The sequence below is a fragment of the Bradyrhizobium sp. cir1 genome, from assembly GCF_014198245.1.
Taxonomy (GTDB): domain Bacteria; phylum Pseudomonadota; class Alphaproteobacteria; order Rhizobiales; family Xanthobacteraceae; genus Bradyrhizobium.
In genome coordinates this window covers 1-56,965 of sequence record NZ_JACIHE010000011.1, presented here as the reverse complement: position 1 = coordinate 56,965, position 56,965 = coordinate 1, and the positions used below count along the sequence as shown (strand labels likewise).

Below are 56,965 nucleotides of genomic sequence, written 5' to 3'. Positions count from 1 at the left end.
CATCAAGCCGACGAGGCCGCCAAGCCAGGCACCTGCGGCGAGAAGGTGAAGAGCATCCGAGAAGCTGTGTGCCGCGCGGGCGGGGCCGTCCTCCACTTGCGTATGGCCGACGGCTGCCAGACTGCCCAACAGAATTGCGCACACAGCGACGAGAACAAGATCGAGCTTCTTTATAGAGAGCCCAAAGCGCAACGTCAGGATCGACAGAGCCGCCAGACCCGCTCCGAGCCGCAGCAGAGAGACGGTGCCAAAGGAGGTTTCCGTCACGATGAATCGAGCTGCTTCCCAGCTCAACCCGGCGTCGCTCATGCTGGCCGCGACGCCGATGAACCACGCAATGCCGGTGATGAGGACGAGGAGTGAGACCGAGCGCGAGATGGCCGGCGCGCTGCTGCCTGCGCCACCGGCGACTGACGGATAAGCGTAGAGAGGAAACAGCACCAGGCCGAACAGGACAAGAGATGCCCCGTAGTGCACGAAGCGGACGAGGACGAGACCTGTATCCACCGCTAGTTGCCGATGGTGAAGGTGTATTCGCCCTTAACGCGATGGGTGTCCTCGGACACTGCGTGCCATATCACGCGGTATTTGCCCGTAGTCAGCGGCGCATCAAGGGGCACCACTAACTGCTTCTTGTCTTTCGCGTCGACGGTCGCGGTCCCCGTTGCGATCGGCTTGCCGCTTTCATCCTGCAACTCCAGGCCGGAAAATTTGGCAATGACGCCTTCCGAGAAATTCAGGCGAATCTCCTTGGCTGCGGTCGCAGCGCGCTCCAAGCCATCAGCCGCCGGCACGGAGGACGTGAGTTTAGGGTGGGCCATCGCTGCAGTGGCAGCAAGGACAAGCCCGAGGCTTGCGCCGATGGTCAGCAGTTTAGCACGCATGACTTGCTCTCCTCGCGATCGAAGCTGCTGTTCGTCTGCTTACCATCCATAGCCCCGATAGCTCGGGTAGGAATAGTAATAGCGCGGCCTGGAGTAGCTGTAGTCTCCGCGATCCTCATGATAGCCCCGGTGCAGGTCTCTGAGAGCACGGTGGTAGGCGCGATGCTCGCCGCGGCTTTCAAACCCGTACTCATGGGCACGTTCATGAGCTTCGCCGAGCCGGTCATGAACTTCGCCATGCTCATTGTCCCAGTCGTCATGGGCAAGTGCCGGGAGGGCGGGCAGTGCGGTAAAGGCGAATGCGGCGGCCAAAATTGCACTCTTCAACTTCATGACATGTCTCCCGATCCTGAGAGGCTGACGCTTTCGACCAGCGGAGCCTGCACCGGGAAGAATAGGCATATCACTTGAATGAGAGCTGAACCAATTCAGGCGGGAAGGGGACGCGAGTTGGGTCCTTTTTTGCCGAGGCCACAGCGGACCTCATCAGGAATCCGCCAACACGAAGATGTCGCGATTTGCATCGGTGTAATCGAACGCGTAGGCCAATTCTCCAGGAGCGTCTGCATGTACCGTGCAGAGTTGTTGGCCTCGCTCGACGAGATCGCCCGTTCTCACGTGCAGTTCCGCGCCGGCGGCCTTGTCATCCGGCGCTCCCGCCAGCTTGGCAAGGCGGGCGATCCGCCGGTTGTCGATCGAAACAACCCGTCCCGATCTTTCCGCCAAGTTGGAATTTCACCCAAGCGCGGCCGCTGTCAAGCGCTCCTGCCGCGACTGCCTCGCCTTGTTCCTGCGGCGCAGCATTCGCGAGTTCGAGCAGCGCGCCTGCGAGCGCAATTGCTTTCTGGCGCAAGTCCGCCGGAGCCTCCGGATCGCACTTCAACACGGCGAGCACGTCGCGCGCCTCGAGAGCCGGGTCCATGCCGCGGCCGACGGGCTGAGTGCCGTCGGTGGAGACCACCCGTGTCTTAAGTCCGAAACTATCGCCGACGCTCGTCAACCCGCCAAGGCCTGAGCGGCGTCGGCACTTCGTACCTTCGCGGGCCGCTATGCGAAATCGGCGAGCCCGCCATTCAGGCCGGCCTTGCGCAACCCGTCGAGGAAATGGTCGCGGTCGATGGGATCTCTATATCTGGCGGCGCGCATCCGGGCGAGTTCGAGCGTATTGACCGGCAGCGCTTCACCGCGCTCACTCAATTCCAGACCTCGCTCTCGAATGAATGCACGCACCTCGATGTCCGCCTCACTCGGTCGATCGATTTGCGCGTAGCACGCCGCAAGGAGCGCGTGGGACCAGCGATCACTCGATCGCGCCTCCCTGAGAACCTTGATCGCCTGTTCGTAGTCGCGCGCCGAATAGAGCGCCAGCGCGTGGTACCAGTGGTAGATGTTGGGTGGAAACGGGTTGAGCTGTTTGGCCGACTTGATCCATGTGAGCGCTTCCCGCCAATGTCCCCAATAGACCAGGATGTTGGCAAACGCGGCGGCGACGTCTGCATCGTTCGGGTTGAGGGCCAGAGCCCGCTTGAAGTGAGTTTCGGCCTCCTGGTCACGGTTCTGCAGGAAGAGAAGCTGGGCGAAGACGCCGTGCGACCAGGCATCGTTTTCATCAAGATCGAGCGCGATCTCGATCTCGCGCCGCGCATCATCCAGCGAAGGCGCGGCGGGTGATTCCAGAAACGCGGCGCAGACGATCGTCCAGGCGATATTGGCGTGAGCGCGGGCATAGGCTGGATCGAGCTCCACGGCCTTCTTGAAGCAACCTCCCGCCTCATCCATGCTTGCCACGGTCAACTGACGCCATCGCTCGTTCCCCAACAGGACGAGGTCGTAGGCCGTGATATTCGAGGTCTGTTTGCCTCTTGCGATCTCGCGGCCCGCGTCCTCAACCCGGCCGGGCAGCGCTGAGACGATCCTGCCGACGATTTCGTCCTGGATCGCGAATATGTCTTCGATCTCGCGGTCGTAGCGCTCCGTCCAAAGGGTGAAGCCGCTCACGGCATCCAGAAGCTGGACCGTGACCCGCACCCGTTTCCCGATCCGGCGTGCGCTCCCTTCCACCACATATCGTACGCCGAGTTGGCGGCCGACCTCTCTGATGTCGGACGTCCTGGCGCGGTAGACGAAGCTGGAATGGCGGGCCACGACGAAGAGCGACCGGAACCGCGATAGTTCCGTAATGACGTCTTCCGTGACTCCGTCGGAAAAGTAGTCCTGGGCCGGATCGCCGCTCAAGTTCGAAAACGGCAGCACGGCGATCGATGGCTTGTCGGAGCGAGCAGACGGGAGCAACGCTTGCCGGCTGCTATCGAACAGGGCTGCGGCTGGCGGGCCGACGTAGCGGTAACCGCGGCGCGGCAGGGTCTCGATCCAGCTGCTGCCGCCTTCGGCGTCTGCAAACGTCCGGCGTAGCGCCGCGATCTGTACGGTCAGATTGCTTTCCTCGACGGCGAGCCCCGGCCAGGCCGCCTCCATCAGCGCGTCCTTGGCGACCGGTCTTCCCGCCTGCTCCAGCAGCAGCCGAAGCAGCGCGATCGCTCGCCCGCCGAGCGCAACCGGCTCGGCTTCGCGAAACAGCGTGCCGGCATCTGTCTCGAGACGAAATGGACCGAACTCGTAGATCGTCGCCATGGCCTAGTGACACCAATTTTGGCGAAATTTGCAACTTTTTCCGATCGGATTCAGGAAACGATCCGGCGCTCCGTGAGACGATGGCATGGGCATTGTCAACGAGGAGCAAATCCATGGAGCAGCGAGAGCTGGACGACAAATTGATCGGCAAATCGCACGCCGAACCCTGGTCCGCCCCACAGCTGCGGCTCAAGGGCAAGGTGGTCCTCGAGGGAGACGCCGGCTACGACGAAGCGCGCAAGGTCTGGAATGGCGCGATCGACAAGAAGCCGGCCGTGATCGCCTACTGCACGGATGCGCAGGATGTGGTCGAGGCCGTGACGTTCGCGAGATCCCGTGCGTTCCCGGTGGCCGTTCGCAGCGGAGGCCACAATGTTGCGGGCCTGTCGGTCTGCGACGGGGGCATGGTCATCGACCTGTCGCGGATGAAACGCATCGACGTCGATTCGGTCCGTCGCACCGCGCGCGCAGAGGCGGGCCTCGATCTCGGCGAGTTCGATCGTGCCACGCAGGCGCACGGTCTGGCGACCACCATGGGGGTCAACAGCGACACCGGTATCGCCGGGCTCACGCTCGGCGGCGGCTTCGGCAAGCTCGGGCGCAAATACGGGCTGACCTGCGACAATCTGATTGCCGCCGAAGTGGTGACGGCTGAGGGAAAGATCTTGAGGGCGAGTGCGACCGAACACCCCGACCTGTTCTGGGGCCTCCGAGGCGGCGGCGGCAACTTTGGCATCGTGACTGCGTTCGAATACCGGCTCCATTCCATCGGTACGTCATTGCTCGTCGCGACTGCGCTTCATCCCTATGGGCAGGCGCGCGAGGCCATGCGGTTCTACGATGAATTCGCTCGCAACGCCGCCGACGAGGTCAACGTCGATGCTGCCCTCATCACGCTGCCGTCGGGGGATCGATACTTCAGCATCTCCGGCTGCTATGTCGGCTTGCATCAAGACGGTGAACGCGCCCTTTCACCGATCGTCGAGTTCGGCTCCCCCGTCGAGACGCGCCTCGCAACCGTGCCCTATCTCGAGATTCAGTCGGGCGGCGATGCGCTGTTTCCGCGGGGGCGCCGCTATTATTGGAAGGCGCAATTCCTGCGCGAGATCAGTACGGGTGCAATCGACGCGCTGCTCGATGCCTATGCGAGAGCGCCCAACACCTCCTCGCTATTGGTCTTCCAGCACGTCGGCGGCGCAATCGCGCGGGTTCCGGCATCCGACTCGCCTTATGCGAACCGCGATGCAGCGTTCGACTGCTTTCCGGTCGCGATCTGGGACGATCCGGCCGACGACGTCGCGAACATGCGTTGGGCGCGCGAACTGTGGAGCGCCGTCAGGCCCTATTCGACCGGCGGCGTCTACGCCAACAATCTCGGCGATGAGGGCGAGGATCGAATTCGCGACGCCTATGGCGAGAACTATTCGCGTTTGGCCGCGCTCAAGACCAAATACGATCCGACCAATTTCTTCCGCTTGAACCAGAATATCAAGCCGACGACATAATTGATGGTATCGGAGCGATCCGAAATGCGAAGCCGCTGGACCATTCTTGCTGTTCTGTTCGTCGCCCGTGCCGCCATCGCCTTTCAGTTCCAGAGCGTCGCCGCTGTTGCGCCACAGCTCAGCCAGAGCCTGAGCGCGAGCCTGGCCGATATTGGCGTTCTGATCGGGCTCTATTTTGCGCCGGGAACTGCGCTTGCCCTTCCTGGCGGCGCGATCGGCCGCCGCTATGGCGACAAGGTGACGGTGCTCGCTGGCCTCCTGATGATGCTGGCCGGTGAACTGCTGATGACCACATCGACATCATGGAGCGTGCAGATCGCGGGCCGAGTGATTGCCGGCATCGGCGGTGTTCTCCTGAACGTTTTGATGACCAAGATGGCTGCGGACTGGTTCGCCGGCCGGGAAATCGCCACCGCGATGGCCATTTTCATCAACTCCTGGCCGGCCGGCATCGCGCTCTCTCTCATGCTCTTGCCGGCAATCGGAGCCGCGCTCGGGCTCCATGCCGTCAATCTTGCCGTCGCAGGACTGATCCTGATCGGGCTTGGCCTCATCGCCCTGGTTTATCGCGCGCCTGATGCGGTCGTCGCGGCAGAAGGCGAGGCCGGCAGCCTGACGCCCGCGACGATCTGCGCCGTGATTGCCGCCGGCTTGATCTGGTGCCTCTACAATATCGGCTTTGCGATGATCTTCAGTTTCGGCCCGTCGATGCTTGTCGAGCGAGGCTGGTCCATTGCCGCAGCCGGATCGACCATCAGTATCGTGCTCTGGCTCGCCGCCCTTTCGGTTCCGATGGGCGGCTTCCTCGCCGATCGGACCGGGCGCGGCGAGGCGATCCTAGTGACAGGCTGCATCGCCTTCGCGCTCCTGACGCTTCTGCTGTCGCGCAGCGGCATGGTGCTTCCCATCGTCGTTGCTCTTGGAATCCTTTGCGGCCTGCCTGCCGGTGCGATCATGAGCCTGCCGGCGCGGGTGCTCGACCAGAAGATGCGGCCGATCGGAATGGGACTGTTTTACACGGTCTTCTACGCCGGCATGCTGGCCGGACCGGCGATCGGCGGCAAGCTCTCCACCTCGTTCGGCTCTGCGAGTGCCGGGCTCGACTTCGGCGCCGCAGCGCTCCTGGCTTGTCCCATCGTCCTGTGGCTCTTTCGCCGTATCGTTGTCGGCCCGCATCGATCGGCCGTTTCACCGATGTCCCCGTCGCCCCTTTCGGGCGGCAAGCGGTCAACTAGCCACCCAGATGGATAGCATCTTGCCAGCAGGAGCGTCGCGCTGCGCTTCGGCGCTTTGATGCGCCAGGGGCAAATTCCCTCGCAATGACGGCACGTTGGCAGCCATCGACGCCGGTGTCCTCGAGCGCGCGCCGAAAGTGGCCTGGCCCTTGCTCTCCTCGGTATGACAGTTCCGGATAATGATCATACCGCGAGGCTCGGCCGATGGAGCAAGTGACGAAGTTGTCTGCGCGAGCGATCGAGCCCGCCACCCTGCTGCTGTTCGGCGGGCTGATCGCCGCCAACGTCGTTGCATGGGCCTTTGCCTTCGCGCTGTTCGGCGACCGGCCGACGGTGATGGCGACCGCGCTGCTGGCCTGGGTGTTTGGCCTGCGCCATGCCGTCGATGCCGACCACATTGCCGCCATCGACAATGTGGTGCGCAAGCTGATGCATGCGAATGTTGCGCCGCGACCTGTCGGCCTTTACTTCGCGCTCGGCCATTCCAGCGTCGTTGTGATCGCGACCACGCTGCTTGCGCTGGGCGTGGTGAGCTTCGGCGGCGACAGCCTGCTCAAGGAGATCGGCGGCCTGATCGGCACTTCGGTGTCTGCGCTGTTCCTGCTCGTGATCGCCGCCATCAATGTCGCCATCTTCGCCGGCCTGTGGCGGACTTTTCACATGGCGCGCGCGCACGGCGTTCACGATGCGGAGGGCCTCGAAGCGCTGCTTGCGAGCCGCGGAGTCCTCGCGCGGCTGCTCGGCCCCATGTTTCGTCTGGTGACAAAGTCCTGGCACATGTATCCGCTCGGAGTCCTGTTCGGGCTCGGCTTCGACACCGCAACCGAGATCGGATTGCTCGGCATCTCCGCCGGCGAAGCCACGCACGGCGCCTCGCTCGTCGATGTCCTGGTCTTTCCCGCGCTGTTCGCATCAGGCATGGCGCTGGTCGACACCGCCGATTCCGCGCTGATGGCCAGCGCCTATCGCTGGGCCTTCGTCGATCCCTGTCGCAAGCTCTGGTACAACCTCAGCATCACCGGCGCCTCCATCGCGGTCGCGCTGGTCATCGGCGGCATCGAGGCGCTGCGGCTCGTCAGTGACCGGCTTGGCCTGTCGGGTGGGCCGTGGTCGCTGGTCGAGGCCCTCAACGATTCGCTCGCCAATGTCGGCTTTGCCGTGATCGCGCTGTTCGCGCTCGCCTGGCTCGTCTCGGTCGTGCTCTATCGCCGCATGTTTGCGGATGGCCGGCGCCGCGTCGCGGCAAAAGTTCTGGACTGCGTCGATGCGACCGAGGCCGCCTGAGACGGGTCGGCGCCTCGGACCAGTGAAGGTGCTCTCCGCTGTCCTGCTTCTCGCGGGTGACGGCAGTGCCTTCGCGCAGAGTGATCCGGCGCTGCGCGAGCTGCCGCAGGTCGAGGTCTCCGGCGGCCGGGCGCCGCCTCGCAGGAAGCTGCCGGCATCGCGACGCGCGGGCACGCCAGTTCCGGCCGGTCGTCGCATCTTCGTGTATCCGGCAGCAGCCCCGGCGCCGGATGTCCGCGGCGTCGCCTCCGGCGCAAAAGGCCTGCCTGCCATGGCGAGCGAGCTCACCGTCTCGGGCGAAGAGCTCAATGCGCGTCCCGTCGCGCGGCCGGGCGAGGTGCTCGAAGCCGTGCCGGGGCTGATCGTGACCCAGCACTCCGGCGAGGGCAAAGCGAACCAGTATTTTCTGCGCGGCTACAATCTCGACCACGGCACCGATCTCGCCATCTATGTCGACGACGTCCCGGTCAACATGCGCACTCACGCTCACGGCCAGGGCTATGCCGATCTCAACTGGCTGATCCCGGAAACCATCGGCGCGATGGACGTTCGCAAGGGGCCATATTTCGCCGACGAGGGCGATTTCGCATCGGTCGGCAGCGTCCATATCGGCCTGATCGATCGCACCGAAAAGGGCCTTGCACAGGTGACCGCCGGTGGCTTCGGCTATCGCCGGCTGCTCGGCATGGACTCCGCCAGGGCCGGCGCCGGTTCGCTGCTCGTCGCCGGCGAGCTCGGCACCTACAACGGTCCCTGGGACAATCCGGACCATGTGAGGAAGCTCAACGGGCTCATGCGCTACAGCCAGGGTACCGCGACCGACGGCGTGTCCGTCACCGGCATGGCCTATGTCAACAGGTGGAATTCCACCGACCAGGTGCCGCAGCGCGCGCTTGCGGCCGGCTTGCTCGGCCGGTTCGGCTCGGAGGATCCCACCGACGGCGGCAACACCAACCGCTTTGCGCTGTCGGTGCGTCTTGCGCAGAGCGACGAGGTGGGGTCGTGGAAGGCCAATGCCTATGTCGTGAAGAGCCAGCTCGATCTCTACAACAACTTCACCTACTTCCTCGGCGATCCCGTGCTCGGCGACCAGTTTCACCAGCACGACGACCGCCTGATGACCGGCGCCAGCATGGCGCGCACGCTGAGCGGTTCGTTCGCAGGGCTCCCGATGCAGACCACCTTCGGCCTGCAATCGCGTTACGACGCGATCGATCTGGCGCTCACCGGCACCTTCCAGCGCAGCTTTCTCGCCAATGTCCGCAGCGACAGGGTCGGCGAGGGCAGTGTCGGCGTCTATGCCGAGAACACCGTGCGCTGGACCGACTGGTTCAGGACCACGCTCGGCTGGCGCGGCGATTATTACGCCGCCAACGTCACCTCCCTGTTCAACGCCAGCAATTCCGGCCGCGCCGATGCCGCGCTCGGCAGCCCAAAATTCAGGATGGCGCTCGGCCCTTTCAACCGGACTGAATTCTTCTTCGGCGCCGGCTACGACATGCACTCGAACGACGCCCGCGGCGCCACGACGACGGAAGATCCGGGCGATGCCGCGACAAGACTCGTCCCATCGCCACTTCTGGTGCGCACAAGGGGCGCCGAGATCGGCGTCCGCAGCAGAGTCATTCCCGGTCTCGACAGCTCGTTCAGCGTCTTCATCCTCGACCAGGATTCCGAGATCCTGTTCTTGGGCGACGCCGGTGATACCGAGGCGAGGCGCGCCAGCCGCCGCTATGGTTTCGAGTGGACCAACCATTACCGCCCGCGATCCTGGATCGATGTCGACGCCGATCTGGCGATGACCTATGCGCGCTTCCGCGGCTATGACGGCGACCAGGCCGCGGTCTATGCCTCGCTCGCCGGTTATCCAGAGGCGCAAGCAGGCAATGCGCCCGGCAATTACATTCCGAACGCGCCGCCCATGGTGGCGTCGGCCGGTATCACGTTCGGGGAGAAGACCGGCTGGTTCGGAACCTTGCGCTGGCGCTATCTCGCTTCAAGCCCGCTGACGGAGGACAACGCCTTCCGCTCGTCTGCCACGAGCATCTTCAACGGACGCCTCGGCTACCGCGCCGACAACGGCTGGCACATCCAGCTCGACGTACTCAATCTGTTGAATACAAGAGCCAACCAGATCACTTACGCCTATGGCTCCCTGCTGAAGACCGATACGCTCTACACTCTCTGTACGTCAGGCGTAGCGCCCATGGCCGTGTGCCGGAACGGCGTGATGAACTACGTGCTGCATCCAGTCGAGCCGCTGACATTTCGCCTGACCGTGGCCGGAACGTTCTAGAGTCAATCCGGCCGCGAGTCGCGGAACGTCCGCTCGCCGGTGATGATCGCCGAAAGCATGCTCTGGCGCGACATGATATCCTCGCGTAGCGCAGCGTAGACGTGCAGGATAATGAAGACGACGATGAACCACATGCCGAGGTGGTGGATCGTGTGGACGTCCTGGCTGTTCGGAAAGATCCCGAACACCCAGCCGAACAGCCTGTACCACAGGCTGTCCACACCGGCGCCCTCGGCATACAGCGCAAAGCCCGTCAGCATCATCAGGACCATTGCGATCATGAAAGCGAACATCACCGTGTTGGCCAGCGGATTGTGTCCGACATATTTCTTCGGGTAACGCACCAGGAACAGATACCAGCGCAGCTCGTATACGAAGCCCCAGCGCCAGATGCGGTTGTAGAAGGGCAGGAAGAAGAGCTGTCGCGCGTGATCGTTGCCGACCAACGCCCAATAGATGCGGTAGAGGAATGCCGCGGCAAGCACCTGACCCGACGCGAAATGGACGAAGCGGATATAGCCCATCGCGTACCAGTTGCTGGCTTCGCCCGGCATGGACGGAGGCGGTGAGGCGATCAGATAGCCGGTGACGACAAGCAGGCTGATCGCCACGGCGTTGAGCCAGTGCCAGATCCGCACCGGTGCCTCGTAGACATAGATCGACTGACGGCTGGCGCCTGTTGCGCCGACTGCGTCGAGGGTACCGGGAATTTCAGAAATCTCGGTCATCGAATGCTCCCGCATCAAAGGCGATCCGACGCAGCGAACAAACGAATCAGCTCTGGTCTCGACAATATCGGTTGCACGTCTGCGCAAAATCCCCCCGGCACGAAAATATTCCCATGATGCGTCGACGCTGCGCGAAACGCGGATATGGAAACGCGATGTTGCCGTGCGCGGAAATTCTTCTTCCAGTCCCTCGCTGAAACTCCTGCGTCTTTTGCGGCGCGCGCGATCTATTCCCGTGAAATGGCGGCTAGGAAGACAGCGTCTCATTGCGTAATGGGCATCCTTTTGCGGTGCCGCGAAGAGTTTCGGTTTACCGATGATTAGGGGAGAGGGCACATCGTCGTCGCATTTCCAGGGTCAACGAACCGGGCATTACCGAAATGAATTTCAGTTTCATCGCGCGCACGTTCGCGCCGCGCCGGCAAGAGACGAGCGGCCTCTTCGGCGGTCAGGGCCGGATGAATGCCGCCGCAATGAGTCTGCCGAAGAGCGAACCGGTCTTCGCCAATTTCTCGATCCGCGTGAAGATCATGATGGGCTTTGCCGTCGTGCTGCTTCTCTCCGCGGTCACCATGGCGGGCGCCTGGCTCGGCTATGAGAGGATTTTCGACGGCTTCGGCGCCTACCGGATCAGCATGTCGGAGTCCGACTATGCGCGCGAGATCGAGAGCTCTCTGTCGGCCTATCAGGGCAACGCTCGCTATTTCGCCCTGACCGGCACCAGGGAAGCGGAAATCGCTGCCGAAGACGCCCGGCGCCTGCTCGAGCGGACGATCACGGCGGCCAAGACCGAGACTTCGACGTTGAATTGGCAGCAGTCGATCAAGGATCTGTTCGAGGCGTACCGCACCTATACCGATTCCTTCAACAAGGTGTTGGCGTTGCGATCGGAAATCGGCCGGCTCGGCGTGAAGCTCGCGGACCAGGGGCGCGCGATCGGTCCGCGCCTTGCCGAGGGGAAGATGACCACCGCCTCGATGGAGCGGTTCGAGACGATCAATCGGCTCGTGGCGGCCGAGCTGCTGCATCACGACGCCGCGCTCGCGCAGGACGCCTCGCGGCGGCTGGAAGCGATGGGTCGCGCGGTCGAGCGTGGCGAGCTGCGAGCGACGGATGCCATTGGCGACAAGGTGCTGGGCGATCTCATGGCGTCGTATCGCGACGGCTTTTCCACGGTGGTCGCCGCGGGACAGGAGATTGATCGCCTGATGGATGGCATGTGGAAGCTGCGCCACAGCCTGTCGGGAGCCGCCGCTTCGCTCAAGCGCGTGGCGCTCGCCGAGCAAGTGGACGCGGAGAGAAAGACCGCCGAGCAGATCGCCAGCGGCCAATCGGTGGTGGTCGCGCTCGCGCTTGCCTCGATTGCGGCCGGGCTCGTGCTTTCCTTTGCGATCGGGCGCGGCATTGCCGGGCCCGTCGTCGCGATGTGCAGCTCGATGATCGAGCTTGCCAAGGGGCGGTATGAAATCGTGCTGCCGGGTCTTGGCCGGCGCGACGAGGTCGGCAAGATGGCCGGCGCCGTCGAGATGTTCAAGCGGCAGGCGATCGAGCGTGCCGAACGCGAAGCGGCCGAGATCGAGGAACGCAACAGATCCGCGGTCGAGCTTCGCCGCGCCGAGCTTGCAAAATTCGCCGGCAGTTTCGAGGTTGCGGTCGGCGACATCGTCAATGGCATCTCGGACTCGGCCCAGCAGCTCGAAGTCGCGGCCTCGACCTTGTCGCGCAACGCGGGAGCGACGGGCGAATTGACCGGCGCCGTCGTCGGCGCATCACGGGAGTCTTCGGACGGGATACGCTCCGTCGCGGCAGCGTCGGAGGAATTGTCGCTCTCGATCAACGAGATCCGGGCGCAGGTGCAGAGCTCGCGCGACATTTCCGAGAACGCAGTGGTACAGGCCCGGAGCACGGATACCCGCATGACCACGCTCGCTGCGGCCTCGGAGCGGATCGGTGATGTCGTAAAGCTGATCACTGCCATCGCCGAGCAGACCAACTTGCTTGCGCTCAATGCCACCATCGAAGCCGCCCGGGCGGGAGACGCCGGGCGCGGCTTTGCCGTGGTCGCTTCCGAGGTGAAATCGCTCGCAAGCCAGACGGCACGCGCGACGGAGGAGATCGGCTCCCATATCCAGGGCATGCAACAGGCAACGGGTGAATCGATCGCGGCGATCAAGACGATTGCCGGCACCATCGGTGAGATATCGGCGATTTCAGGGTCGATCGCCTCGGCCGTAGACCAGCAGACCGCGACGACGCAGGAGATCGCGCGGAGCGCGCAGCAGGTGGCATCCGGTACCTCACAGGTGTCGGCAAACCTGGAACAGGTCAATCGCGAAGCGACAGAGACCGGCTCCGCCGCGTCTGCGGTACTGCGATCGGCGCGCGGGCTCACCGAGGCGAGCCAGCGCCTGCGCGCCGAGCTCGATCGGTTCATGGCCAACGTCGCTGCCTGACGGGCGAGGTCGGCGGGAATCGGCGGGCGGGCGATTGCGCAGGTGTGGGTGTCCCATGTAGTGAACGAGACGGTCCGCGGCGCCGTCGCGGCCCCAGCGCTACCTGAGGGATTTGTCGATGAACCCTGGTCCGGATCTCGCCGACTTTACGCTGCATCCGCAGCGCGATGCGGTGCTGAGCGAGGTGCACGCCCGCCCGTTCACGCGGCTGACCGCCCCGCTCGGCGTGCTGCGGTTGGCATTTCTCAGCCAGGGCGATGTCGCCGCGGCCGATCGGCAAAGCTTCGCGGCGTTTTGCGCAGCGCACGAACTTCCCGCGCCGGACGCCTCGGCCAAACACCATCAGGTGACGATCGGCGCAATCATGCTGCGCTGGGAACAGCATTCCGAATTCACGACGTTCACCTGGATCTGGAGCCGCGCGAGCTCCGCGCAGCCGTTCGGTGCCATGGACAAGGAGCTTGCCGCCTTGATCCGCGCGCTGCCGCAGGCCGGACAATTGCTGGTCGCACTCAAGCTGGAGGTCGAGCAGACATCGGCCGCGGTCGAGCGCGCCGAGCAGCTGTTCGAGAGGGGCAGCCTCGCCATGGCCACTGTGCGCAGCGGTCCGGCCGTCGTCGCCTCCGACTTCCGCGCTGACGAGCAGGGTTTTGTGCGCATCCTGGTCTGCAACGACGGCCTGTCGCCGGGCCGTCTGGGCGCGCTGGTGCAGCGCGTGCTGGAGATCGAGACCTATCGGACGCTGGCCCTGCTCGGCCTGCCGGCCGCGCTCGAGCTGGCGCCGTCGGTCGATCATATCGGGCGCCGGCTGGTCGAGGTGCTCGAGGAGATGCAGGGCTCGGCGGATCTCAAGCTCAACAACCACCTCTTGACCGAGCTGACGGAGCTTGCCGCCACGCTCGAGCGCGGCGCAGCCGGCAGCCTGTTCCGGTTCGGGGCCAGCCGGGCCTATTACGACATCGTGCAGGCGCGCCTTGCGGTGATCGAGGGCGGCGAGATCGCGGGCTATCCGACCTGGTCGTCGTTTCTCGCCCGCCGGATGGCGCCGGCGATGCGGACCTGTGTTGCCCTTGGGGAGCGCCAGGCCGATTTGTCGATCAAGCTCGCGCGCGCCGCCGACCTCCTGCGCACCCGCGTCGACGTCGAGCTCGAGGAGCAGAACCGCGACCTCCTGCGGTCGATGAACGAGCGCACCAGGCTGCAACTGCGCCTGCAAAGCACCGTCGAGGGCCTGTCGGTGGCGGCGATCGGCTATTACGTCGTCAGCCTGTTCGGCTATCTTGCCAAGGGCGCGCATGACGGCGGCCTGCATGTCGAGCCGTCGCTGGCGACCGCGTTGTTCGTGCCGGTGGCGGTCGGCGTGATCTGGATCGTCACGCACCGGATCCGCCAGCGGCACCTGAAGCATGAGGGCGGGACGTCGGACGGACAGGATTGAGTTCCCTCAAGCCGGGGCCTTGCTCTTGTGCTAGGAGCGGCCGATGCTCGGGGGCTTTGGGATCGGAGCCTTCAGGAGGAGCCATGAGCCGATCGGATGGGATGACCAACGTGCTTTGGCTGCAGGGCGCAAGCTGCGGCGGCTGCACCATGTCGATCCTGGAAAGCGGCGCCTCCGGCTGGTTCGACGAGCTCAGGCAGTTCGGCATCAATCTCTTGTGGCATCCCTCGGTCAGTGAGGAGACCGGCGAGGAAGCGGTCGAGGTGCTGCAATCGGTGCTGGACGGCGAGGTGCCGCTCGATCTGCTGCTGCTCGAAGGCTCCGTCGCGCGCGGCCCGAACGACAGCGGCCGCTTCAACATGCTCGCGGGCACCGGCCGCTCGGTCTATCGCTGGATGCTCGATCTCGCGCCGCGGGCGGACTATGTGGTCGCGGTCGGAAGCTGCGCGGCCTATGGCGGCGTGCCGGCGGCGGGCATTAATCCGACCGACGCGGTCGGCCTGCAATTCGAGGGCGCCGAGTCCGGCGGCGCGCTCGGTGCCGGCTTCCGCTCCCGGCTCGGCCTGCCGGTGATCAACATTGCCGGCTGCGCGCCGCATCCGGGCTGGATGATGGAAACCATTTTGGCACTGACGGCCAAAGACCTGTCCGCGACCGATCTCGATGGTTACGGGCGGCCGAAATTCATCGCCAACCATCTCGCCCATCACGGCTGCTCGCGCAACGAGTTCTACGAGTTCAAGGCCAGCGCCGAGACGATGTCCGAGCGCGGCTGCCTGATGGAGCATCTCGGCTGCAAGGCGACGCAGGCGGTCGGCGACTGCAACCAGCGCTCGTGGAACGGCGGTGGCTCCTGCACCAAGGGCGGCTATGCCTGCATCGCCTGCACCTCGCCGGGCTTCGAGGGCGCGCAGAATTTCCTGGAGACCGCCAAGCTTGCCGGCATCCCCGTCGGCCTGCCGACCGATATGCCGAAAGCCTGGTTCGTGGCGCTGGCCGCCTTGTCGAAATCGGCAACGCCGCGGCGCGTGCGGCTGAACGCGACCGCCGATCACGTGGTCGTGCCGCCCGGCCGTCCGACAGGCAAGCGCACCCCATGACCCGGATCACGATCGGCCCGTTCAACCGCGTCGAAGGCGATCTCGAGGTGCGGCTCGACGTCGAGGGCGGCCGCGTCGCGCGGGCCGAGGTCACCGCGCCGCTCTATCGCGGCTTCGAGCAGATCCTGGAAGGGCGGCCGCCGCTCGATGCGCTGGCGCTCGCGCCGCGGATCTGCGGCATCTGCTCGGTCTCGCAGTCGGTGGCGGCTGCAGTCGCGCTTCGCCACGCCATGGGAATCGAAGCCGCGCCGAACGGGCTGCTCGCCACCAACATCGCGCACGCGGCCGAGAATGCGGCCGACCACCTCACGCATTTCTACATCTTCTTCATGCCGGACTTCGCCCGCGAGGCCTATGCTGCGCACCCCTGGCACGAGGCGACCCGCGAGCGTTTTGCGGCGACGCGCGGCAGTGCCGCGCGCGATGCCCTGCCGGCGCGGGCGCGGCTGCTCGAGACCATGGGCATCATAGCCGGCAAATGGCCGCACAGCCTGGCATTCCAGCCCGGCGGCACGACGCGGGCGATCGATCTTGGCGAGCGCGTGCGGCTGTTCTCGATCGCTGCAGCCTTCCGCTCGTTCCTGGAGCGCATTGTCTTCGCGGATACGCTGGACAACGTCTTGTCGATCTCGACCGCCGAAGAGCTCGATCGCTGGCGGGACGGCCGCGGCGGCGATTTCGCGCACTTCCTCCGGCTCGCGGACGCGCTGTCCCTGAGCGAGCTCGGCAAGGGACCGGGGCTGCTGATGAGCTATGGCGCCTATCATGGCGCCGAGGCCGAGTTGTTTCCGCGCGGCCTGTTCGGGCCACGCGCCATGATCGAGCCGCTGCCGCTGGCGCAGATCACCGAGGACGTCTCGCACGCCTGGATGCGGGATTCATCCGCCGATCCCGCGCACAGCACCACGGTGCCGGATCCGGACAAGGTGAGCGCCTATAGCTGGTGCAAGGCGCCGCGGCTGTCCGGCCAGCCGATCGAGGTCGGCGCGATCGCGCGCCAGACGGTGGCAGGGCAGCCGCTGATCAATGACCTCGTCAGGGCGAGCGGCACCAACGTTCGCAACCGCGTGATCGCGCGACTGATCGAGCTCGCGCGCATCGCGCTCGCGATGGAGCAGTGGACGCGTGCGTTGAAGCTGTCGGAGCCGTTCTGCAATCCTTCGCAGGCGATGCCCGACGGCGCTTACGTCGGGCTGGTCGAGGCCGCGCGCGGCAGTCTCGGGCACTGGATGGCGGTGCGCGGCGGCAAGATCGAGCGCTACCAGATCATCGCGCCCACCACCTGGAATTTCTCGCCGCGCGATTCCTTCGACGTCGGCGGCCCCCTGGAGCAGGCGCTGGTCGGTACCGATGTCGGCGATGCCGGACCGCGTGCCGTCGCGATCCAGCATATCGTCCGCTCGTTCGATCCCTGCATGGTGTGCACCGCGCATTAGCTCTTCACCTCTCCCCGCTTGCGGCAGGGCAATGGCATTTTGTGCGCCCTGAGTGCACGCCTCGTCCTTCGAGACGACCGCTTCGCGGTCCCCTCAGGATGAGGCTAAGTGGCATCGGTGCTCGTTGAAACTGCTACTGCGCATTCCGTCCTCATCCTGAGGGCCCGCCAACGGCGGGCGTCTCGAAGGATGGCCACAGGGAAATTGCCTTCATATGCGATTGCCCTGCCGCTTGCGGGGGGAGGTCGGCGCGAAGCGCCGCGTGAGGGGGACTCTCCGCGAGCCAAACTCTCACCTTCCGCGCGGAGGCGGCCCTCGCACCCCGACCCTCTCAGCGCGAGCGAAGCTCGTCGCATCCCCGTAAGAACGGGGAGAGGGAGGAAAAATAGATCCGGAAACTTTGTTGCCGCCTGCAAATCGAATTGTTTCCGCTTCTCGCGCGCTCGGCACCTCGCGTACCGCTCATTTGAGAAATTCAAACGCGCAACGTTTTGGAATTTCTCCACTTTTGAATCACTCCAGGCTGTTGGCCTGCTTCTTGCTGTCCTTCGGCATCGAAAAGTCAAAGCCGAAGACGGGAGGATTCATGGGCGCGGCGACGGAGACGTTTTACAGCGTGATCAGACGGCAAGGGATCACGCGTCGAAGCTTTCACAAATTCTGCAGCCTGACGGCGACGAGCCTCGGGCTCGGCCCGCTGGCGGCGAGCCGCATTGCGAATGCGCTCGAGACCAAGCCGCGCGTGCCCGTTATCTGGATGCACGGCCTCGAATGCACCTGCTGCTCGGAGAGCTTCATCCGCTCCGCGCATCCGCTGGTGAAGGATGCCGTGCTGTCGATGATCTCGCTCGACTACGATGACACCATCATGGCCGCCGCCGGTCACCAGGCCGAAGCGATCCTCGAGGAGACCCGCGCCAAGTACAAGGGACAATACGTTCTTGCGGTCGAAGGCAATCCGCCGCTGAACGAGGGCGGCATGTTCTGCATCGACGGCGGCAAGCCGTTCGTCGAGAAGCTGAAGGTGATGGCCGAGGACGCCATGGCGATCATCGCCTGGGGCGCCTGCGCCTCCTGGGGCTGCGTGCAGGCGGCCAAGCCCAATCCGACCCAGGCGACCCCGATCGACAAGGTCATCACCAACAAGCCGATCATCAAGGTGCCGGGCTGTCCGCCGATCGCGGAAGTCATGACCGGCGTCGTCACCTTCATCACCACCTTCGGCAAATTGCCAGAGCTCGACCGCCAGGGCCGGCCGAAGATGTTCTACTCGCAGCGCATCCACGACAAGTGCTACCGGCGCCCGCATTTCGATGCCGGCCAGTTCGTCGAGGAGTGGGACGACGAGGCCGCGCGCAAGGGCTATTGCCTCTACAAGATGGGCTGCAAGGGTCCGACCACCTACAACGCCTGCTCGACGGTACGCTGGAACGGCGGCGTGTCCTTCCCGATCCAGTCGGGCCATGGCTGCATCGGCTGCTCGGAGGACGGCTTCTGGGACAAGGGCTCGTTCTACGACCGCCTCACCAACATCAAGCAATTCGGCATCGAGAAGAACGCGGACCAGATCGGCATGGCGGCGGCCGGCGCCGTCGGGGCCGCGGTCGCGGCGCATGCGGCGGTGACGGCGGTGAAGCGCCTCGCCAGCAAGCGCGAAGACGCCAAGCAAGATCATTAATCGATTTCAGGAAGCGCGAACGATGGGCATCCAGACACCTAACGGGTTCAAGCTCGACAATTCCGGCAAGCGCGTGGTCGTCGATCCGCTCACCCGGATCGAAGGTCACCTTCGCGTCGAGGTCAATGTCGACTCCGACAACGTGATCCGCAACGCGGTCTCCACCGGCACGATGTGGCGTGGTATCGAGACCATTCTGAAGGGTCGCGATCCGCGCGATGCCTGGGCGTTTACGGAGCGGATCTGCGGCGTCTGCACGGGAACGCACGCGCTCACCTCGGTGCGCGCGGTCGAGAACGCGCTTTCCATCACCATTCCGGACAACGCCAACTCGATCCGCAACATCATGCAGCTTTGCCTGCAGGTGCACGATCACCTCGTGCACTTCTATCACCTGCATGCGCTGGACTGGGTCGACATCGTCTCGGCGCTCAAGGCCGATCCGAAGGCGACCTCGGTGCTGGCGCAGTCGATCTCGTCCTGGCCGTTGTCCTCGCCGGGTTATTTCAAGGACCTGCAGATCCGGCTCACCAAGTTCGTCGAGTCCGGCCAGCTCGGTCCGTTCAAGAACGGCTATTGGGGCCATGCCGCCTACAAGCTGCCGCCCGAAGCCAATCTGATGGCGGTCGCGCATTATCTCGAGGCGCTCGATTTCCAGAAGGAGATCGTCAAGGTCCACACCATCTACGGCGGCAAGAACCCGCATCCGAACTGGCTGGTCGGCGGCGTGCCCTGCGCCATCAACGTCGACGGCACCGGTGCGGTCGGCGCCATCAACATGGAGCGGCTCAACCTCGTCTCCTCGATCATCGACCGCTGCATCGAATTCACCGAGAAGGTGTATCTGCCCGATGTCGTCGCGATCGGCTCGTTCTACAAGGACTGGCTCTATGGCGGCGGCCTGTCCGGCAAGAGCGTGATGTCCTATGGCGACATCCCCGAGACGGCCAACGATTACTCGGCGAAGAGCCTGAAGCTTCCGCGCGGCGTGATCCTCAACGGCAATCTCAACGAGGTGCTGCCGATCGATCACGGCGATCCCGAGCAGATTCAGGAGTTCGTCACGCACTCCTGGTACAAATACCCCGACGAGTCCAAGGGATTGCATCCCTGGGACGGCGTCACCGAGCCGAACTACGTGCTCGGTCCCAACGCCAAGGGCACCAAGACCGACATCAAGGAGCTCGACGAGGGCGGCAAGTACTCCTGGATCAAGGCGCCGCGCTGGCGCGGCAACGCCGTCGAGGTCGGGCCGCTCGCGCGCTACATCATCGGCTACGCCCAGAACAAGCCCGAGTTCAAGGAGCCGACCGAGAAGCTGCTCAAGACGCTCGGCCTGCCGGTGTCCGCCCTGTTCTCCACGCTCGGGCGCACCGCCGCGCGCGCGCTGGAATGCGAATGGGCCGCGCACCAGATGCGCTACTTCCAGGACAAGCTGGTGGCGCGCATCAAGGCCGGCGACAGCTCCACCGCCAATGTCGAGAAGTGGAAGCCGGAGAGCTGGCCGAAGGAAGCCAAGGGCTACGGCTTCACCGAGGCGCCGCGCGGCGCACTCGCGCACTGGATCAAGATCAAGGAGACCAAGATCGACAATTACCAGTGCGTGGTGCCGACCACATGGAACGGCTCGCCGCGGGATCCCAAGGGCAATATCGGCGCCTTCGAGGCCTCGCTGATGGATACGCCGATGGCGAATCCGGAGCAGCCGCTCGAGATCCTGCGCACCATCCACTCCTTCGACCCGTGCCTGGCTTGCTCGACCCATGTGATGAGCCCGGACGGCCAGGAGATGGCGACCGTCAAGGTCAGATAGGGAGGCGAAACCATGATGGATGCAGTTGCTCCAACCTCCGAAGCCAAGCCCGACCTGACGGCGATCGCCGCCGACGCCGCCGGAGAACAGGCGGTGGGCCGGCCCACCGTCTACGTCTACGAGGCGCCGGTGCGGATCTGCCATTGGGTGAATGCGGTCTCGATCCTGGTCCTGATGGTGACCGGCTATCTGATCGGCACGCCATTGCCGACGGTCGCCGGGGAGGCCTCCGACAACTTCGTGATGGGCTATATCCGCTTTGCCCATTTCGCGGCGGGGCAGGTGCTGGCGGTGTTCTTCCTCGCCCGCATCCTGTGGGCCTTCGTCGGCAACCACCATTCGCGGCAGATCTTCTACATTCCCGTGCATCGCGCGCAGTTCTGGAAGGAGGTCCTGCACGAGATCCGCTGGTACGCGTTCCTGGAGCGCGAGCCGAAGATGTATGTCGGCCACAATCCGCTGGCGCAGACCGCGATGTTCACGGGCTTCACGTTGTTCGTGGCCTTTATGATCGTCACCGGCTTTGCGCTCTATTCGGAGGGCACCGGGATCGACAGCTGGCAGCACAAGCTGTTCGGCTGGGTGTTCGCGATCTGGCCGAACAGCCAGGATGTGCACACCTGGCATCATCTCGGCATGTGGGCGCTGGTGATGTTCGTGCTGGTGCACATCTACGCCGCGATCCGCGAAGACATCATGTCGCGCCAGAGCATCATCTCCTCGATGGTCTCCGGCGAGCGGCAGTTCCGCGACTGAAAAAGAGAAGTGAGACCGATGCCGACATCCTCGCCAAACAACCGCACCCTGGTGCTCGGCATCGGCAACATCCTGTGGGCCGACGAAGGCTTTGGCGTGCGCGCGGTGGAGGAATTCCACCGCCGCTACACCGTGCCCGACAACGTCACCATCCTCGACGGCGGCACTCAGGGTCTCTATCTCGTCAACTATCTCGAGGAGGCTGACTGTCTGATCGTGTTCGACGCGATCGATTACGGGCTCGAGCCGGGACGCTTGAAGCTCGTGCGCGATGACGAGGTGCCGCGTTTCACCGGCGCCAAGAAGATGAGCCTGCACCAGACCGGTTTCCAGGAGGTGATCTCCGCGGCCGACCTGCTCGGCCGCTGCCCGAAGCATCTGGCGCTGATCGGCTGTCAGCCGCTCGATCTGGAGGACTGGGGCGGGCCGCTGACGCAGCCGGTGCGCGATCAGATCGCGCCGGCGATTGAACTTGCCTGCGAGGTGCTGGCCGGCTGGGGCGTCGCGGTGACCCCGCGCAGCGAGCCGTTGCCGGCCTCCGAGCGGCTGCTCACCAACGACATCGATCATCTCAGCTACGAGATGCGGCCGGCCTGATCGCCGTGGGAGAGTATCGCGATGTGCCTCGGCCTGCCGATGACGATTGTCGAGACGGATGGTGTCTCCGCCCTCTGCGAATTCCGCGGCGAGCAGCGTCGCGTCTCCATGCTGCTGCTGTCCAATCCTCCGGTCGGCGCCAAGGTGCTGGTCTATATCGACACCGCGATCCGGATGCTCGATGAGGAGGAGGCGCGCCTGATCGCGGATGCGATCGAAGGCCTCGGCGCGGCACTCAACGGCGAGGATTGCGACCGCTTCTTCGCCGACCTCATCGACCGCGAGCCGCAGCTCCCCGAGCACCTTCGGCTCGATTAGGCCGGCTACAGCCGCCCCCATCAAGCGCTACGACATCAGGACTCGCATCGGGCTTGCGGGCGCCGCGACGCGGCTGGAAGCTAACTTTCTATCTGCAAAGATAGTTCGCGCTCGATATGGAAAGTATGTTTGCATTGAAACTTGCCTTGCCACCCGTGTCCGAAAATAACTGATCCAGATCAATGAGATAAATCCGGAAAGGCGATAGTCGATCCTGGCACGTGCCTTGCTAACCTCTAATCCGAGCAGAATCATAAGCTTGTCAGGGGAGGTCTGATGGAATTCCAGGAGGGAAGGCAGGATCTGGCGCGGCGCGGCCTGCCCGAGATCGATGCCGCAACGGTCGATGGGTTTCTCCGCGCGGTCGACGGAGCCGGCGCCATCGCGGTGCTGTTGTCGGCGGGCGATCCCAAGCGCTTCCCGGAGGCCATCGACGTTGCGGTGGTGCTGCCGGAGCTGATCGACGCCTTCCAGGGACGGCTGCGTGGTGCGGTGATCGCGCGCGCGGCCGAGGCCGAGCTCGGCCAGCGATTTGGCGTGCGCGTGCAGCCGACGCTGATCTTCGTCGCCAAGGGCGAGACGCTCGGGCTGATCGCCAAGATCCAGGACTGGTCGGTCTATATCGATCGCATCACCAAGCTGATCGACCGACCGCGCGGTCAGAGCGCGGCCGTCGCGGCCACCATCATTCCCCAGCATCGCGGACAGGGTGTCGAATTATGAAAGCCGGTTTCTGGACTGCGCCGGAAGGTGCCGAGCAGCCGATCAGCGTGTTTCCGATCGGCGAGGAGAGTCTGAATGCCGCGAGCGGCAGCCTGACCGCCGCCGGCGCCCTGGCCAAACTCGCCACGCTCGACAGCGCCGAGCTCGCCAGGAGTTGCCCGAATGCGGTGGAGCTGCTGTCGAAGGTGGCGGATGTGATCGCCGGGCAGAAGGCCGATGCGCCGACGCAGCTGTTCCGGCTCGGCAATCTCAACGATCTCGAGCGACGGCTGATCGCCGACGTGCTCGGCGAGGGCGAGGTGGCCGGCGTCGTCGCGCTGCCGGACGGCTCGCTGGCGCAGATCCAGGAATCGGTGCTCGCCGGTCTCTGGCGCGTCAGGATCGAGACCGACGGCCATCACGAATATCTCGAGGTCGGCGCCATCCCCGAGATCGTGAAGCGCGCGGCCGCCGATCTGACATCCGCCGATTTCGAGATCGGGCAGCCGCCGGAAGGCGCCATGAACGTGCTGCCGGTGCTCGCGGAGATCCGCGAGCGTGCGCTGGCCTGGCGGCCCGGCGCCCGCTCGCAGATCATCAATTTCACGCTGCTGCCGATGAGTCCCATCGACATGAGCTTCCTGCAGCAGACGATCGGGAACGGGCCGATCCAGCTCGTCTCGCGCGGCTACGGCACCTGCCGTGTGCTCGCGACCGGAATCCGCAACGTCTGGTCGGTGCAGTTCTTCAACGCCATGGACACCATCATCCTCGATACGCTCGAGGTCGGCGGCGTGCCCACGGTCGCGATCGCGGCGGACGAGGATTTCGAAGACTCGGCCGAGCGCCTCAAGGAAATCATCGAGGCCTACTTCAAATGAGCGGATTCGAGAATTTCGGCGTGCGCCAGGATGTCACCGAGGTCACGCGGCTGGAATGCGGCATCTGCTGGACCGTCTATGATCCCGTGGACGGCGACGAGGTCGCGCAGATCGCGCCCGGCACGCCGTTTGCCGCGCTGCCGGAGGACTGGCACTGTCCGAACTGCGACGCCCCCAAAGCCAAATTCATGGCGATCGAGTCATGACGGGCGAGGCGCATAGGCTGCCGACCGACGCCGATGCGGCTGCATGGGGCGGACGGCTGGCCGATGCCTATCGCGAGATCGGCGATCGGGCGATGCGCGACCTGCCGATCTACAACGATGCGCTCGGCGTCGAGGCGGTCGGTTTTTGTGTGTTCAATGGGCAGATCGTCGGCATCATGGTCACGCCGTGGTTCATGAATGTGGTGATGCCGGCAGACCAGGTGGCGCGGGATGCCATGGGCGCAAGCCTGCGCGTCCGTCTGCCCGCCGGCGACATCGAGTTCGCGCTCGGCGAGGTCGCGCCCGTGGGCCGCATTGCGAGCTGCTCGCTGTTCTCGCCGATGTTCGCCTTCGCCGACATGCCAGCGGCGCTTGCGACGGCGGAAGCCGCGCTAGCCGAGCTGATGCTGCCGGCCGACAGCGAGGAAGCGGTTCGCCGCCGCGCCCCCGCGACGCCTGCGATCGACCGGCGCAATTTTCTGCGTGGCGTTCTGACGGAGCGGGGCGGATGAACCTGGCCTTCCGCAACGAGATCGCCATCACGGTGCTGCTCTCGGGCGGTGCGATCGCCGACGTCAAGGTCGAGCCGCGCAGCCGGCCGCCATTGACGCGTCTGTTTGCGGGAAAGCAGGCGGCCTCGCTGCTCGCGGTGCTGCCGCGGTTGTTCTCGCTTTGCTCGGCGGCGCACCAGGTGGCGTATCTCTCGGCGGTCGAAGCCGCGCGCGGCGAAGATGCTGCGCTCACGACGGTGCGCCGCCGCGTCACGGCCGTCATTGCGGAGCGGCTGACGGAATTGTTGCGAAGCCTGTTCATCGGGCGGCTCCCGCTCGATGGTGCGCGAGCCGCGTCCGTGCGCGCCATGATGCAGGCGGGTGCGGTGCTCTGCGGCGGCGTCGACGAGGCCGGGCCGGACTCGCCGCGGCGCGAGGCGGTGCTTCAGATCAAGTCCGCTCTCCGCGAGCTTGGGATTGCGGGCGAAGATCCGGCGCCCGGCAGCATGCTCGCAGCGTATCTCGCCGACCTCGACGGTGAGGCATTGTCGTCGCCGACGGCCGAGCAGTCATTTCTGACGGCGGCTGACGATCTCGAAATCGTCACGCGGCTGTTGCGTGACGGCGCGCACTATTCCGATGCGCCCGAACTCCATGGCCGGATTCCCGAGACCGGTGTCTGGGCCCGCAGGCGGCAGCCGGTCCTGCCGCCGGGCGCGGGCCCTGCCGAGCGTCTCAAGGCGCGGATTGCCGAGGTGGTTCGGCTCTGCGCCTGGCTCGAGGACGACGAGCAGGATCGCGACGACGGCCTCGTCGCGGCGTATCGTCTCGGCAGTGGCAAGGGCGCGGCCGCGGTCGAATGCGCGCGCGGCCGGCTCTATCACGCCGTCGAGCTCGATCCGGGGGATCGCATCGCCCGCTTCGAATTCCTGGCGCCGACCGAATGGAATTTTCATGCGCGCGGGCCGCTGGTCCGCAGCCTCAAGGGCGCGGTGCCCGCGCCCGGGCGGCGGGGACAGGATGCGGTGCGCGCGCTGGTCGATTCCTTCGATCCATGCGTCGGCTTCAATCTCAGCTTCCGCGAGGCCGGCCATGCATGAAATGGCGCTGTGCGAGGGCATCATCGGGATCGTGGAGGACGAGGCGCGCAAGCGCTCGTTCTCGAAGGTGAAGGTGGTGTGTCTCGAGATCGGCGTGCTCAGCCATGTCGCGCCGGAAGCGTTGCAGTTCTGCTTCGAGGCCGTTGCCGCGCGGACCATCGCGCAAGGCGCAAGGCTCGAGATCATCGAGACGCCGGGGACAGCCTGGTGCATGGCCTGCTCGAGTAGCGTCGAGATCAGGCAGCGTTACGAGCCGTGTCCGTCCTGCGGCAGCCATCAATTGCAGGTGACCGGCGGCGAAGAGATGCGTGTGAGAGAACTGGAGGTCGATTGATGTGCACGGTCTGTGGCTGTAGCGACGGCAAGACGTCCATCGAACATGCGCATGATCATCATCATGGGCACGACGGGCATCACCATGATCACGACCATGCTCACGACGGGCATCACCACCATCACGGCCACGGACATCACCATGGCGCGGTCCATGATCATGCGCCGGCGGACGCCGGCCTGCTCGATCGCGGCGCCAACCCGGCCGGGCAGACGATTGCCGGCCTGAGCAGCGACCGCATCATCCAGGTCGAGCGCGACATTCTCGGCAAGAACGACAGCCTGGCCACCGCCAATCGCGCCCGCTTCCGCGCCGACGAGGTGCTTGCCTTCAACCTTGTGTCGAGCCCCGGCGCCGGAAAGACCTCTCTGCTGGTCCGCGCCGTGTCGGAATTGAAGGACAGTTTCCCGGTCGGCGTCATCGAGGGCGACCAGCAGACCTCCAACGACGCCGAGCGCATCCGTGCCACCGGCGTCGCGGCGATCCAGGTCAACACCGGCAAGGGCTGTCATCTCGATGCGGCCATGGTCGGTGAGGCCTACGACCGACTGCCCTGGCTGAACGGCGGCCTCCTCTTCATCGAGAATGTCGGAAATCTGGTTTGTCCCGCCGCGTTCGACCTCGGCGAGGCCTGCAAGATCGTGGTGTTCTCGACCACCGAGGGCGAGGACAAGCCGCTCAAATACCCCGACATGTTCGCAGCCTCATCCTTGATGCTGATCAACAAGATCGATCTCGCGCCGGTGCTTGATTTCGATCTCGCCAGGACTGTCGAGTATGCGCGGCGGGTCAATCCTGAGATAGAGGTGCTGACGGTGTCGGCGCGTACGGGCGAAGGATTTTCGGCCTTCTATGCCTGGATCCGCAAGCGCTGGGCGAAGCTGAAGCAGACCGGAATGGTGGCACAGGGATGATGGGCGGCGAGGCCACGGCACGAGACGGCAAGAGGCTGCGCCTGCACGTGCGCGGTGCCGTGCAGGGCGTCGGCTTTCGTCCCTACGTCTATGGTCTCGCCACACGCTACCGCCTTGGCGGTTTCGTCGCCAACGATCCGCACGGCGTCGTCATCGAGATCGAAGGCGACCGCACCTCCGACTTCGTCACAGCCCTGCCGCTGGAGAAGCCGCCGCTGGCGCGCATCGACCAGATTTCAGTGCAGCCGATCGGCGCCGTCGCGAGCGGCGCGTTCTGCATCCGCGCCAGCGAGCAGGGCAGGGTGTCGACCCGGATCGTCGCGGACGCTGCGACCTGCTCGGACTGCCTGGGCGAGCTGTTCGATCCGGCGAGCCGCTTCCACCTCTATCCCTTCGTCAACTGCACCCATTGCGGTCCGCGCTACACCATCGCCGAGCGGCTGCCCTATGATCGCGCCGCGACCGCGATGAAGCGCTTCGCCATGTGCGCGGCCTGCGCCGCCGACTATGCCGATCCGGCAAGCCGCCGTTTCCATGCCGAGGCGATCGCCTGCCCGCAATGTGGCCCGCGGCTCAGCCATGACATCGCGGAGATCGCGGCTGCGATCGCCGCGGGCAGCATCGTGGCGATCAAGGGCCTCGGCGGCTACCAGCTGCTCTGCGATGCCCGCGATGATGAGGCCGTCGCGCGGCTGCGGCAACGCAAGCATCGCGACCAGAAGCCGTTTGCCGTGATGATCGGTTCGAAGGACGTCGTTGCCGAGATCGCCGAGGCCAGTGCTGCCGAGCTTGCCTTGCTCGAGACGACGGCGCGGCCGATCGTGCTGATGAATTCGCGCCGGCGCCTCGCGCCCGCGATCGCGCCAAAACTGACGCGAATTGGCATCATGCTGCCGGTCAGCCCGCTGCATCACCTGATCTTCCATGCCCTGCAATCTACCCATCCCCGCAGCGGCGAGAGCTGGGTCATCGTTGCGACCAGCGCCAATCCCGGTGGCGAGCCGCTCCTGATCGACAATGGCGAGGCCGAGCGGCGCCTTGCCGGCATCGCCGACCTCATCGTCACCCATGACCGCGACATCGTCACCCGCGCCGACGATTCCGTCGCATCGGTCGTCGCGGGCCGGACGCAATTCATCCGGCGTGCCCGCGGCTATGTTCCCGACCCGGTGCGCCTCGCGCGATCCGTCCCGCCGGTCCTCAGCGTCGGCGGCGCCCTGAAATCGACCGTGACGGTGACGCGCGGCAACGAGGCCTTCGTCTCCCAGCACATCGGCGATCTCGACACCGCCGAAGGCGTCCGCTTCTTCGAGGAGACGGTACGGCATCTGCTCTCGACGCTGGACGTCGATCCCGTCGTCGTCGCCCATGATCTGCATCCGAACATGGCTTCCACCCGCTTTGCCGAAGCGAGCGGAAAACGGCTGATCGCCGTCCAGCATCACCACGCCCATGCGGCCTCCGTGATGGCCGAACATGGTTTCGAGGGACCGGCGCTGGCGCTGGTGCTCGACGGCTTCGGCCATGGCAGCGATGGCGGCAATTGGGGTGGCGAGCTGCTCGCCTGCGAGGGCGCGCGCTTCCGGCGGCTCGGTCATCTCGCTCCGCTCAGGATGCCCGGCGGCGACCGCGCCGCGCGCGAGCCGTGGCGGATGGCCGCGAGCGTGCTGCATGATTTGCGGCGCGGCGCCGACATTGCATGCCGCTTTGCGGCGCAGCCGCAGGCGGCGCGCCTCTCCGCCTTGCTCGACCAGCGCGACCTGCCGACGACGACCAGCGCCGGCCGGCTGTTCGACGCAGTGGCCGGACTTCTCGAGGTCCAGGCGGTGCAGAGCTACGAGGGCGAGGCCGCGATGAAGCTGGAAGCGCTGGTTCGCCGGCCGCGCGTCGAGGCGGGCGGCTGGGCGATCGAGAAGGGCGTGCTCTCGCTTGTCCCGCTGCTTGGACGTCTCGCCAATGGCCCCGATCCGGTCGACGGTGCCGAGCTCTTCCACGGCACGTTTGCCGCCGCCTGTGTCGACTGGATCGTCCGCGCGGCGCGCCAGACCGGGATCACGACCGTCGCCTTGAGCGGCGGCTGCTTGCTTAACGCGATCATCAGCGCTGAGATCGAGCGCGGCTGCATCACTGCCGGCCTCACGCCGCTGCTGCCCCGCCAGCTGCCGCCCAATGATGGCGGCCTCAGCCTGGGGCAGGCCTGGGTCGCCGCCCTTCAACTCCTCGAACACCAAGGCCTGGAAGGAACTGCCTGATGTGTCTCGCCATACCCGCGGAGGTCACAAGACTCCTGCCTGACGAGATGGCCGTCGTCTCCATCGACGGCGTCAGCAAGGAGATTTCCGTCGCCCTGATCGAGGATCTCGCGGTCGGCGACTATGTCATCATCCATGTCGGCTATGCCTTGACCAGGATCGATCCCGAGGAAGCGCGGCGGACACTGGAGTTGTTGCGCGAGCTCAGCGCCGGGGGACAGGGAGCCGTGCCATGAAATACGCCGACGAGTTTCGCGACAAGGAGATCGCACTGGGACTGTCGAAGGCGATCCGCGCCGAGGCCGATCCGCAGAGATCCTATCGCTTCATGGAGTTTTGCGGCGGCCACACCCACGCGATCTCGCGCTATGGCCTCGAGGACATGCTGCCGAAGAACGTGCGGATGATCCATGGGCCGGGCTGCCCGGTCTGCGTGCTGCCCGCCGGGCGCATCGACATGGCGATCCGGCTCGCGATGCGGCCCGACATCATCCTGTGCGTCTACGGCGATTTGATGCGGGTGCCGGGCTCGCAGGGCGCCTCGCTGTTGAAGGCGAAGGCGCGCGGTGCCGACATCCGCATGGTCTACTCCACCATCGATGCGGTCAGGATCGCGGACGAGAACCCGGCGCGCGAGGTCGTGTTCTTCGCCATCGGCTTCGAGACCTCTACGCCGCCGACGGCGGTCATGATCCGCCTCGCCGAGAAGAAGCAGCTCGAGAACTTCAGCGTGTTCTGCAACCACGTGCTGACCCCGCCGGCGATGCAGAACATCCTGGAGAGCCCGGACATCCGCAGCATCGGCCGAGTCGAGATCGACGGTTTCGTCGGGCCGGCACATGTCTCGACCATCATCGGCACGGCGCCGTACGAGTTCTTTGCGGAGGAATTCGGCAAGCCGGTCGTGATCTCCGGCTTCGAGCCGCTCGACATGATGCAGGCGATCCTGATGCTGGTCCGCCAGGTCAACGAGCACAGGCACGAGGTCGAGAATCAGTACAGCCGTGCCGTCACCCGCGACGGCAATCTGCGCGCCAAGGAAGAGGTCTCCGACATCTTCGAGCTGCGCGACCAGTTCGAATGGCGCGGGCTCGGCCAGGTGCCCTATAGCGGGCTGAAGCTGAAGCGTAGTTACGCCAGATACGACGCCGAAATCCGCTTCGGGATGAACGAGCTGCGGGTCGACGACAATCCCGCCTGCGAATGCGGCGCCATCCTGCGCGGGGTGAAGAAGCCGGTCGACTGCAAGCTGTTCGGAACGGTGTGCACGCCCGAGACGCCGATGGGGTCGTGCATGGTCTCCTCGGAAGGCGCCTGCGCCGCGCACTGGACCTATGGCCGCTTCCGCGATCATCAGCAGAGGCGGGCGTCATGAAGTCCTATCAGCGCAAGCTCGATATCAGGAACGGCTGCGTCGATCTCTCCCACGGCTCCGGCGGCCGCGCCATGGCGCAGCTGATCTCGGGTCTGTTCCACGAGGCCTTCGGCAATGAATGGCTGGCGCGCGGCAACGACCAGTCGGCCTTCGACGTGCCGGCCGGACGCATGGTGATGACCACCGACGGCTATGTTGTCTCGCCGCTGTTCTTCCCCGGCGGCAATATCGGCTCGCTCGCCGTGCACGGCACCGTCAACGACATCGCCATGGCCGGCGCTCGGCCGCTGTACCTCTCCGCAAGCTTCATCATCGAGGAAGGCTTCCGCTTCTCCGACCTCAAGACGATTGCGGACGCGATGGGTGAAGCCGCGCGCGCTGCCGGCGTCCATATCATCACCGGCGACACCAAGGTGGTCGAGCGCGGCAAGGCCGACGGCCTGTTCATCTCCACCGCTGGCGTCGGCGTCGTGCCCGACGGGCTCGACCTGTCGGCCGAGAAGGCTCGTGTCGGCGATCGCGTGCTGATCTCCGGCACGCTCGGCGATCACGGCGTCGCCATCATGTCGAAGCGGCAGAATCTCGCCTTCGAGACCGAGATCGTCTCGGATTCGGCCTCGCTGCACGATCTCGTGGCGAAGATGGTCGCCGCCGGCGGCAAGGGGATCCGGCTGATGCGCGATCCGACCCGCGGCGGGCTTGCCGCCACGCTGAACGAGGTCGCGCAGCAATCGGGCCTCGGCTTCGGCTTGCAGGAGGAGGCGATCCCGGTGAAGCCGGGTGTCGCGGCGGCCTGCGAGCTGCTTGGCCTCGATCCGCTCTACGTCGCCAATGAAGGCAAGCTGGTGGCGATCGTATCGCCGGAGGTTGCGGACACCGTGCTCGCGGCGATGCGCGCGCATCCGCTCGGCCACGATGCCGCCGATATCGGCGAGGCCGTAGCCGACGATCACCACTTCGTGCAGATGGCGACGAGCTTTGGCGGCGGGCGGATCGTCGACTGGCTCTCCGGCGAGCAACTACCGAGGATTTGCTGAGGCCCACGATGCGCATCCTGCTGCTATCGCATTCCTTCAACAGCCTGACGCAGCGGCTGCATGTCGAGCTGCGTGAGCGTGGCCACGAGGTCTCGGTCGAGCTCGACATCCATGCCGACGTCACGCGCGAGAGCGTGGCGCTCTATCGGCCGGATCTGGTGATTGCGCCGTTCCTGAAGCGGGCGATCCCTGATGATGTCTGGCAGAGCGTGCGCTGCCTGATCGTCCATCCCGGCCCGCCCGGCGACCGCGGACCGGCCGCGCTCGACTGGGCGATCCTGGAGGGGGCCGGCGCGTGGGGCGTCACGGTGCTCGAGGCGGATGGCGAGTTCGACGCCGGCCCGGTCTGGGCGTTCCGCACCTTCCCGATGCGGCGCGCACCCAAGTCCAGCATCTATCGCAACGAGGTGACGTCTTGCGCGGTCGCGGCGGTGCTCGACGCCATCGCGGCGATCGAATCCGGACGCGCGGCTCCGCAGCCGATGCGCAGCGACGATCCGCGCATTCGCGTGCGCGGACCTTGCCGGCAGGCGGACCGGACCATCGACTGGCAGCACGACACGACGGCGACCGTCCTGCGCAAGATCGACAGCGCCGACGGCATGCCGGGGCTCGCCGACAGCCTGTTCTTTCAGGACGTCAGGCTGTTCGACGCGCATGAGGCGCACGACATTTCCGGCGTGCCCGGCACCGTCGTGGCCCAATGCGACGGCGCGCTGGCGCGCGCCACGGTCGATGGCGCGGTCTGGATCGGCCATGTCCGGCGGATCGCGCCGAAAAGCCTGAAGCTGCCGGCGGCAAAGGTCTTCGTGGCTGAGGCGGCCTACCTGCCGCACCGGCCCGGTTGCGGTTACGCTCCGATCCGATATCGCGAGCACGGCGAGGTCGGCGAGCTCGCGTTCTCCTTCTACAACGGCGCGATGAGCAGCGCCGACTGCGAGGCCTTGCTCGCCGCCTATCGCGCTGCACTGGCGCGCCCGACCAGGGTGCTGCTGCTGACCGGTGGCTGCGACTATTGGTCGAACGGCATTCACCTCGCCGAGATCGAGGCGGCCGAAAGCGCGGCCGATGAGTCCTGGCGCAACATCAATGCCATCGACGATCTCGCCCGCGCGATCATCGAGACCACCGACCGCCTGGTCGTCTCGGTCCTCCGCGGCAACGCCGGTGCGGGCGGCGTGTTCCTCAGCCTCGCCGCCGACGAGGTCTGGGCCAGCGACCAGATCGTGCTCAATCCGCATTACAAGGACATGGGCAATCTCTACGGATCGGAATACTGGACCTATCTGCTGCCACGGCGCGCCGGGGCTGCGAACGCGACCCGGATCACGCAATGCCGCCTGCCGATGGGCGTGGCGGAAGCCCGGCGTCTCGGCATCGTCGATCGCGTGCTGTCAGGCGCGGAGCTGGCGGACGCAAGCCTCGTTGAGCGCGGCGCCGCCATGGCGTCGGATGCCGGCCTTGCCGCGCGCCTTGCCGGCAAGCAGCAGCGGCGCGCGACGGATGAAGCCGCAAAACCCTTGCAGGCCTACCGCGACGAGGAGCTGCGGCGGATGAAGCAGAATTTCTACGGCTTCGATCCGAGCTATCACGTCGCGCGCTACAACTTCATTCACAAGGTGCCGAAATCGCGCACGCCCTTGACCATCGCCAGCCACCGGTCAAGGCGGGTGGCCGAGCGGCCCGTTGCCATGGCGGTGCCGTCATGAGCGCTCAGGGGACCGTTCTTGTCGTCGACGACGAAGTGCGCTCGCAGGAAGCGCTGCGGCGCGTGCTGAGGGAGGATTTCGAGGTGCTCTGCGTCGGCAATGCGGCCGACGCGGAGAAGCTGCTGGAGGGGGAGATCGTCCACGCGATCCTCTGTGACCAGCGGATGCCGCACGAATCCGGCGTGAGCTTCTTGAAGCGCGTGCGCGAGCTCTGGCCGGATCCGGTGCGGATGATCATCTCGGGCTATTCCGACTCCGAGGACATCATCGCAGGCCTGAACGAGGCCGGCATCTATCAGTACATCACAAAGCCCTGGCAGCCGGACCAGCTGGTCGAGACCGTCAAGGAGGCGGTCCAGCTCTATCGCTTGCAGAAGGAGACGGAGACCGCCGGCGTCGACGTCAAGGCGACGTCGGGTCACATCAAGAAGGTGGTTTCGGTCAAGCGCGGCGTGGCCAAGCAGCTCTACGACTTCGACCGCATCGTGCATTCGGCGGAAAGCCCGATGCACGGCGTGATCGAGCTTGGCCGGCGCGCCGCCGACTACGACATCTCGGTTCTGATCACCGGCGAATCCGGCACCGGCAAGGAGCTGCTGGCGCGCGCCATCCATTACGGCTCGGCCAGGGCCGGCAAGGCGTTCGTGGTCGAGAACTGCGGCGCCCTGCCGGACGAGCTGCTGGAGAGCGAGCTGTTCGGCTGCAAGAAGGGCGCCTTCACCGGCGCCTACCAGGATCGCATCGGCCTGTTCGAGGTCGCCGACGGCGGCACGATCTTCCTCGACGAGATCGGCGAGACCTCGCCGGCGTTCCAGGTCAAGCTGCTGCGCGTGCTGCAGGAGAGCGAGATCCGGCCGCTCGGCGCGCAGCGCGTGCGCAAGGTCGACGTGCGCGTGGTGGCGGCGACCAACCGCGACCTCGAGGCCGAGGTCGAAGCCGGCCGCTTCCGGCGCGACCTGTATTACCGTCTCGCTGCGTTCCCGGTGCACATGCCGGCATTGCGCGAGCGTCCGATGGACATCCCGCTGATCGCGGAGGGCGTGCTGTCGGCGGTCAAGATCTCGTTCAACCGGCCGAGCCTGCGCTTTGCGCGTTCGGCGCTGGATGAGTTCGCCAAATATCATTGGCCGGGCAACGTGCGCGAGCTCCAGAACGAGATCCAGCGCATGGCGGTCCTTGCCGACCAGGACGAGCTGCGTGCCCCACCGCTGCTTGGGCGCCGCAATGGCAAGCGGTCCGCGCCGGTCCCGTCGCACGGCAAGCTGAATGGATCGGCCTCCCTCAAGGACAAGGTGGAGGATCTCGAGAAGTCGGTTATCATGACCTATCTGGAGAGGTACGACGGAAATATCAGCCGTGTCGCCAGCGAGCTGGGCCTGTCACGGGTCGGACTCAGGAACAAGCTGTCCAGGTATGATCTGAGAAAAAATGCCAAAGGCGACGCATTCTCCTGACGCGAGCGAGACGGATTCGCTGCTCAAGCTGGTCACCAGCGGCGGCGCGATCGAGTTCGATCGCGAGCGCGAAGGCGCCTGGATCGAAGTCATCCGCAAGATGGACGAGGTCTACTCCGACCTGCTGCGCTATGAGGTCGATCTCGAGCACAAGAACGCGGAGCTGGAAGAAGCGCAGGCCTTCGTCACCAACGTCATCGAGTCCGTCTCCGACATCCTCATCGTCTGCGACGCGAAGGGGTCGGTTCAGCAGGTCAATTCCGCGTTCCAGCGCACGCTCGGCCGTGGCCATGACGAGATCGTCGGCAAGAAGATGGCCGACATCATCGACGCCGCGGACTTCACCAAGCTGGCGTGGCTGCTGAAGCCGCGCGGGACATCCGACGTGGTGGACGGCGAGCTCAGGTTTTCGGCCGATGGCGGCAGTTCGGACCTGTTTGCGATCAACAGCTCGCCCCGGCACGACCACCGCGGACGCTTCATCGGCGTGGTTCTGACCGGACGGCCGATCGGCGAGCTTCGGCGTGCGTATGAGGCTCTGCACAAGGCTCATCACGAGCTTCAGCGCGCGCAGCGGCAGCTGGTCGAGCAGGAGAAGATGGCGAGCCTCGGCCGCCTCGTTGCAGGCGTCGCCCATGAGCTGAACAATCCGATCAGTTTCGTCTACGGCAACATCCACACCCTGACGCGCTATCGCACGGCGATTGTGGCCTATCTCGATGCCATTCATGGAGACGCGGGGGCCGACGACCTCGCGGCGTTGAGAAAGCGCCTTCGCGTCGACGACATCCTGGAGGATTTCGGCCCGCTGATCGAAGGCACCATGGAAGGCGCCGTCCGGATCAGCGAGATCGTGAAGAACCTGCGCCGGCTCTCCTTCAGCCGGCTCGGCGAGTTCGAGCGCGTCAACATCGAGCGGCTGATCAACACGGCCGTGCTGTGGGCCGTCCGCACCAAGAACGTGCGCCTGGACGTGCAGATCGAGGTCGAGCCCGAACTGTGGATATCCGGCAACGAGGGGCAGCTGCACCAGGTGATCGTCAATCTCGTCGAGAACGCCATCGATGCGATGCGGAGCACGGCGTCACCGCGGCTGGTCGTCTCGGCCGCGCGCAAGGGCAACGAGATCCTGGTCAGGATCTCCGACAACGGACCGGGCATCCTCGAGGATCACATCAACCATATTTTCGAGCCGTTCTTCACCACCAAGCAGGTCGGTGAAGGCACCGGGCTCGGCCTGTGGATCAGCTACGGGATCGTGCGCGAGCACGGCGGCGAGCTGTCCGCGGTCAACGAACCGGACGGGGGCGCCACGTTCTCCTTCCAGTTGCCGGCGGTCTAGAGCATGATCCGGCAAAGCTCTAGTTCGCGCTCAGCGCCGACTTGGCGACCTCGGCCATCCAGCTGGAGGCCACGGGAAGGATCGCGTCGTTGAAATCGTAGCGCGGGCCGTGCAGCTCGGCACCGTCGCGCAATTCGCCGTTGCCGATCCAGACGAAGGCGCCGGGCCGATTCTTGAGATAGAAGGCGAAGTCCTCGCCGGCCATGCTCGGTGCGAGGTCGCGGCGAACGGGCGCCTGCACCTTCTCGGCGGCGAGGCGCGCGAGACCAGCCTCGGCCGGAGTGTTGATCACCACGCCGACGCCCATGACGATCTCGGGCGTGACCTTGACGCCGAAGCTCGTGGCGATGCCGGCGCAGGTCCGTTCGATCCCACCCAGGATGGTGTCCTTGATCTCGTCGCGATGAAACCGCAGCGTGCCGCGGATCGTGACGCCTCCGGCGATCTGGTTCGGCGCGGTGCCGCCCTCGATCGTGCACAGCGAGAGCACCGCGGTGTCGAGCGGATCGACGCTGCGCGAGACGATCGATTGCAGCGCCACGATCAGATGGCCGGCCGCCACCACCGGATCGCGCGTCAGATGCGGCATGCCGGCGTGCCCGGCATGGCCCTCGATGGTGATGGTGACGCGCCCGCCGGAGGCCATGACGACGCCGTCATGGACAGCGATGCTGCCGGCCTGAAGGCCGGGCCAGTTGTGGAAGCCGAACACCCGCTCCATCGGGAAGCGCTCGAGCAGCCCGTCCGCGACCATCGTGCGCGCGCCGCCATAGCCTTCCTCGGCGGGCTGGAAGATGAAATCGACCGTGCCGCTCCAGCTCGTATCGGCGGCGAGCAGCGCGGCGGCGCCGAGCAGCGAGGTGGTGTGCCCGTCATGGCCGCAGGCATGCATCACGCCGGGATTGGTCGAGGCGTAGGGCAGGCCGGTGTCTTCGGTGATCGGCAGCGCATCCATGTCGGCGCGCAGGCCGACGCGGCCCTGCGCCGATCCGCGCCTCAAGGTCGCGACGATGCCGTGGCCGCCGACGCCTCCCTCGAAGGGAATGCCGAGCTCGGTGAGCTTGTCCTGCACGAAGGCGGCGGTCGCCTTCTCCTGGAGCGACAGTTCGGGATGGGCATGAAGATGCCGGCGCCACGCGGTCAGTTTCTGGTGCAGTTCAGGTGTCAAGGCAGGGGATCTTTCACTGGGAGGGCCGGCTTGCAGCCAGCATAACCGAATATTGGGCCGCCGCATCAAGCGCCAGCGAATGCCTCGCGTGCAGCAATGCGCGCCGCTTTTTCCCTGTCATTCCGGGGCGCGCCCCCTGGGCGCGAACCCGGAATCCATCGCGCGGCAATCTCTGCGGCCCAATGGATTCTCAGATGCGCAATTGCGCATCGTAGCTCGCCACTTCGTCGCGCCCCGGAATGACGAGCAATGGGTGTCACGTTCGATCTCTTCTTCGTAGGGTGGGTTAGCTGGCGGATGCGCGAAGCGCAGTCCGCTGGCGTAACCCACCACTTCTGTCGCCGCGGATGGATACAATGGTGGGTTACGCCTAGCGGTTTGCGCTTCGCGCAATTCGCGAGGCTAACCCACCCTACAAACCCAGCTCACCGCATCGTCGCGAGCTGCACGGCCAGCGCACACGCGCGATCATATTCGTCGAGATTGATCCATTCGTCGACCGTGTGCGCCTCGTTCTGTCCCGCGCCGAAGGTCACGGTCGGAATGCCGTGGCGGACCATCCAGTTGGCATCGAGGCCGCCATTGGCGGCGCGCACGTTCGGGGTGCCGCCGACCGCAGACACCGCCTCGATCGCGCGTTTGACGACGGGGAGGCTCTCCTTCATGCGGAACGGATAATAATCGGTCTCGGCCTTGAACTTGACCTTGCCTGACTTGCCTTGCGCGTTCGTCACCTTCTTCGCCGCCTTCTCGAACGCGGCCTTGTAGGCCTTGGTGATCTCCTTGAAGAATTTTCCATCATGGCTGCGGCATTCGCCGCGCACATGGACGTAGTCGGTGACGACGTTGGTGGCATCGCCCGCGGGACGGCCTTCGCCGCCGGTGACGGGGCCGACATTGCTGGTGCCTTGCTGCTTGCCCTTCACCACCTTGCCGAACCAGCCGCCGGCCTTCACGTCGGCAAGCGCGAGGGCCATGATCATGGTCGAGGAGATGCCGCGCTCGGGCGCGACCCCCGCATGCGAGGCACGGCCGAAGATCTCGACGGTCCAGCGGTCGGCGCCGACGGCCCCGATCACGACGTTGGAAGCCGAGCCGCCGTCATAGTTGAACGCCATCACGGGCGAGCCGAGCTCGTCCAGCTTGACGTGGCGCGCACCATAGAGCCCGCTCTCCTCGCGCACGCAGAACAGCAGCGTGATCGGCGGATGATCGAGCTTCTGCTTGGCGAGCTCGGCGGCCAGCGTCACCAGCACGCCGCAGCCGCAGCGATTGTCGCCGCCGAGCGCGGTCCTGGCCTCGTTGACGATCTTGCGCCCCGACTTCTTCGGCTTGGCGCCGGCGCATAGCGGCACCGTGTCCATGTGGGTCATGAACATGATCCGCGGCTGGTTGTGCAGCGCGCCGCGGCCGGGCAGGTCGACGATGAGATTGCCGGTCTCGGTCGGCACCGGAATGCGGCTGTTGGCATCGTCGAGCCGGATCGCCTTGCCCGGCACGCCGGCCTCCTTCAGCGCGGCTGTGAGCTCACGCCCGATCGCCGCCTCCTGTCCGGTGACGCCCTCGACAGCGAGGAAGCGCATGAGACGATCGGTGGCGGCTTGGTGGTCGACAGGCATGGACTCGAATTCCCCTGATGCAGATAGCGGCGCAGCATCCACTGCGGCTTTGCATTTCGCAAGGGGCTCAGACCGGCCGCGTATAGATCAAAAAGATCAGCACGCCGAACGCCAGCGCTGCCGCCATGAACAGCAGCACGGCCGGCAGCCCCGCGAGCGCCGCCACCGCCCCGGTGACAGACTGCATCAGCGCGGTGCCGAGAAAGAAGGCGAGATTGACGGCCGCGAGTGCTTTCCCTGCGACCTGCGCGTCGACGAGTTGCCTGGACATGCCGAACAGCAGCGGCTGGGCCGAGGTGAAGAGCCCGATGAGCACGAACAGTGCCAGATCGTAGTACGGCGGCATGACGTTCACGCCGAACAGCCATGCAACGGGAAAGTGCGGCGCTCCCAACGCCATCAGCGCAAGCAGCAGCGCCGCGAACGCGTGGGTGCCGGCGACCAGCTCGCGACGGCGGCCGAGCCTGCGGTCGATCATGCCGACCAGCAGCGGCCCCGCGATCATCGCCAGCGTGAACGCGCCGAGCTGGTTGCCGGCCTCGACCCGCGTCAGTCCCTTGATCTCCATCAGCCACGGCCCGCCCCACAGGCCGCGCAGCACCAGCGAACTCGCCAGCGACACCAGCGCCAGCGCGATCACGCCGCGTAGCGGCCGCGACAGGCCGAGCCTGACCACCTCGATCATCTGTGACAACGGCGAGGAGTCGTCCTTGTGCTCGGCCGGCTGGTTCGGCACCAGCACGAACACCGCGAGTGCGACGAGGACGCCGCCGATCGCGGAGATCCAGAACCCCGCCCGCCAGCCATAATGGTCGATCACGAAGGCGAGCGGGCTCGACGACAGCAGCATGCCGATATTGCCGATCGAGAGGATGGCGCCCGACCACAATCCGAACCGCGCGGCGGACAATTGCTTGGCCGCGAGCGTCATCGGGCACATCAGCATGCCCGAGGTCGCGACGCCCAGCATGAACTGCCCGACCGCAAAACTCTCAGGTCCGGTCGCAAATCCCGAGGCCACCGCGCCGAGCACGGTTCCTGCCAGCAGGCCGAGCGCCACCGGCCGCACGCCAAACCGGTCCATCGCCGCGCCGACCGGTATTTGCGAGGCCGCAAAGGCGAAATGATAGACGGAGGTCAGGCTCGCCAGCGCCTGCGGCTCGATGCGGAAATCCGCCGCCATCAGGTCGAGACTGACGGCCGGAATCGTGCGCAGCAATGTGGAGAGCATGTGCCCGCAGGCGAGTGCCACGAGCGCGAAGATCAGCGCGCGGCTGGCATCGCCCGCATTATCACTGGCAGCACCCATTGAGCATCCGTCCCGACAAGCTTTTCGGTGCCGTTACACGATCGGAGGGCGCGTGCCAACAGCGGGAGCTGCGTGTCGGCGCAGAGCCGACCAGACGTGAGGGCAGATCAGTCCAGAAACGGGCCGGGGATCGTTCTGGAAGGGGGATCCCCGGCGATTGCAGGCTTCAGCCAATATGAACCAAGCGGGCCGCCAAGACGTTGTTCTCGGGAAAACGCGGTATGCCTGGAAGCGGCAAGCGCCCTGATCTGCGGCAGCGGCAATGTCCGAGAGTACAAGTCAGACGACCGGTGACGCGGCCCGCCGAGAGCGGAGAAGGAGCAATTCCCTACTGCTGGCCCTCGCAGTTGGATTTCTTGTTTTTGGGGCCGCAACGGGTGCGCTCTATTACGCGTTGCGGCCGGACACGCTCCGGATTGCCGTCGGGCCGCCGGGCAGCGACGATGAGAAGGTCGTCCAGGCGATGGCTGATGCCTTCCGCAGCGAGAGCCGGACTGTCCGGCTCTCCCCGATCAAATCCGAGGGCGCGGCAGAGTCTCTTGCCCTGCTTGGCGCCGGCAAGGCCGAGCTGGCCGTCGGTCGCGGCGACCTGGACATGCCTGCCGAGGCGCAGGCCGTCGCGGTCGTGCGCAAAAACTTCGTTGTGCTTTGGGCGCCGTCCGGACTTGCGGGCAAGAACTCGAAAAGGAAGCACTCGCCGAAAATCAAGGAAGTCGCCGATCTCGCCGGACGCCATGTCGGTGTCATCGGGCGGACCGCGGCGAACGCCGCCTTGCTGCGGGTCGTCCTGAGCAGCTCCGGCGTAGCGGCCGACAAGGTCGCGATAACGCACTTTGGCACGGACCGCATCGAGGAACTGGCGCGCGATACGAGCCTCGATGCATTCATGGCGGTCGGGCCGCTCGACAGCAAGATCACTTCGGACGCCGTCGCTGCAACGGCGCGCACACGTGGCCAGCCGAAGTTTCTCGCCATCGAGACGTCGGAAGCGATCGCCTTGAAGCACCCCCGGTATGAATCGGAGGAGATTCCGCCCAGCGTCTTTAATGCGGACCCAGCCTGGCCGGACGACAAGGTTGAGACGGTCAGCGTCAGTCACCTCATCGTGGCAAAAAAGACCTTGTCTGAAACGACGGTGGCCGCCTTTTTTCGGCAGCTCTTTGCCGTTCGTCAGGCGATCGCGAGGCAGGTGCCGGGTGCTGCCCACATCACCAAGCCGGACCTCGAGAAGGACACCGAGCTGCCGGTACATCGGGGGGCGGCGGCGGTGATCGACGGCAATGAACGCACCTTCCTCGATCGGTATGGCGATTACTTCTGGTTCGGGCTCCTCCTTCTCTCCGGGATCGGTTCGGCCGTCGCCTGGTTGCGTCGCTATTTGAATCGCGACGAAAGGGAGGAAAACACCAGCCATCGCAAGAGAATCCTGGCCATGGTTTCCAGCGCGCGAACCGCGGAATCCAACCAGGAGCTTCTGTCCCTGCAGCGCGAGGCCGACGCCATCATTCATGAAACGCTCGAATGCTACGATGATGGCGCTATCGAGGAAGAAGAACTCGCGGCATTTGGGCTGGTGCTTGAGCTGTTGAGCAACGCCATCGCGGAGAGACGAGCCGCACTGCAGCGCGCCAATTTCGAAACCGTTCGAGGCGCCGCAACAGCGCCGCGAGGGTGAAGCGTCGGGCTAGTCTGCCGTCGGCGATCTCTGCGGCGGCGGGAGCGCGCGCAACGGCCGCTTGCCTCGGGTACCCCTTTGTGCTCGAATACCGAAAACGACCGGGAGAAATATCATGCAACGATATGTCGCCCGCGCCAACATAGACCACTATATCGGCCTTCTGAACGGCGGCGATCTGCCGGCTCATAACCGGGACACGATCCTCAAGCTGCTGATCGCGGAAGAAGACACGCTCAGCCATGACCTCGAGCAGCTCGAATTTGCGGAAAGCCGGGCGGCGAGCGGCCGCCAGCGGCTGAACCATCTGACGGGCCTGCGCAGCGCTTTTGCGCCCGGCACGACCGAGCGCGCGCAAGCCGACCGGCTGGTGGTCAACTTCGAAAAGCTCCAGGCGCTGCTGGATGAGCTCTGTCGTCGCCTCAATGACAGGGTCAACGCGCGGGGCCTGTAGGCGCCCGCTCACCCGACCCGCGGATTCACCACCGCATAGCCCCGCAACGATCGCGCGTGAACGCGGGTTGCGCGGCCTCCCGAATTGCCGTCATACGCCATCCACACGTCTCCCCCGACATGCTGCTCCAGAACGAAGACGTGCCCGTGCCGCGCGGCGACCATCCCGGGCGCGGGCGACGTCCGCGGAAAGCGCAGCCAGTTGGCAGCCAGATTCAATCCCGGCACGATGTGGCCAAACACGCGTATCGATGCCGCGCAACCGCAGAAGGAGTGCGGGCAGCCGGACGGGCGGCCGCCGACGACCTTGCCTGCGTCTTCCGCCGTCGCAATCTGCATCGCAACGCGTCCTGTAACTTCTCGCTGCGTTTGAAATTGCGATGCCGTCGTGCGGCCGCGCATGTTTGAGCCCGAGAAGTCACATGGCATCGTGACGTTGCATTCGCGCGGCGCCGCGAGGAGGGATCGGGAGGGACGTGCATCGGCGGTGCCCGATGAAATCGCAACAATGAAAGCAACAGAATACGCAACGTGACGGCGCATCGCAGGTCTCCAGGTTCATGAAGCCTGCCCCGCCGCAGAGAAGGAACAATACTGGACCAAAATACGACGGCGAACCCGGACGAAATGAGGAGCTTTTGTGGCGTTCTTTAACGTAAGTTAAGTGAGCGGCGGCCGGACGTAATCACGTCAGCTCCAGCAGCAGCACGCCCGGGACGTCGAACGCCAAAGCATGATCCGGACCCGAAGGGCCGCGTTAGCGCAAAGCGCGAAGCGGTTTTCGGGAAAGATCATGCGCAAACAAAAACCTAAAGCGCGATGACGATTCATCCAAATCTCATCGCGCTTTAGGTCCGCTCGAAAGTGTCGACGTTGGTTGTCACGGCGCGCCACCAGTTCAACGGCTTGAGCTTTGCGGGATCGCCCTCGTTGGCGGCACTCAGCGTCTGGTCGGCGACCACGAACCAGGCGGTCTCCATTTTCCCGTGACGCAACAGTCCCGTGTACGAAACGACGCGGTCGCCTGTCGCAGACGAGCCCACCGCGACAAAGCCGATGCAATTGCCCCGATGAAACCCGGTGACCTGCACCGTTTGTCCATAGAAGCCGCTGTCTTCGAGCGCGGTCTCGAAAGTGCCTTCGATGCGCTCCTCCGTCTCGCTGATGATGCGCAGGATGGAGCCGAACTGATTTCGCCAACTGCCGACCCATGACATCCCGGTTCTCCCAAGGTCACTTGCCCGGTGCGATGCGCAGCCGGTGCAATCGATGCAGCTCCCCGGCGGCGTCCTTCATCAGGCCGCGCGCCGCCTCACGCTCCCGGCCGACGATGAACCCTGATGCAAAGGCCTGCGCGCGCCGGTTGGCCGGCGGCGCCGCCAACGCCGTCTCCGTCGCCAGCTCGCGATGCGTCATGAAGTCGTTGAGCGATCCCAGCGCGGATTGGATCTGCTTCAGCTGATCGGAGAGATTTGCGAGCTGCTTCTGGTCGCGATCGCTGTACAGGCTCCCAAAGAAGTCGACGGCGTAACGGATCTTCTTGATCCTGATCCGCAGCTTGTGACGCTGCATCGGGTCGAGATCGTCCAGCTGCTTGCCCTGCTTGCGCGCCGTCCTGATCCGGCGGTCCAGCACCGCCGCGGCGTAACCGGCAATCGATCGGTCGTCGTCGGCGCGGGACTGTCCGGTTTCGAGCCACTCGATCACGTCGATCAGCAGGCGGCGGTAGCGGGGCGATTCGACGGCCTCGCGGGCGCGCGCGAAGGCTGCGCTTCGCTCCGCGGAGAATTTCTTGGCGATCGCGCGAGCGCCGCGTTTCGGGACGCCTTGGCCCGCGATCGGCAGAATGCTTTCCGTGAGGAAGACGTCGATCTCGCGCGCCGGCGCCAGCTCGCTGGTGAGCCATTTGAGCTCGGCCTTGATCCGATCCGTGCTGGCGCGCGGCAGGATGTCGGAGAACAGCGAGATCGCGGCCCGCAGGCGCCGCAGGCCGACGCGCATCTGGTGGACACCTTCCGAATCCGTGTCCCGCACCGGATCGGCATTCGCCGTGATCTGGCGCAGCGTCGAATGCGCGATCACGCCGAAGGCATTGCGCGGCGAGAGCTCGCGTTTCAGCTCGATCGGCTCGGCGTGCTGCGCGCCTGCGCCGTTTCCTTTCACGAGTTGAAAGCCTCGCTCGGCTTTCGAGCGCAGATCGAGCTCGGCGCCCGTCCTGCGTTCGAGATTGCGTGCCAGTCGAAACAGATCGGCGACCTGCCCGGATTTCAATTCCAGCTCGAGCTCGGCGACCGGCCGCGAGCGCCGCCCGGCGCCGATGCGGCCACGGTCGACGGCGAGCTCGATCTGGCTCTTTCGTACCCGCCTTGCCTCGGTGGTGCGATGAACCTCGGTCCGAAACACTGGTCGCAGCTTGCGCGGAAGTTTTTTGGACGCGAGGTCCGCAAGAGGCGTGTTCTTGATCTTCTTGAAGTCGGGCCTTGCGCCGGCGACCTCGTGTTCCCATTCGCCACGTGTCACGGTTCCGGAGCCGCCCGCCTTCACGGTCTGCACGTAGCGATCGCCAGCCTTGCGGACGCGGAGCGTGAGACCATGTCGCCTGAGCTTCTGCTTGCTGGTGTCGTAATAGGTCGACACCAGCGCCTGCTCCGACCGGTCGCCGCGTCGTCGGTTCGAAGCGCCGGCGCGCAGGACGGATGACAGCTTTCGCGGCGCAAGGCGGAATTTGAGTTCCGTTTCGGCATTCATCGGACGTGCTTCCGTTGCCGATTCAAAGTGGCGCCGGCGCGAGAAGTTCCGTGTGCAACGGGCATTTCGAATCCCGATGCGTCCTCCAATTGCCGCGTCCGCCGGTCATGGAAAATTCACGGAACTTGCCGAAAGAACGGCCGATTGACGCGCAGGCGAAAGCGAATCCGGTCAGTTCATTGCGGTGGTTGGGGTGGTGGCGGAGGCGGCGATGCTTTCAGCTTCTCGACAATCGAGAGGAATGTCGGGGACGCTCCGGTCCTCGCGTCGACCGAAAGACCTCCGCCGGACTCGAATGCGCGTTCTGCGATCTCGTAGCCGAGCGCCCGGTAGCTCTCGAATTGCGATTCCGAGAAGAACTGGTTCAGCGTGGTCTCGTGCGGAAAGGTGGCGTGGGCGATCGCATAGCTCAACACGCCCATGGGCTCCGTGCCGTGCAGGCCCGACTTGAAGTACAAGAGCAGTCCGTTCTGCGAGTCGCCCCCATCGGCCTCACGATAGAGAATGTCGCCAATCGCCCAGTAGGGCGCTTGCTCCGCAGGGGTTGGACGTTCCTTGAAGCGCTTCTTCAGGAGGTCAAGCCCGTCCAGGTCGATGCGTACTCCGAGATCGATCCAGATCTTGCGCAGCGCATTGCCGAGGTCCTCGAAGGAATAATCGGGGTCGCAGCCGGCGTCGCTGACCACGATCAAGCGGCAGCGCCGGCGGACCATCTCGTAAAGGCCGAGATTTTCGAAGTGCCCGCCGTCGGTCAGGTAGACCCAGCGCTCGGTCTCGCTGGTCAGTCCGAACATCTCCATGAAGAACGGCCGGAGCGCGTTCGTTGGCTTGACCTCCGAATAGTAGGGATTGTCGCCGCGCGGATTGGCCAGCCACCAGCCGAGGCGCACATTGAACAGCGCCATCAGGAAGGCGACGCCCGGCGAGGAGTTGTAACCCATGCTCGGGCTCACGGCCGCGCCGGAGATCGCCATGGCGGTTCCGAGCGTCAGCTTTCCGCCGTAAGGCAGCGGCTGGTCGGCGGTGGCGTAGGTCGTCCGGTATGCACCGTCCGAAAAGACCGCGCTGCCGCTGCCGCAATGCAGCGGCGAGAACGTGAAGGGCGCGGCCATCCGTTCCTGCCATGCCAGGTTCTTGGACGACACTAGGTTGAGCGCTCCGCTGATGACGTGGAACGGCTTCCAATTGGCCCCTGTCGGCGCGACGTCATGCTCCCAAAGCTCGTGCAGCAGCGGGCTGTCCCGGCCGTCGAAATCCGTAAAGGCGTTCTTCGTCTTGTCACGGTCCTTCTCGTTGCGCGACGCACCCAGAAAGGCGCGAACCAGCCGATTCCGGTAGAGGCCGTGGAGTGAGTATCGGTTGATGCTGAGGACATGTGAGGCCGCGTAGATCAGCACGCCGAGCAAGATGCCCGCCAGGAACACCGTGGTCCAGGGCATATGACCGTCTGCGCCGGAGGCAAGTGATTTGAAAGCCGCGTCCCAGCCGATGGACAGCAGAGCGACCAGGACTGCCGCGAAGATCGCCGCTGCGACGGCCGCGATCGTGTTGAGTCCGAGATATTGGCGCAAGCCTGAAATCTGCTCGGCGGCGGTCTTGGTCTTCGAACTCGCTCCGAGGAGGATGGAGAGCAGGCCGGACAGACCTCCTCCGGCTGCGAGCGAGGGCACAGTTGCACTGCCAATCTGTGTCTCGATCCATCTTGCGGCCGGTGGCGCGCCGAGTACGAGCCCGAACCACACGAGCCAGCCGAGATAGGCCAGCGTGAAGAGCCCGCTCGACCGCGCCTGAAATTCGAGCCCGACATCCACTTCGGACAGGAACTCGGCAAACGCAATATAGATCACGTCGGCGACGATGCGCGCCAGCACGATCCAGGGCAGCCCGAGTACGCAGGCAAATGCCGCTGCCGTGGCGGCGGAGTCGGAGGGGTTGATGCTCCAGAGCAAAATCAGTCCCGCGGCGCTCAGCAGACCGAATGCCGCGCCGGCGACTGCCCAGGCGATTGGCTCGATCCGCGGATGCTTGGGACGAGCGGCGGGCGGTGGGCGCGCAGACTTTCCAAAAACGACCGTCCATAGCGGGGCCAGCGCCCAGGAGATGAGAAAAAATATCACTCCAAGCAGTGTTCCGCGGATCAGCACCGCCGCTGCCAGGTGCTCGCGTTCGAACTGCTCGAGGAATCCGAATCCGCCGGCACTAAGTATGTCGGAGAGGGTCTGTAATCCGTATGGACTTTGCAGCACGAAAGCCAGAAGTGTGGCTCCGATAAGGAAGGGAGCGAGATCGCACAGGAGAAAGCGGGGCTGTGCGACATTGATCCATCCGCGCGCGGGACGGTTTGCGACAGAGAAGGACAGGGAAACCAACAAGCACAGCGTTGGTATGGTCATCACGACCAGAAACCATATCGACTTTTCTGTAATGCCGTGGGCGTCGATGAGAGCAAAGTAGAGTGCCTTGGTGACGAGCACCGCAAGGATCATCGGGGGGACAAGCAGGACCCAGTTCAGGAACAGATTGCGCAGGACGCTGGCGACATCGCTCCACAGGTCGGGAGAAAGCGACGAGAAGCTTGGAGAGAGGAAGTGCGAGTTGCGCCGAAGGTTGGAAATCGGCTCTGCTTCTTCGTGATCTCTGAGTTGACCACGGCTCTCGCGCCGATTGAGCGCTGAAACCACCGGGTCCGGAGTGTTGCCCTGGCTGGTCTTGCTTGTATTCGCGGCTGCTCCGTGAGAGGGCAGCTTGCGCTGCTGATAGAGCCAGGCCGACAGCCAACTGCCGATATAGCCACCCCCCGATACTGTCGACAGATACTCGAACTGCTTCAGGGCCGAACCTTGCTTCTCGTCCTTGCGTTTCGATCTGACCTCCAGGGCCGCAATCCTTTGCAGGATACCGAGTGCAAACGCCGCGCTGCGGATTCCTCCGCCGGACAGGCACAGCGCCCACCGGTCGTCCGCGTTGAGCGCTTGGTAGACGGTGAGGAGTTCCGGGACGGGAGCCGTCGGCGGCGGCAATGACCCTGGTCGGATTTCGGAAGAGGGGTGCCGATTTGAAATCGATAAGTCGAAAGGTGGTATCGGCGAGGCCTCAGGCGCTGGCGGTGCCGGGACTGGCGAGGCGCCAGCTGCCGCATCGTTCTCGTTCTTTGGCGGGAATGCCAGGGGAGTTCCGGTGAGCGCACGTCGTTCCTCCCAGAGAACCTGCGAAAGATTCAATGCCCCCATGACACCCCTCCCGCTGTTTCACCGAGATCGCCCAAGCTAGCGATACCCGGGACAGCACGCGTGTGAAGCAATTCACAAACACGCGCAAATTGTCAGGCGCGGGGCCGTCAGGACGCAGGGCTATCGCATATGAAGGAAGAGTAGCGGATAGCTCGCCCACAACTCATCCTTCGAGACGCCCGCCGATGGCGGGCCCTCAGGATGAGGGCGGAGTGCGCGGCTGCAATTTCAACGGGGCCAATGCTGCTTAGCCTCATCCTTCGAGACGGCGCTTACGCGCCTCCTCAGGATGAGGCTAATCAGCGTCAGTGCCCGTTGAAACTGCTGCCGCGCACTCCGTCCTCATCCTGAGAGCCCGCCTGAAGCGGGCGTCTCGAAGGATGGCCACAAGGAAAAGCTCTCAAATGCGATAGCCCTACGTCAGGACGGGAGGACGGCAGCCGGCCCGCTCGCGACAGCGGCATCACTTCAACTCCTCCAGCAGTCTTTGCGCCTCGTCGAGCAGCAGTCGCATCTGTCCCGACTCGGCTCTGGCGGCTCGCGTGAACAGGCCGTGCTTCTGTGCATTCCGGTTTCCTCTCGGCGCCCCTGATCGCCTTGCTCCTCCGTGCATGCGACATCGCTGCTTCCCCTGCCTGGCCGGTGCGCGGCAGGTGCCGCCATCGCGGGTCCTCGCGCAGCAGCGAGGGCTCGACTGCATCGGGGCGGTGTTGCGGCTGTGGGCGCCGGTCATCGGCTCGCCCCTTGCCTTGCGTCGCCCGGGCCTATCTCCGCAACGAGTACGCCCGCATGTTGCGTGACGTTGCCGACGATCGCGCGTCCGCCATCCTGCACGGACAGGTTCTGCACCGTGATCGCGCGTTCGTCGCTGTTGCGGTGGCGGCTGAGCGCCTCGACCTGGGCGGCGAAGGTGCGGGAGAGCCGGGTCAATGCGCGGGTGACGGTTTCCTGCTGCGGCAGATCGTCGGTGCAGGCGAGCCGGCAGGCGCAGCGCATCGCCGCCATGTGAACCGAGACCATCTGGGACACCAGCATGGCCTCGATGGAATCCTTCGGCGCGATGCTGCGGATCGTCGAGATCATGAAGGCGAGGTTGGCCTCGTCAGGCTTCTGCCCGATCGCGCTCGCCTTGACCAATTGCCGGAGCATGCCGTGCAGCGCGTCGCGGTCGACGGCACCGAGCGCCTCGGCCAGCAACCGCTCGCCGGCTTGCGGGTCCGGATGGCTGATCGCAATGCGGCGCTTGTAGAGCTTGACCCGCGGGCTCGCGGCAGCGGCGCTGCGATCGTTTGCCGCAAGCGGCGATGTAATGTGGCGTTCGAGAGCTGTCGTCATGGGCCGTGTCCTTTGCTGACGTTAGGCACGCGCGAGCGATCGTTCGCTCGCGGCGCGCGGATGCGAATTTCGGGATGTCGATGAAGGGTTTACGCGCAGCCAGGTCGTGACATCCATGGCCGTATCAGGCGTGGATGCTGACGATTGTTGCGATGGTGGCATTCTGCCGCTGTTTTGCCCGACGAGTCAAATCCATTTAGAAAAAACAGAAATCAGGGGTCATCCCCTCGCAAGTCCTTGATCCGGCAGAGGCCGGCTACTGTGCATGGGGTTGTTTTCGAACTTTATTGTTGAGACCGCCCCGTGCGTGCCGCGCGGCGGAATTGCCTGGTATCGTGTGGGTGGAAACGCGATTGCGAAATCCGGTGTGGCCGCTCATCATGGTCGTTGCATGCGCCGCACCAACAAACATGCACAAAGCGGCGCGCGAGGTTGGGGAGAGAACGAATGCAACGAACGGCCCGCCTGCTGGCGCTCATCGCCGGACTATGCGCCGCTGCGCTGACCACTGAAGCTCTCGCGCAGAAATATCCGTCGCGGCCGGTGAAGATCATGGTCGGCTTCAGCGCCGGCGGCCCCGTCGATGTGGTCGCGCGCATCATCGGCGATCGGCTCGGCAACAAGCTTGGACAGCCCTTCGTGGTCGAGAACCGCGCCGGCGCCAACGGCATGATCGCCGCCGAAGGCGTCGCGCATGCCGATGCGGACGGCTACACCATGCTCGCCTGCAACTCCTCCACCATCACGCTGAACAAGACGCTGTTCAAAGACATCCGCTACGATCCGGAGAAGGATTTCGCGCCGCTGACCACCGTCGTCGCGGCGCCGCTGGTGCTGGTGGTCAATCCGGAGAATCCCAAGACCGCCGACATCAAGACCGTCGCCGATCTCGTCGCGGCGGCGAAGGCGGCACCCGGCGCGCTCGCCTACGGCTCGGGCGGCAACGGCAACCTCGCCCATCTTGCCATGGAGCTGCTCGCCCAGAGGGCCGGGATCAAATTGATCCACGTGCCCTATCGCGGCGGCGCGGCCTCCGAGGTCGGCATCCTCGCGCAGGAGGTGCTGGCTGTGTTCGATCCGCTCTCCGCCGTGCCGCTGGTGAAGGCCGGCAAGCTGCGCGCGCTCGCAGTGTCCTCGGCCGAGCGGCTGCCGGCGCTGCCCGACGTGCCGACCGTCGCGGAGGCCGGCTATCCCGGCTTCGACATCTCGTTCTGGGTCGGCTTCTTCATGCCGAAGGCGACACCCGCGCCGATCCTTCAGACGCTGCACCAGGAGATCGTCACTGCTGCCAAGGATCCGGCGGTCGCGGAGAAGCTCGGCTCGCAGGGCGTCGTCAGCGTGCTCAGCCCCGCCGACTATGCCGCCAAGATCGCGAAGGAGACGAAGGAGCTTGCCGAGGTGGTGGCGGCGGCGAACATCAAGGCGGAGTAGGGCGCCGGTTCAGCAGCGGCGACAAGCCGGTGTGAGCGGCGCGCTGCGGTGACGCCGCCTATCCGTCACGGGCTAGTTGTGCGAGACGTTCGAGCAGCGGGCGTTGTCCTGCGTTGATCCTTTGGTGCGCCTCTTCGACCGTGAACCATTCGGCACGGTCGACCTCCGGAAAGTGTTGCCGCTTGCCGCTGCGCGGCGGCCATTCGATCTCGAACGTGTTGCTGCGAATGCTGCTCACGTCGACATCGAGCTCGGCCGCGAATCCGGTGACGATCTTGCCGCCGCGCTGCCTGATCTGACCAAGCGCAATCAGCGGCATCGTCACCGCAAGTCCAAGCTCCTCGGCAAACTCCCGCCGCGCGGCGATTTCTGCGTCTTCTTCGTCGGTGTACTCGCCCTTCGGGATCGACCACGCGCCGAGATCCTTGTTGCGCCAGAACGGTCCTCCGGGATGAACGAGCAGAACCTCGAGATCGCGGCGCTTGCGATAGGCGATGATCCCGGCGCTCTTCGTTGGCATCGCAGGTTCCCCGACGGCCTCTGTTCCGGGAAAAACTGGAACAGAGCTTCTCAGCGCCGGTTAGTGGCCAAAGTTGAACCGGACAATGGGAGAGAAGCATGATCCGGCTGCTAGCAACAGCCGCATTAGCTTGAGGAGCGCTCGCGCGATGCGACACGGATCGCACGCGCCTTTGAGCCCTTTGTTGCGCGCGCCGCAATCATGCTGCGCGCCCTGCCGTGGGCCGAGGCGCTCTTGCGCAGCAGGGATGCGAACCGCTTGCGCGCACGGCTTGCCGACAGACGCGCCACCTGCTCGGCCTTGCGCATGATGGTGATGACCGACGGCGTCAGGTTCGCCGGAACCCAGGCGACGTCCTTCGTCTTGGAGAGGCTGCCGATGCCTTCGCATGGCGCCTCGCGCGGCAGGTCGATCCGGATTGCGAGCGCCTCCGAGCGTTCGGTCCAGTCCTCAGCCCTGGTGCCGGTGATGATGCGGACATAGTCGCGTGTCTCGCGCGGCAGCTCGCTTTCCCTGGCGAGCCACTTCTGGATGCGGCCGGGCCCTGCGTTGTAGGCGGCCGCTGCGAGGCCGAGATTGCCGAAATCGTCGCGGAGTTTGCGCAAGAACTTTGCCGATGCCGGCAGGGCCTTCATGGGATCGAAGGGATCATCGAGGCCAACTTCGGCGGCCGTCTCCGGCATGAACTGTGCGATGCCCTGTGCACCGGCCGGGCTGACCTCGTTGGAACGAAAGCGGCTCTCCTGCCAGAGCAGGCGCGCGAAGAACGGCACGGGAATGCCGCTGGCCTCAGCCGCCTCCCTCAGCGCGTGACAGAATTGATCGGTTGGCGAAGCAGGCTGCACAACGGTTTCGACCGTGCGCGCCGGCTCGATCGTCTCCTCGTAAGCCGCGCGTGCGTTCGCGAGCTCAATGGCCTGCACGCTCGCGATGAAGAGGTCGACCAGCGGAACCAGCGAGGGGGCGCGATCGGATTTGGGAGTGGAGTTGTCGAAGCTTGATGCCTGCCAGGAGGGCGATGAGCCGATGTCGCACATCAGAATCAGGAACGCAGCGCAAGCCGCGACGAGAAATCGCATCTCGGTCAGAGTCCTCGAACTGTGGGGGAACGACCAGCGGTGCGCCGGTGACGAGGACTTCATTAACCGCAATTGCGGCGAAGCTGCGATTCCGAAGGGCCGCCCGGTGTTAGTACGGTGTTCCCGCCGCAGAACATCCGCCGTCGGCCCGCGGATCTACGGGAGCCGCAGGAACACGCGACGTTGTGAGCGGTACTGCGGTGGACGGGCGGCGCTTACGCCTTGGGAAAATCCTTGCGCATCGCGATCTCGGCGGCATCGCCGGGCGACAGCACGGTCTGGTCGAAGGCGGCCTGCGGCCTCGTCATGATGTCATAGAGCGAGATGCCCTTGATCGGCTTGCCCATGAGCTCACGGACACAGTCGGCGAGCGTGCCGTTGTAGACGAGATAGGGCGGGCCCCGATCCTTCTGCCTCTCGCCCTTCAGCGACGGCCACTTCTTCAGCTCGGCCGGCGCGTCGTAGGCGATCGGCGATCCCTCTTTGAACATGCGTCTGGTCCCGGCGACTTGGATTGCCGGGAATCCTAGAGCCGCCGGGTAAACACACGTTAAAGAATTGGTTAAAATCAGCCGGCAACGAAGGCGAGCAGGGTGCCGTTGGCCTTGGCCGGCGGCACGCAGATCGCTGCCCCACTGCGCACGGCGGCCGACCCCAGCGCCTTCTCGGTCGCCGTAAGATCGCCGCTGACCAGCACTAGGGCCGCGCCGCCGCGCTCGGAGAGGCCTGCGAGCGGCACGCCGGGATAGCGCTTTCCGAGCTGGTCCAGCGTCAGATAGACAAAGTCGGCGCGCTCGCCGCCCGAAGGCACGGTCACGGCGCCGTCGGTCTCCGCCTTCCGCTCGCGGTCGATCAGGCGCGCGAGGTGTGCGGCTTCCTGTGCGGGCTCGGTCGTCGCGATCAGCGTCTGCTTGATCCGCTTGGCCGCATTGGCGTGCTTCATCAGCTCGGGAATCCACACCGTCTCGCGGGTCTTGTGCTGGCAGGCGAAAATGCGCACGCCGCCCGGCGCCTCGGCGGTCGGCCACATGAAGGTGCGGAATTTCGCCGCCGAGATCGTACCATCAGGCAGCGTGACAGGGCGTTCGAAATCAGTGGGGCCGATCGGCGTCAGGCCGCGTGCACGAATCTCCTCCGCGCCGGCGGCGCTATCGACCGCGGTGAAGGCGATGCGCTCGATGCCCTCGCCATGACGCTCGACGAAGGCACGGGCCGGCGCATTGTGCTCGGTCGCCGCGAGCACGCCGAGCAGCTCCATATAGTCGGGGTCGAACATGATGGTGTAATTGCCGGTGCCCATATGCGCGCTGTGGGTGCCGCGTGGCGAGATGGTGAAGCCGAGCTGGTGATAGTTCTCGGCGGCCTTGTCGAGATCCTTCACCATGACCACGGCGTGGTCGATACCGATAACGTTTTTGAGGGCCACTGTTCTTTCCCCGAATGCAAACTGACTTATGCAGGCTGACTTGGACCGCGTCAGCGGCCACGGGTCCTGTCTACGCCGGATAGCCTTTCAAGTCATTTTCAATTCAGTGGGAGATGCGGAATTTCATTCCGCGAGATGCGCAATCGACACGTGACGGCCTCAGCGGGCCTGCTCGATATAGGCCGCGAGGATGGCGCGCTCCTCGCTGGTCATCTCGGTGATGTTGCCCGGTGGCATCGCATTGGACCAGGCGGCGACACGGCCGATCAGGCGGATGTTGCGCTGGATGTGCTCGGGCGCGTCGAGCAAAATGCCTTTCGGCGCGGTGACGATGCCGGCCCAGACCGGCTCGGCCGCGTGGCACATGCTGCAACGGGACATCACGATCTCCTCGACATTGGCGATCGTGACCGATGTCGACAATGCGCCCGTCTTCACCTCGCGCGGGCCGGCGGCGGAGAGGAAGAGGATCGCGATCACGCCCATCGCTGCGACACCCCACACCCACCACGGCGATTTACGCCCCGCATGTCCCTCGTTGAAGAAGTGGCGGATGACGGGGCCGAGCGCCAGGATGATGGCGACGATGATCCAGTTGAATTTCGTCGCGTAGAGCAGCGGATAGTGGTTGCTGATCATCAGCACAACCACGGGCAGGGTCAGATAGTTGTTGTGGACCGAGCGCTCCTTGCTGGTCTTGCCGAGCTTCGGATCGGGCGCCTGTCCCGCGATCAGCGCTGCCACGATCTTCTTCTGGTTCGGGATGATCAGCGTGAAGACGTTGGCGACCATGATGGTGCCGATGATCGCGGCGATCTGGTTGAAGGCGCCGCGGCCGCTCAGCACATGGGTGAAGGCATAGGTGAGCGCGACCAGGAACAGATAGCCGCCGATGGCGAAGGGCAGCTCGCGCTGGGCGAGCCCGGTGCGACAGGCGGCTTCATAGAGCAGCCACGCCAGCGCCAGGCTGAAGAAGCTGAACAGTCCGGCCTGGAACGGCGTGAGATCGAGGATCGATTTGTCGACCAGGAACAGGTCGGCCTCGAGATAGTACACCACGACCATCAGCGCGAAGCCGGACAGCCAGGTGGTGTAGGCTTCCCATTTGAACCAGGTCAGCTCGTCCGGCATCTGGCTGGGTGCGACCAGATATTTCATGATCCGGTAGAAGCCGCCGCCATGGACCTGCCAGGCCTCGCCCTGCACGCCGTCAGGCAGGTCACCTCTGGGCTTGAGGCTGAGATCGAGAGCGATGAAATAGAAGGAACTGCCGATCCAGGCGATCGCCGCCACCACGTGCAGCCAGCGGAGCAGCAGGCTCGCCCATTCCGATATGATGGATCCCCACATGATCTCCCCATCAGGTGCGACATCGATGCCGCAGCTTTGATGACCGCAACCGGCGGTCGTCGCCCCTCCAATGTGTCGCACCGATCAGCAGCATTTTCCAGTATGATGGGTTGCGGCTGATGCACATCGTGCGGGCATGAGCTGATGTGGGATGCGGCAGGCGTTTTGCCTGTCGCAGACCATTTGCGGGTGGATGAGCGTTGACATTTGCGGAGTGAAAGCCGGGAGGAAGACGTGAAGAGCAGAATATGGTCCGTGGCGATGTCGGCGGGGTTGCTGGTCGCGGCCGCGACCGGTGCGCAGGCCGAGCCGGTGCTGCAGGGCAAGGACGCCTATGGCGATTGGCAGGCCGACAAGCCCGGCACGGTCAGGCTGATCCGGCCGCAGGATCTGGTCAGGCCCGGCGCCACGCGGTCGGTCGCCAGCTCCTCGCGGGTGGTGCCGCGGCCGCCGGAGGCTGCGCTCCGGGTGCCGGCCGGTTTCAAGATCGAGCTGTTCGCCGACGGCTTGCGCGCGCCGCGCATCATACGTGTGGCGCCGAATGGCGATGTCTTCGTCGCGGAGACGCGGGCTGGCACCGTCCGCGTGCTTCGCGCTGGGGAGGGCGGCAAGCTCGCGACCAATGAGCTCTTTGCTAGCGGCTTGCGGCAGCCATTCGGCATCGCCTTCTTCCCGAACGGCGACAATCCGCAATGGGTCTACATCGCCAACACCGACAGCGTCGTCCGCTTTCCCTATCAGGCCGGCGACCTCAAGGCGCGCGGCAAGGCGGAGACGATCGTGGCGAGCCTGCCGCATGACGGCGGTCATTCCACCCGCGACATCGTCTTCACCCCCGATAACAAGCGCATGCTGGTCTCGGTCGGTTCGCTCAGCAACGTCGCCGAGGGCATGGGCACGCCGCCGGGCGGGATGGACGCGTGGTCAAAGACGCAGCCGCTTGGTGCAACGTGGGCCAGCGAGCTCGAGCGCGCCGCGGTGCTGGCCTTTACGCCTGATGGCAAGGAGCGGAAGATCTACGCCACCGGCATCCGCAACTGCGTCGGCCTCGCGATCCAGTCGCAGAGCGGTCTGCCCTGGTGCTCGACCAATGAGCGCGACGGTCTCGGCGACGACCTCGTGCCAGATTACGTAACCAGCGTGAAGGAGGGCGCGTTCTACGGCTGGCCGTGGTTCTATATCGGCGGCAATGAAGACCCGCGCCATGCCGGCGCGCGGCCGGACCTCAAGGACAAGGTGACGGTTCCCGACGTGCTGATCCAGCCGCACTCGGCTTCGCTCGGCATGACGTTCTACCAGGGCACGCAGTTTCCATCCGAATACCAGGGCGATGCCTTCGCCGCGGAGCACGGCTCCTGGAACCGCTCGAAGCGCACCGGCTACAAGGTGATCCGTATCCGCATGAAGGACGGCCAGCCGACGGGGGAGTATGAGGATTTCGTCACGGGCTTTGTGGTGAGCGACACGGAGGTGTGGGGCAGGCCGGTCGGCGTGGCGGTGGCGAAGGATGGATCGCTGCTGGTGTCGGAGGATGGCAACGGCACGATCTGGCGGGTGACGCAGGTGCCGCAGTGACAGTGTCCAGCGGATGGATGGGTAACACAATAGACCGGATCGATAGGTGACAGTCGTTCATGGTTCGGTCCGCTGCGGCGCTGCGCTAGCGCAGCGCC

General features: G+C 65.1%; 51 protein-coding genes (1 of these 51 cut by a window edge). 31 read left to right on the top strand and 20 right to left on the bottom strand.

Annotated elements, in window-relative coordinates; genetic code table 11:
• From copD to GGD63_RS22185, 5 genes are all read right to left on the bottom strand, one after another.
• A protein-coding gene (gene copD, locus GGD63_RS22205; protein ID WP_183245283.1) for a copper homeostasis membrane protein CopD crosses the window boundary here: on the bottom strand, positions 1-507 show its 5' portion. The gene continues 396 nt to the left of window position 1, outside the view; only the first 507 of its 903 coding nucleotides appear in the window; it begins with the start codon at positions 505-507; its stop codon lies off the left edge, out of view.
• A gap of 2 nt (positions 508-509) precedes the next feature.
• The gene (copC, locus tag GGD63_RS22200; RefSeq protein ID WP_183245282.1) at positions 510-884 is read right to left on the bottom strand and encodes a copper homeostasis periplasmic binding protein CopC; all 375 of its coding nucleotides are present in this window, start codon (positions 882-884) and stop codon (positions 510-512) included.
• 39 nt (positions 885-923) lie between these two features.
• A complete protein-coding gene (locus GGD63_RS22195) occupies positions 924-1,217 on the bottom strand; it encodes a hypothetical protein (protein ID WP_183245281.1) in 294 nt (97 codons plus the stop codon).
• A gap of 153 nt (positions 1,218-1,370) precedes the next feature.
• The gene (locus GGD63_RS39985; RefSeq protein WP_210315921.1) at positions 1,371-1,610 is read right to left on the bottom strand and encodes a hypothetical protein; all 240 of its coding nucleotides are present in this window, start codon (positions 1,608-1,610) and stop codon (positions 1,371-1,373) included.
• Positions 1,611-1,931: 321 nt separating this feature from the next.
• A complete protein-coding gene (locus tag GGD63_RS22185) occupies positions 1,932-3,515 on the bottom strand; it encodes a winged helix-turn-helix domain-containing tetratricopeptide repeat protein (RefSeq protein ID WP_183245280.1) in 1,584 nt (527 codons plus the stop codon).
• A 113-nt stretch (positions 3,516-3,628) separates the two neighbouring features.
• Between GGD63_RS22185 and GGD63_RS22180 the strand changes: the two genes are divergently transcribed.
• The 4 genes from GGD63_RS22180 (at position 3,629) to GGD63_RS22165 (ending at position 9,835) form a co-directional block, all read left to right on the top strand.
• Positions 3,629-5,020, top strand: a complete 1,392-nt coding sequence (locus tag GGD63_RS22180; RefSeq protein ID WP_183245279.1) for an FAD-binding oxidoreductase — start codon at positions 3,629-3,631, stop codon at positions 5,018-5,020.
• Between the two features lie 24 nt (positions 5,021-5,044).
• A complete protein-coding gene (locus tag GGD63_RS22175) occupies positions 5,045-6,271 on the top strand; it encodes a CynX/NimT family MFS transporter (RefSeq protein ID WP_183245278.1) in 1,227 nt (408 codons plus the stop codon).
• A 197-nt stretch (positions 6,272-6,468) separates the two neighbouring features.
• The gene (locus GGD63_RS22170) at positions 6,469-7,539 is read left to right on the top strand and encodes a HoxN/HupN/NixA family nickel/cobalt transporter (protein WP_409334086.1); all 1,071 of its coding nucleotides are present in this window, start codon (positions 6,469-6,471) and stop codon (positions 7,537-7,539) included.
• A complete protein-coding gene (locus tag GGD63_RS22165; RefSeq protein ID WP_183245276.1) occupies positions 7,520-9,835 on the top strand; it encodes a TonB-dependent receptor in 2,316 nt (771 codons plus the stop codon). Before GGD63_RS22170 ends, GGD63_RS22165 begins: the two co-directional genes overlap by 20 nt.
• A gap of 2 nt (positions 9,836-9,837) precedes the next feature.
• Here the strand turns inward: GGD63_RS22165 and cybH (GGD63_RS22160) are convergent, their stop codons facing one another.
• Positions 9,838-10,563 carry a Ni/Fe-hydrogenase, b-type cytochrome subunit gene (gene cybH, locus GGD63_RS22160; protein ID WP_183245275.1) on the bottom strand — a complete coding sequence of 242 codons (726 nt, stop codon included), beginning with the start codon at positions 10,561-10,563 and terminating at the stop codon, positions 9,838-9,840.
• Positions 10,564-10,943: 380 nt separating this feature from the next.
• Here cybH (GGD63_RS22160) and GGD63_RS22155 point away from each other — a divergent pair, with 380 nt between their 5' ends.
• From GGD63_RS22155 to GGD63_RS22045, 23 genes are all read left to right on the top strand, one after another.
• A complete protein-coding gene (locus tag GGD63_RS22155) occupies positions 10,944-13,016 on the top strand; it encodes a methyl-accepting chemotaxis protein (protein WP_183245274.1) in 2,073 nt (690 codons plus the stop codon).
• Positions 13,017-13,134: 118 nt separating this feature from the next.
• The gene (locus GGD63_RS22150; RefSeq protein WP_183245273.1) at positions 13,135-14,454 is read left to right on the top strand and encodes a DUF3422 family protein; all 1,320 of its coding nucleotides are present in this window, start codon (positions 13,135-13,137) and stop codon (positions 14,452-14,454) included.
• 83 nt (positions 14,455-14,537) lie between these two features.
• Positions 14,538-15,554: a HupU protein gene (locus GGD63_RS22145; protein WP_183245272.1), complete on the top strand. Its 1,017-nt coding sequence runs from the start codon at positions 14,538-14,540 to the stop codon at positions 15,552-15,554.
• A complete protein-coding gene (locus GGD63_RS22140) occupies positions 15,551-16,990 on the top strand; it encodes a nickel-dependent hydrogenase large subunit (RefSeq protein ID WP_183245271.1) in 1,440 nt (479 codons plus the stop codon). Before GGD63_RS22145 ends, GGD63_RS22140 begins: the two co-directional genes overlap by 4 nt.
• Before the next feature lie 586 nt (positions 16,991-17,576).
• Positions 17,577-18,668, top strand: coding sequence for a hydrogenase small subunit (locus GGD63_RS22135; RefSeq protein ID WP_183245270.1), 1,092 nt, complete (start codon positions 17,577-17,579; stop codon positions 18,666-18,668).
• A 22-nt stretch (positions 18,669-18,690) separates the two neighbouring features.
• The gene (locus tag GGD63_RS22130; RefSeq protein WP_183245269.1) at positions 18,691-20,481 is read left to right on the top strand and encodes a nickel-dependent hydrogenase large subunit; all 1,791 of its coding nucleotides are present in this window, start codon (positions 18,691-18,693) and stop codon (positions 20,479-20,481) included.
• 12 nt (positions 20,482-20,493) lie between these two features.
• A complete protein-coding gene (cybH, locus tag GGD63_RS22125) occupies positions 20,494-21,237 on the top strand; it encodes a Ni/Fe-hydrogenase, b-type cytochrome subunit (protein ID WP_183245268.1) in 744 nt (247 codons plus the stop codon).
• Between the two features lie 18 nt (positions 21,238-21,255).
• Positions 21,256-21,834, top strand: coding sequence for a HyaD/HybD family hydrogenase maturation endopeptidase (locus GGD63_RS22120; protein WP_183245267.1), 579 nt, complete (start codon positions 21,256-21,258; stop codon positions 21,832-21,834).
• Between the two features lie 21 nt (positions 21,835-21,855).
• On the top strand, positions 21,856-22,152 hold the full coding sequence (locus tag GGD63_RS22115; RefSeq protein ID WP_183245266.1) for a HypC/HybG/HupF family hydrogenase formation chaperone: 297 nt from the start codon (positions 21,856-21,858) through the stop codon (positions 22,150-22,152).
• Between the two features lie 276 nt (positions 22,153-22,428).
• Positions 22,429-22,875 (top strand): hydrogenase accessory protein, encoded by a 447-nt coding sequence (locus tag GGD63_RS22110; RefSeq protein ID WP_183245265.1) that lies wholly within the window; start codon positions 22,429-22,431, stop codon positions 22,873-22,875.
• A complete protein-coding gene (locus tag GGD63_RS22105) occupies positions 22,872-23,735 on the top strand; it encodes a hydrogenase expression/formation protein (RefSeq protein ID WP_183245264.1) in 864 nt (287 codons plus the stop codon). Before GGD63_RS22110 ends, GGD63_RS22105 begins: the two co-directional genes overlap by 4 nt.
• On the top strand, positions 23,732-23,941 hold the full coding sequence (locus GGD63_RS22100; protein WP_183245263.1) for a rubredoxin: 210 nt from the start codon (positions 23,732-23,734) through the stop codon (positions 23,939-23,941). The genes GGD63_RS22105 and GGD63_RS22100 overlap by 4 nt, the downstream gene beginning before the upstream one ends.
• Positions 23,938-24,453, top strand: coding sequence for a [NiFe]-hydrogenase assembly chaperone HybE (hybE, locus tag GGD63_RS22095; RefSeq protein WP_183245262.1), 516 nt, complete (start codon positions 23,938-23,940; stop codon positions 24,451-24,453). The genes GGD63_RS22100 and hybE overlap by 4 nt, the downstream gene beginning before the upstream one ends.
• Positions 24,450-25,532, top strand: a complete 1,083-nt coding sequence (locus GGD63_RS22090; protein ID WP_183245261.1) for a hypothetical protein — start codon at positions 24,450-24,452, stop codon at positions 25,530-25,532. Before hybE ends, GGD63_RS22090 begins: the two co-directional genes overlap by 4 nt.
• Positions 25,525-25,866: a hydrogenase maturation nickel metallochaperone HypA gene (gene hypA, locus GGD63_RS22085; protein WP_183245260.1), complete on the top strand. Its 342-nt coding sequence runs from the start codon at positions 25,525-25,527 to the stop codon at positions 25,864-25,866. The genes GGD63_RS22090 and hypA overlap by 8 nt, the downstream gene beginning before the upstream one ends.
• Positions 25,866-26,780, top strand: a complete 915-nt coding sequence (gene hypB / locus GGD63_RS22080; protein ID WP_183245259.1) for a hydrogenase nickel incorporation protein HypB — start codon at positions 25,866-25,868, stop codon at positions 26,778-26,780. The genes hypA and hypB overlap by 1 nt, the downstream gene beginning before the upstream one ends.
• Complete coding sequence (gene hypF, locus GGD63_RS22075; RefSeq protein ID WP_183245455.1) at positions 26,780-29,032, top strand: carbamoyltransferase HypF; 2,253 nt, start codon at positions 26,780-26,782, stop codon at positions 29,030-29,032. The genes hypB and hypF overlap by 1 nt, the downstream gene beginning before the upstream one ends.
• A complete protein-coding gene (locus tag GGD63_RS22070) occupies positions 29,032-29,268 on the top strand; it encodes a HypC/HybG/HupF family hydrogenase formation chaperone (protein WP_183245258.1) in 237 nt (78 codons plus the stop codon). Before hypF ends, GGD63_RS22070 begins: the two co-directional genes overlap by 1 nt.
• Entirely contained in the window at positions 29,265-30,407 is a 1,143-nt protein-coding gene (hypD, locus tag GGD63_RS22065; protein WP_183245257.1) for a hydrogenase formation protein HypD, read from the top strand. Before GGD63_RS22070 ends, hypD begins: the two co-directional genes overlap by 4 nt.
• Entirely contained in the window at positions 30,404-31,444 is a 1,041-nt protein-coding gene (hypE, locus tag GGD63_RS22060; protein ID WP_183245256.1) for a hydrogenase expression/formation protein HypE, read from the top strand. Before hypD ends, hypE begins: the two co-directional genes overlap by 4 nt.
• An 8-nt stretch (positions 31,445-31,452) precedes the next feature.
• Positions 31,453-33,153, top strand: a complete 1,701-nt coding sequence (locus GGD63_RS22055; protein WP_183245255.1) for a hydrogenase maturation protein — start codon at positions 31,453-31,455, stop codon at positions 33,151-33,153.
• Positions 33,150-34,607: a sigma-54 dependent transcriptional regulator gene (locus GGD63_RS22050; RefSeq protein ID WP_183245254.1), complete on the top strand. Its 1,458-nt coding sequence runs from the start codon at positions 33,150-33,152 to the stop codon at positions 34,605-34,607. Before GGD63_RS22055 ends, GGD63_RS22050 begins: the two co-directional genes overlap by 4 nt.
• Positions 34,582-35,949 carry a sensor histidine kinase gene (locus tag GGD63_RS22045; RefSeq protein ID WP_183245253.1) on the top strand — a complete coding sequence of 456 codons (1,368 nt, stop codon included), beginning with the start codon at positions 34,582-34,584 and terminating at the stop codon, positions 35,947-35,949. The genes GGD63_RS22050 and GGD63_RS22045 overlap by 26 nt, the downstream gene beginning before the upstream one ends.
• A 19-nt stretch (positions 35,950-35,968) precedes the next feature.
• Here the strand turns inward: GGD63_RS22045 and GGD63_RS22040 are convergent, their stop codons facing one another.
• The 3 genes from GGD63_RS22040 to GGD63_RS22030 all read right to left on the bottom strand — a co-directional run bounded on the left by GGD63_RS22040 (position 35,969) and on the right by GGD63_RS22030 (position 40,045).
• The gene (locus tag GGD63_RS22040) at positions 35,969-37,117 is read right to left on the bottom strand and encodes an amidohydrolase (protein ID WP_183245252.1); all 1,149 of its coding nucleotides are present in this window, start codon (positions 37,115-37,117) and stop codon (positions 35,969-35,971) included.
• A gap of 425 nt (positions 37,118-37,542) precedes the next feature.
• Complete coding sequence (locus GGD63_RS22035; RefSeq protein ID WP_183245251.1) at positions 37,543-38,736, bottom strand: M20/M25/M40 family metallo-hydrolase; 1,194 nt, start codon at positions 38,734-38,736, stop codon at positions 37,543-37,545.
• Positions 38,737-38,803: 67 nt separating this feature from the next.
• On the bottom strand, positions 38,804-40,045 hold the full coding sequence (locus GGD63_RS22030; RefSeq protein ID WP_183245250.1) for an MFS transporter: 1,242 nt from the start codon (positions 40,043-40,045) through the stop codon (positions 38,804-38,806).
• A 262-nt stretch (positions 40,046-40,307) separates the two neighbouring features.
• Between GGD63_RS22030 and GGD63_RS22025 the strand changes: the two genes are divergently transcribed.
• On the top strand, positions 40,308-41,720 hold the full coding sequence (locus tag GGD63_RS22025) for a TAXI family TRAP transporter solute-binding subunit (RefSeq protein WP_246785590.1): 1,413 nt from the start codon (positions 40,308-40,310) through the stop codon (positions 41,718-41,720).
• A gap of 115 nt (positions 41,721-41,835) precedes the next feature.
• Complete coding sequence (locus GGD63_RS22020; RefSeq protein ID WP_183245249.1) at positions 41,836-42,174, top strand: hypothetical protein; 339 nt, start codon at positions 41,836-41,838, stop codon at positions 42,172-42,174.
• A gap of 8 nt (positions 42,175-42,182) precedes the next feature.
• Here the strand turns inward: GGD63_RS22020 and GGD63_RS22015 are convergent, their stop codons facing one another.
• The 6 genes from GGD63_RS22015 to GGD63_RS21995 form a co-directional block, all read right to left on the bottom strand.
• A complete protein-coding gene (locus GGD63_RS22015) occupies positions 42,183-42,716 on the bottom strand; it encodes a hypothetical protein (RefSeq protein WP_183245248.1) in 534 nt (177 codons plus the stop codon).
• A 305-nt stretch (positions 42,717-43,021) separates the two neighbouring features.
• Entirely contained in the window at positions 43,022-43,390 is a 369-nt protein-coding gene (locus GGD63_RS22010) for an avidin/streptavidin family protein (RefSeq protein WP_183245247.1), read from the bottom strand.
• Between the two features lie 16 nt (positions 43,391-43,406).
• Positions 43,407-44,921: a CYTH and CHAD domain-containing protein gene (locus GGD63_RS22005; protein WP_183245246.1), complete on the bottom strand. Its 1,515-nt coding sequence runs from the start codon at positions 44,919-44,921 to the stop codon at positions 43,407-43,409.
• A 176-nt stretch (positions 44,922-45,097) separates the two neighbouring features.
• A complete protein-coding gene (locus GGD63_RS22000) occupies positions 45,098-48,151 on the bottom strand; it encodes a patatin-like phospholipase family protein (protein ID WP_183245245.1) in 3,054 nt (1,017 codons plus the stop codon).
• A 463-nt stretch (positions 48,152-48,614) separates the two neighbouring features.
• Complete coding sequence (locus GGD63_RS40620; protein ID WP_283811978.1) at positions 48,615-48,851, bottom strand: HGGxSTG domain-containing protein; 237 nt, start codon at positions 48,849-48,851, stop codon at positions 48,615-48,617.
• Between the two features lie 29 nt (positions 48,852-48,880).
• Positions 48,881-49,486 (bottom strand): hypothetical protein, encoded by a 606-nt coding sequence (locus GGD63_RS21995; protein ID WP_183245244.1) that lies wholly within the window; start codon positions 49,484-49,486, stop codon positions 48,881-48,883.
• A 447-nt stretch (positions 49,487-49,933) separates the two neighbouring features.
• Here GGD63_RS21995 and GGD63_RS21990 point away from each other — a divergent pair, with 447 nt between their 5' ends.
• Positions 49,934-50,917, top strand: a complete 984-nt coding sequence (locus tag GGD63_RS21990) for a tripartite tricarboxylate transporter substrate binding protein (RefSeq protein WP_183245243.1) — start codon at positions 49,934-49,936, stop codon at positions 50,915-50,917.
• Between the two features lie 58 nt (positions 50,918-50,975).
• Here the strand turns inward: GGD63_RS21990 and GGD63_RS21985 are convergent, their stop codons facing one another.
• From GGD63_RS21985 to GGD63_RS21965, 5 genes are all read right to left on the bottom strand, one after another.
• A complete protein-coding gene (locus GGD63_RS21985) occupies positions 50,976-51,437 on the bottom strand; it encodes an NUDIX domain-containing protein (RefSeq protein ID WP_183245242.1) in 462 nt (153 codons plus the stop codon).
• Between the two features lie 125 nt (positions 51,438-51,562).
• The gene (locus GGD63_RS21980) at positions 51,563-52,516 is read right to left on the bottom strand and encodes a lytic transglycosylase domain-containing protein (protein ID WP_183245241.1); all 954 of its coding nucleotides are present in this window, start codon (positions 52,514-52,516) and stop codon (positions 51,563-51,565) included.
• 215 nt (positions 52,517-52,731) lie between these two features.
• Positions 52,732-53,007, bottom strand: a complete 276-nt coding sequence (locus GGD63_RS21975) for a hypothetical protein (protein ID WP_183245240.1) — start codon at positions 53,005-53,007, stop codon at positions 52,732-52,734.
• Between the two features lie 77 nt (positions 53,008-53,084).
• Entirely contained in the window at positions 53,085-53,942 is an 858-nt protein-coding gene (locus GGD63_RS21970; RefSeq protein ID WP_183245239.1) for a VOC family protein, read from the bottom strand.
• 159 nt (positions 53,943-54,101) lie between these two features.
• A complete protein-coding gene (locus GGD63_RS21965) occupies positions 54,102-55,292 on the bottom strand; it encodes a urate hydroxylase PuuD (RefSeq protein WP_183245238.1) in 1,191 nt (396 codons plus the stop codon).
• 234 nt (positions 55,293-55,526) lie between these two features.
• Here GGD63_RS21965 and GGD63_RS21960 point away from each other — a divergent pair, with 234 nt between their 5' ends.
• The gene (locus GGD63_RS21960) at positions 55,527-56,867 is read left to right on the top strand and encodes a sorbosone dehydrogenase family protein (RefSeq protein WP_183245237.1); all 1,341 of its coding nucleotides are present in this window, start codon (positions 55,527-55,529) and stop codon (positions 56,865-56,867) included.
• The last annotated feature ends 98 nt before the right edge of the window (positions 56,868-56,965 follow it).

Excerpts from the sequence above, each read along its gene's own strand:
- copC (WP_183245282.1), bottom strand. The coding sequence starts at position 884 with ATGCGTGCTAAACTGCTGACCATCGGCGCAAGCCTCGGGCTTGTCCTT.
- GGD63_RS22195 (WP_183245281.1), bottom strand. The coding sequence starts at position 1,217 with ATGAAGTTGAAGAGTGCAATTTTGGCCGCCGCATTCGCCTTTACCGCA.
- GGD63_RS22185 (WP_183245280.1), bottom strand. The coding sequence starts at position 3,515 with ATGGCGACGATCTACGAGTTCGGTCCATTTCGTCTCGAGACAGATGCC.
- GGD63_RS22180 (WP_183245279.1), top strand. The coding sequence starts at position 3,629 with ATGGAGCAGCGAGAGCTGGACGACAAATTGATCGGCAAATCGCACGCC.
- GGD63_RS22175 (WP_183245278.1), top strand. The coding sequence starts at position 5,045 with ATGCGAAGCCGCTGGACCATTCTTGCTGTTCTGTTCGTCGCCCGTGCC.
- GGD63_RS22165 (WP_183245276.1), top strand. The coding sequence starts at position 7,520 with ATGCGACCGAGGCCGCCTGAGACGGGTCGGCGCCTCGGACCAGTGAAG.
- cybH (WP_183245275.1), bottom strand. The coding sequence starts at position 10,563 with ATGACCGAGATTTCTGAAATTCCCGGTACCCTCGACGCAGTCGGCGCA.
- GGD63_RS22155 (WP_183245274.1), top strand. The coding sequence starts at position 10,944 with ATGAATTTCAGTTTCATCGCGCGCACGTTCGCGCCGCGCCGGCAAGAG.
- GGD63_RS22150 (WP_183245273.1), top strand. The coding sequence starts at position 13,135 with ATGAACCCTGGTCCGGATCTCGCCGACTTTACGCTGCATCCGCAGCGC.
- GGD63_RS22145 (WP_183245272.1), top strand. The coding sequence starts at position 14,538 with ATGAGCCGATCGGATGGGATGACCAACGTGCTTTGGCTGCAGGGCGCA.
- GGD63_RS22140 (WP_183245271.1), top strand. The coding sequence starts at position 15,551 with ATGACCCGGATCACGATCGGCCCGTTCAACCGCGTCGAAGGCGATCTC.
- GGD63_RS22135 (WP_183245270.1), top strand. The coding sequence starts at position 17,577 with ATGGGCGCGGCGACGGAGACGTTTTACAGCGTGATCAGACGGCAAGGG.
- GGD63_RS22130 (WP_183245269.1), top strand. The coding sequence starts at position 18,691 with ATGGGCATCCAGACACCTAACGGGTTCAAGCTCGACAATTCCGGCAAG.
- cybH (WP_183245268.1), top strand. The coding sequence starts at position 20,494 with ATGATGGATGCAGTTGCTCCAACCTCCGAAGCCAAGCCCGACCTGACG.
- GGD63_RS22120 (WP_183245267.1), top strand. The coding sequence starts at position 21,256 with ATGCCGACATCCTCGCCAAACAACCGCACCCTGGTGCTCGGCATCGGC.
- GGD63_RS22115 (WP_183245266.1), top strand. The coding sequence starts at position 21,856 with ATGTGCCTCGGCCTGCCGATGACGATTGTCGAGACGGATGGTGTCTCC.
- GGD63_RS22110 (WP_183245265.1), top strand. The coding sequence starts at position 22,429 with ATGGAATTCCAGGAGGGAAGGCAGGATCTGGCGCGGCGCGGCCTGCCC.
- GGD63_RS22105 (WP_183245264.1), top strand. The coding sequence starts at position 22,872 with ATGAAAGCCGGTTTCTGGACTGCGCCGGAAGGTGCCGAGCAGCCGATC.
- GGD63_RS22100 (WP_183245263.1), top strand. The coding sequence starts at position 23,732 with ATGAGCGGATTCGAGAATTTCGGCGTGCGCCAGGATGTCACCGAGGTC.
- hybE (WP_183245262.1), top strand. The coding sequence starts at position 23,938 with ATGACGGGCGAGGCGCATAGGCTGCCGACCGACGCCGATGCGGCTGCA.
- GGD63_RS22090 (WP_183245261.1), top strand. The coding sequence starts at position 24,450 with ATGAACCTGGCCTTCCGCAACGAGATCGCCATCACGGTGCTGCTCTCG.
- hypA (WP_183245260.1), top strand. The coding sequence starts at position 25,525 with ATGCATGAAATGGCGCTGTGCGAGGGCATCATCGGGATCGTGGAGGAC.
- hypB (WP_183245259.1), top strand. The coding sequence starts at position 25,866 with ATGTGCACGGTCTGTGGCTGTAGCGACGGCAAGACGTCCATCGAACAT.
- hypF (WP_183245455.1), top strand. The coding sequence starts at position 26,780 with ATGGGCGGCGAGGCCACGGCACGAGACGGCAAGAGGCTGCGCCTGCAC.
- GGD63_RS22070 (WP_183245258.1), top strand. The coding sequence starts at position 29,032 with ATGTGTCTCGCCATACCCGCGGAGGTCACAAGACTCCTGCCTGACGAG.
- hypD (WP_183245257.1), top strand. The coding sequence starts at position 29,265 with ATGAAATACGCCGACGAGTTTCGCGACAAGGAGATCGCACTGGGACTG.
- hypE (WP_183245256.1), top strand. The coding sequence starts at position 30,404 with ATGAAGTCCTATCAGCGCAAGCTCGATATCAGGAACGGCTGCGTCGAT.
- GGD63_RS22055 (WP_183245255.1), top strand. The coding sequence starts at position 31,453 with ATGCGCATCCTGCTGCTATCGCATTCCTTCAACAGCCTGACGCAGCGG.
- GGD63_RS22050 (WP_183245254.1), top strand. The coding sequence starts at position 33,150 with ATGAGCGCTCAGGGGACCGTTCTTGTCGTCGACGACGAAGTGCGCTCG.
- GGD63_RS22045 (WP_183245253.1), top strand. The coding sequence starts at position 34,582 with ATGCCAAAGGCGACGCATTCTCCTGACGCGAGCGAGACGGATTCGCTG.
- GGD63_RS22035 (WP_183245251.1), bottom strand. The coding sequence starts at position 38,736 with ATGCCTGTCGACCACCAAGCCGCCACCGATCGTCTCATGCGCTTCCTC.
- GGD63_RS22030 (WP_183245250.1), bottom strand. The coding sequence starts at position 40,045 with ATGGGTGCTGCCAGTGATAATGCGGGCGATGCCAGCCGCGCGCTGATC.
- GGD63_RS22025 (WP_246785590.1), top strand. The coding sequence starts at position 40,308 with ATGTCCGAGAGTACAAGTCAGACGACCGGTGACGCGGCCCGCCGAGAG.
- GGD63_RS22020 (WP_183245249.1), top strand. The coding sequence starts at position 41,836 with ATGCAACGATATGTCGCCCGCGCCAACATAGACCACTATATCGGCCTT.
- GGD63_RS22015 (WP_183245248.1), bottom strand. The coding sequence starts at position 42,716 with ATGCGCCGTCACGTTGCGTATTCTGTTGCTTTCATTGTTGCGATTTCA.
- GGD63_RS22010 (WP_183245247.1), bottom strand. The coding sequence starts at position 43,390 with ATGTCATGGGTCGGCAGTTGGCGAAATCAGTTCGGCTCCATCCTGCGC.
- GGD63_RS22005 (WP_183245246.1), bottom strand. The coding sequence starts at position 44,921 with ATGAATGCCGAAACGGAACTCAAATTCCGCCTTGCGCCGCGAAAGCTG.
- GGD63_RS22000 (WP_183245245.1), bottom strand. The coding sequence starts at position 48,151 with ATGGGGGCATTGAATCTTTCGCAGGTTCTCTGGGAGGAACGACGTGCG.
- GGD63_RS40620 (WP_283811978.1), bottom strand. The coding sequence starts at position 48,851 with ATGCAGTCGAGCCCTCGCTGCTGCGCGAGGACCCGCGATGGCGGCACC.
- GGD63_RS21995 (WP_183245244.1), bottom strand. The coding sequence starts at position 49,486 with ATGACGACAGCTCTCGAACGCCACATTACATCGCCGCTTGCGGCAAAC.
- GGD63_RS21990 (WP_183245243.1), top strand. The coding sequence starts at position 49,934 with ATGCAACGAACGGCCCGCCTGCTGGCGCTCATCGCCGGACTATGCGCC.
- GGD63_RS21985 (WP_183245242.1), bottom strand. The coding sequence starts at position 51,437 with ATGCCAACGAAGAGCGCCGGGATCATCGCCTATCGCAAGCGCCGCGAT.
- GGD63_RS21980 (WP_183245241.1), bottom strand. The coding sequence starts at position 52,516 with ATGCGATTTCTCGTCGCGGCTTGCGCTGCGTTCCTGATTCTGATGTGC.
- GGD63_RS21975 (WP_183245240.1), bottom strand. The coding sequence starts at position 53,007 with ATGTTCAAAGAGGGATCGCCGATCGCCTACGACGCGCCGGCCGAGCTG.
- GGD63_RS21965 (WP_183245238.1), bottom strand. The coding sequence starts at position 55,292 with ATGTGGGGATCCATCATATCGGAATGGGCGAGCCTGCTGCTCCGCTGG.